Source organism: Actinacidiphila paucisporea, from assembly GCF_900142575.1.
GTDB lineage: Bacteria > Actinomycetota > Actinomycetes > Streptomycetales > Streptomycetaceae > Actinacidiphila > Actinacidiphila paucisporea.
Map to the genome: position 1 here is coordinate 1 of NZ_FRBI01000026.1, position 55,978 is coordinate 55,978.

The 55,978-nt window shown below is 72.3% G+C and carries 50 protein-coding genes and 3 pseudogenes (1 of these 53 cut by a window edge); 17 read left to right on the forward strand and 36 right to left on the reverse strand.

Translation table 11 applies throughout. The features are described from left to right. A pseudogene (locus BUE44_RS28580) lies at window positions 1-640 on the forward strand (2-oxoacid:ferredoxin oxidoreductase subunit beta); the annotation flags it as partial. 71 nt (window positions 641-711) lie between these two features. On the opposite strand, the gene BUE44_RS28585 reads toward BUE44_RS28580, so the two are convergent. Further along, window positions 712-1,077, reverse strand: coding sequence for a winged helix-turn-helix transcriptional regulator (locus BUE44_RS28585; RefSeq protein WP_073501914.1), 366 nt, complete (start codon window positions 1,075-1,077; stop codon window positions 712-714). Between the two features lie 90 nt (window positions 1,078-1,167). On the opposite strand from BUE44_RS28585, the gene BUE44_RS28590 reads away from it, so the two are divergent. The 3 genes from BUE44_RS28590 to BUE44_RS28600 all read left to right on the forward strand — a co-directional run bounded on the left by BUE44_RS28590 (window position 1,168) and on the right by BUE44_RS28600 (window position 3,789). Beyond that, on the forward strand, window positions 1,168-2,037 hold the full coding sequence (locus tag BUE44_RS28590; protein ID WP_073501994.1) for an SDR family oxidoreductase: 870 nt from the start codon (window positions 1,168-1,170) through the stop codon (window positions 2,035-2,037). A 129-nt stretch (window positions 2,038-2,166) separates the two neighbouring features. Further along, entirely contained in the window at window positions 2,167-3,108 is a 942-nt protein-coding gene (gene rarD, locus BUE44_RS28595; protein ID WP_073501915.1) for an EamA family transporter RarD, read from the forward strand. 117 nt (window positions 3,109-3,225) lie between these two features. Continuing rightward, window positions 3,226-3,789 (forward strand): flavodoxin family protein, encoded by a 564-nt coding sequence (locus BUE44_RS28600; protein WP_073501995.1) that lies wholly within the window; start codon window positions 3,226-3,228, stop codon window positions 3,787-3,789. Window positions 3,790-3,871: 82 nt separating this feature from the next. Here BUE44_RS28600 and BUE44_RS28605 read toward each other — a convergent pair whose 3' ends face one another. The 5 genes from BUE44_RS28605 to BUE44_RS28625 form a co-directional block, all read right to left on the reverse strand. Next, on the reverse strand, window positions 3,872-4,966 hold the full coding sequence (locus BUE44_RS28605) for a lytic polysaccharide monooxygenase (protein WP_079190176.1): 1,095 nt from the start codon (window positions 4,964-4,966) through the stop codon (window positions 3,872-3,874). A 302-nt stretch (window positions 4,967-5,268) separates the two neighbouring features. After that, window positions 5,269-6,222 (reverse strand): ABC transporter permease, encoded by a 954-nt coding sequence (locus BUE44_RS28610; RefSeq protein ID WP_079190166.1) that lies wholly within the window; start codon window positions 6,220-6,222, stop codon window positions 5,269-5,271. Next, window positions 6,209-7,171, reverse strand: a complete 963-nt coding sequence (locus tag BUE44_RS28615; protein ID WP_073501917.1) for an ABC transporter ATP-binding protein — start codon at window positions 7,169-7,171, stop codon at window positions 6,209-6,211. The genes BUE44_RS28610 and BUE44_RS28615 overlap by 14 nt, the downstream gene beginning before the upstream one ends. Beyond that, window positions 7,168-8,403 (reverse strand): LolA family protein, encoded by a 1,236-nt coding sequence (locus BUE44_RS28620; protein WP_073501918.1) that lies wholly within the window; start codon window positions 8,401-8,403, stop codon window positions 7,168-7,170. Before BUE44_RS28620 ends, BUE44_RS28615 begins: the two co-directional genes overlap by 4 nt. Before the next feature lie 321 nt (window positions 8,404-8,724). Next, window positions 8,725-9,747, reverse strand: a complete 1,023-nt coding sequence (locus BUE44_RS28625; protein WP_073501919.1) for a polyprenyl synthetase family protein — start codon at window positions 9,745-9,747, stop codon at window positions 8,725-8,727. A gap of 493 nt (window positions 9,748-10,240) precedes the next feature. Between BUE44_RS28625 and egtA the strand changes: the two genes are divergently transcribed. The 4 genes and pseudogenes from egtA to egtD all read left to right on the forward strand — a co-directional run bounded on the left by egtA (window position 10,241) and on the right by egtD (window position 14,802). Beyond that, complete coding sequence (egtA, locus tag BUE44_RS28630) at window positions 10,241-11,509, forward strand: ergothioneine biosynthesis glutamate--cysteine ligase EgtA (protein WP_073501920.1); 1,269 nt, start codon at window positions 10,241-10,243, stop codon at window positions 11,507-11,509. A 150-nt stretch (window positions 11,510-11,659) separates the two neighbouring features. After that, window positions 11,660-12,979, forward strand: coding sequence for an ergothioneine biosynthesis protein EgtB (egtB, locus tag BUE44_RS28635; RefSeq protein ID WP_235002564.1), 1,320 nt, complete (start codon window positions 11,660-11,662; stop codon window positions 12,977-12,979). Further along, window positions 12,979-13,725: pseudogene (gene egtC, locus BUE44_RS38885) on the forward strand (ergothioneine biosynthesis protein EgtC); the annotation flags it as partial. The gene egtB and the pseudogene egtC, both read left to right, overlap by 1 nt. Window positions 13,726-13,824: 99 nt before the next feature. Then, window positions 13,825-14,802 carry an L-histidine N(alpha)-methyltransferase gene (gene egtD / locus BUE44_RS38890; RefSeq protein ID WP_073501997.1) on the forward strand — a complete coding sequence of 326 codons (978 nt, stop codon included), beginning with the start codon at window positions 13,825-13,827 and terminating at the stop codon, window positions 14,800-14,802. A gap of 89 nt (window positions 14,803-14,891) precedes the next feature. Here egtD and nuoN read toward each other — a convergent pair whose 3' ends face one another. From nuoN to BUE44_RS28715, 14 genes are read right to left on the reverse strand one after another with little or no spacing between them, the layout of a single operon-like run. Beyond that, entirely contained in the window at window positions 14,892-16,538 is a 1,647-nt protein-coding gene (gene nuoN, locus BUE44_RS28650; protein WP_073501922.1) for an NADH-quinone oxidoreductase subunit NuoN, read from the reverse strand. Continuing rightward, on the reverse strand, window positions 16,535-18,130 hold the full coding sequence (locus BUE44_RS28655; RefSeq protein WP_073501923.1) for an NADH-quinone oxidoreductase subunit M: 1,596 nt from the start codon (window positions 18,128-18,130) through the stop codon (window positions 16,535-16,537). The genes nuoN and BUE44_RS28655 overlap by 4 nt, the downstream gene beginning before the upstream one ends. Window positions 18,131-18,132: 2 nt before the next feature. Continuing rightward, window positions 18,133-20,037, reverse strand: coding sequence for an NADH-quinone oxidoreductase subunit L (nuoL, locus tag BUE44_RS28660; protein ID WP_073501924.1), 1,905 nt, complete (start codon window positions 20,035-20,037; stop codon window positions 18,133-18,135). Between the two features lie 14 nt (window positions 20,038-20,051). Beyond that, the gene (nuoK, locus tag BUE44_RS28665) at window positions 20,052-20,351 is read right to left on the reverse strand and encodes an NADH-quinone oxidoreductase subunit NuoK (RefSeq protein WP_033177728.1); all 300 of its coding nucleotides are present in this window, start codon (window positions 20,349-20,351) and stop codon (window positions 20,052-20,054) included. Continuing rightward, complete coding sequence (locus BUE44_RS28670; RefSeq protein ID WP_407640069.1) at window positions 20,348-21,238, reverse strand: NADH-quinone oxidoreductase subunit J; 891 nt, start codon at window positions 21,236-21,238, stop codon at window positions 20,348-20,350. Before BUE44_RS28670 ends, nuoK begins: the two co-directional genes overlap by 4 nt. Continuing rightward, a complete protein-coding gene (gene nuoI, locus BUE44_RS28675) occupies window positions 21,235-21,927 on the reverse strand; it encodes an NADH-quinone oxidoreductase subunit NuoI (RefSeq protein WP_073501926.1) in 693 nt (230 codons plus the stop codon). The genes BUE44_RS28670 and nuoI overlap by 4 nt, the downstream gene beginning before the upstream one ends. After that, on the reverse strand, window positions 21,920-23,308 hold the full coding sequence (gene nuoH / locus BUE44_RS28680) for an NADH-quinone oxidoreductase subunit NuoH (protein WP_073501927.1): 1,389 nt from the start codon (window positions 23,306-23,308) through the stop codon (window positions 21,920-21,922). The genes nuoI and nuoH overlap by 8 nt, the downstream gene beginning before the upstream one ends. Then, window positions 23,305-25,797: an NADH-quinone oxidoreductase subunit G gene (locus tag BUE44_RS28685; RefSeq protein WP_073501928.1), complete on the reverse strand. Its 2,493-nt coding sequence runs from the start codon at window positions 25,795-25,797 to the stop codon at window positions 23,305-23,307. Before BUE44_RS28685 ends, nuoH begins: the two co-directional genes overlap by 4 nt. Further along, window positions 25,794-27,128 carry an NADH-quinone oxidoreductase subunit NuoF gene (gene nuoF / locus BUE44_RS28690; RefSeq protein WP_073501929.1) on the reverse strand — a complete coding sequence of 445 codons (1,335 nt, stop codon included), beginning with the start codon at window positions 27,126-27,128 and terminating at the stop codon, window positions 25,794-25,796. The genes BUE44_RS28685 and nuoF overlap by 4 nt, the downstream gene beginning before the upstream one ends. Then, window positions 27,128-27,985 carry an NADH-quinone oxidoreductase subunit NuoE gene (gene nuoE, locus BUE44_RS28695; protein WP_073501930.1) on the reverse strand — a complete coding sequence of 286 codons (858 nt, stop codon included), beginning with the start codon at window positions 27,983-27,985 and terminating at the stop codon, window positions 27,128-27,130. The genes nuoF and nuoE overlap by 1 nt, the downstream gene beginning before the upstream one ends. Continuing rightward, complete coding sequence (locus tag BUE44_RS28700; RefSeq protein WP_073501931.1) at window positions 27,982-29,319, reverse strand: NADH-quinone oxidoreductase subunit D; 1,338 nt, start codon at window positions 29,317-29,319, stop codon at window positions 27,982-27,984. Before BUE44_RS28700 ends, nuoE begins: the two co-directional genes overlap by 4 nt. Then, the gene (locus BUE44_RS28705) at window positions 29,316-30,053 is read right to left on the reverse strand and encodes an NADH-quinone oxidoreductase subunit C (protein WP_073501932.1); all 738 of its coding nucleotides are present in this window, start codon (window positions 30,051-30,053) and stop codon (window positions 29,316-29,318) included. The genes BUE44_RS28700 and BUE44_RS28705 overlap by 4 nt, the downstream gene beginning before the upstream one ends. Further along, window positions 30,050-30,604 (reverse strand): NuoB/complex I 20 kDa subunit family protein, encoded by a 555-nt coding sequence (locus BUE44_RS28710; RefSeq protein WP_033177720.1) that lies wholly within the window; start codon window positions 30,602-30,604, stop codon window positions 30,050-30,052. Before BUE44_RS28710 ends, BUE44_RS28705 begins: the two co-directional genes overlap by 4 nt. A gap of 28 nt (window positions 30,605-30,632) precedes the next feature. Next, window positions 30,633-30,992 carry an NADH-quinone oxidoreductase subunit A gene (locus tag BUE44_RS28715; RefSeq protein WP_073501933.1) on the reverse strand — a complete coding sequence of 120 codons (360 nt, stop codon included), beginning with the start codon at window positions 30,990-30,992 and terminating at the stop codon, window positions 30,633-30,635. Between the two features lie 567 nt (window positions 30,993-31,559). On the opposite strand from BUE44_RS28715, the gene BUE44_RS28720 reads away from it, so the two are divergent. After that, window positions 31,560-32,429 carry a C40 family peptidase gene (locus BUE44_RS28720; RefSeq protein ID WP_079190168.1) on the forward strand — a complete coding sequence of 290 codons (870 nt, stop codon included), beginning with the start codon at window positions 31,560-31,562 and terminating at the stop codon, window positions 32,427-32,429. A 70-nt stretch (window positions 32,430-32,499) separates the two neighbouring features. Here the strand turns inward: BUE44_RS28720 and BUE44_RS28725 are convergent, their stop codons facing one another. Next, on the reverse strand, window positions 32,500-32,967 hold the full coding sequence (locus BUE44_RS28725; RefSeq protein ID WP_073501934.1) for a pyridoxamine 5'-phosphate oxidase family protein: 468 nt from the start codon (window positions 32,965-32,967) through the stop codon (window positions 32,500-32,502). 142 nt (window positions 32,968-33,109) lie between these two features. On the opposite strand from BUE44_RS28725, the gene BUE44_RS28730 reads away from it, so the two are divergent. After that, window positions 33,110-33,547, forward strand: coding sequence for a VOC family protein (locus BUE44_RS28730; protein ID WP_073501935.1), 438 nt, complete (start codon window positions 33,110-33,112; stop codon window positions 33,545-33,547). Between the two features lie 168 nt (window positions 33,548-33,715). Then, entirely contained in the window at window positions 33,716-35,572 is a 1,857-nt protein-coding gene (locus tag BUE44_RS28735) for a serine/threonine-protein kinase (protein WP_073501936.1), read from the forward strand. 54 nt (window positions 35,573-35,626) lie between these two features. Here BUE44_RS28735 and BUE44_RS28740 read toward each other — a convergent pair whose 3' ends face one another. The 5 genes from BUE44_RS28740 to BUE44_RS28760 all read right to left on the reverse strand — a co-directional run bounded on the left by BUE44_RS28740 (window position 35,627) and on the right by BUE44_RS28760 (window position 41,768). Continuing rightward, window positions 35,627-36,913, reverse strand: a complete 1,287-nt coding sequence (locus tag BUE44_RS28740; protein WP_073501937.1) for a geranylgeranyl reductase family protein — start codon at window positions 36,911-36,913, stop codon at window positions 35,627-35,629. 146 nt (window positions 36,914-37,059) lie between these two features. Next, entirely contained in the window at window positions 37,060-38,757 is a 1,698-nt protein-coding gene (locus BUE44_RS28745; RefSeq protein ID WP_073501938.1) for a zinc ribbon domain-containing protein, read from the reverse strand. A gap of 107 nt (window positions 38,758-38,864) precedes the next feature. Then, window positions 38,865-39,572 (reverse strand): demethylmenaquinone methyltransferase, encoded by a 708-nt coding sequence (locus tag BUE44_RS28750; RefSeq protein ID WP_073501939.1) that lies wholly within the window; start codon window positions 39,570-39,572, stop codon window positions 38,865-38,867. Window positions 39,573-39,642: 70 nt separating this feature from the next. Then, window positions 39,643-40,836 carry a cyclic dehypoxanthinyl futalosine synthase gene (mqnC, locus tag BUE44_RS28755; RefSeq protein ID WP_073501999.1) on the reverse strand — a complete coding sequence of 398 codons (1,194 nt, stop codon included), beginning with the start codon at window positions 40,834-40,836 and terminating at the stop codon, window positions 39,643-39,645. A 71-nt stretch (window positions 40,837-40,907) separates the two neighbouring features. Continuing rightward, a complete protein-coding gene (locus tag BUE44_RS28760; RefSeq protein ID WP_073501940.1) occupies window positions 40,908-41,768 on the reverse strand; it encodes a menaquinone biosynthetic enzyme MqnA/MqnD family protein in 861 nt (286 codons plus the stop codon). Between the two features lie 334 nt (window positions 41,769-42,102). Here BUE44_RS28760 and BUE44_RS28765 point away from each other — a divergent pair, with 334 nt between their 5' ends. Next, a complete protein-coding gene (locus BUE44_RS28765) occupies window positions 42,103-42,306 on the forward strand; it encodes a cold-shock protein (RefSeq protein ID WP_033177709.1) in 204 nt (67 codons plus the stop codon). Window positions 42,307-42,395: 89 nt separating this feature from the next. Here the strand turns inward: BUE44_RS28765 and BUE44_RS28770 are convergent, their stop codons facing one another. Together BUE44_RS28770 and BUE44_RS28775 are read right to left on the reverse strand one after the other, a co-directional pair. Further along, window positions 42,396-44,303: an AMP-dependent synthetase/ligase gene (locus tag BUE44_RS28770; RefSeq protein ID WP_073501941.1), complete on the reverse strand. Its 1,908-nt coding sequence runs from the start codon at window positions 44,301-44,303 to the stop codon at window positions 42,396-42,398. A gap of 422 nt (window positions 44,304-44,725) precedes the next feature. After that, window positions 44,726-46,006: an acetyl-CoA C-acetyltransferase gene (locus BUE44_RS28775; protein WP_073501942.1), complete on the reverse strand. Its 1,281-nt coding sequence runs from the start codon at window positions 46,004-46,006 to the stop codon at window positions 44,726-44,728. Between the two features lie 82 nt (window positions 46,007-46,088). Between BUE44_RS28775 and BUE44_RS28780 the strand changes: the two genes are divergently transcribed. After that, window positions 46,089-47,333, forward strand: coding sequence for a 3-oxoacyl-ACP reductase (locus BUE44_RS28780; protein ID WP_073501943.1), 1,245 nt, complete (start codon window positions 46,089-46,091; stop codon window positions 47,331-47,333). Between the two features lies 1 nt (window position 47,334). Continuing rightward, window positions 47,335-48,168, forward strand: a complete 834-nt coding sequence (locus BUE44_RS28785; RefSeq protein ID WP_073501944.1) for a MaoC family dehydratase — start codon at window positions 47,335-47,337, stop codon at window positions 48,166-48,168. On the opposite strand, the gene BUE44_RS28790 is transcribed toward BUE44_RS28785, so the two are convergent. Beyond that, window positions 48,149-48,601: a MarR family winged helix-turn-helix transcriptional regulator gene (locus BUE44_RS28790; protein WP_073501945.1), complete on the reverse strand. Its 453-nt coding sequence runs from the start codon at window positions 48,599-48,601 to the stop codon at window positions 48,149-48,151. The genes BUE44_RS28785 and BUE44_RS28790 overlap by 20 nt on opposite strands. Before the next feature lie 49 nt (window positions 48,602-48,650). Between BUE44_RS28790 and BUE44_RS28795 the strand changes: the two genes are divergently transcribed. After that, window positions 48,651-49,229, forward strand: coding sequence for a TIGR03086 family metal-binding protein (locus BUE44_RS28795; protein ID WP_073501946.1), 579 nt, complete (start codon window positions 48,651-48,653; stop codon window positions 49,227-49,229). Here BUE44_RS28795 and BUE44_RS28800 read toward each other — a convergent pair. The 6 genes and pseudogenes from BUE44_RS28800 to BUE44_RS28825 all read right to left on the reverse strand — a co-directional run bounded on the left by BUE44_RS28800 (window position 49,198) and on the right by BUE44_RS28825 (window position 53,382). Beyond that, entirely contained in the window at window positions 49,198-49,809 is a 612-nt protein-coding gene (locus tag BUE44_RS28800) for a TetR/AcrR family transcriptional regulator (protein WP_073501947.1), read from the reverse strand. The genes BUE44_RS28795 and BUE44_RS28800 overlap by 32 nt on opposite strands. Beyond that, window positions 49,809-50,126 (reverse strand): DUF4229 domain-containing protein, encoded by a 318-nt coding sequence (locus BUE44_RS28805; RefSeq protein WP_073501948.1) that lies wholly within the window; start codon window positions 50,124-50,126, stop codon window positions 49,809-49,811. Before BUE44_RS28805 ends, BUE44_RS28800 begins: the two co-directional genes overlap by 1 nt. A 176-nt stretch (window positions 50,127-50,302) precedes the next feature. Further along, window positions 50,303-50,824, reverse strand: a complete 522-nt coding sequence (locus BUE44_RS28810) for a GNAT family N-acetyltransferase (protein WP_073501949.1) — start codon at window positions 50,822-50,824, stop codon at window positions 50,303-50,305. A 104-nt stretch (window positions 50,825-50,928) separates the two neighbouring features. Then, window positions 50,929-52,092, reverse strand: a complete 1,164-nt coding sequence (gene mqnE / locus BUE44_RS28815; RefSeq protein WP_073501950.1) for an aminofutalosine synthase MqnE — start codon at window positions 52,090-52,092, stop codon at window positions 50,929-50,931. A 65-nt stretch (window positions 52,093-52,157) separates the two neighbouring features. Continuing rightward, a pseudogene (locus BUE44_RS28820) lies at window positions 52,158-52,615 on the reverse strand (Lrp/AsnC family transcriptional regulator). Window positions 52,616-52,665: 50 nt separating this feature from the next. After that, complete coding sequence (locus tag BUE44_RS28825) at window positions 52,666-53,382, reverse strand: UbiX family flavin prenyltransferase (protein WP_235002566.1); 717 nt, start codon at window positions 53,380-53,382, stop codon at window positions 52,666-52,668. A 301-nt stretch (window positions 53,383-53,683) separates the two neighbouring features. On the opposite strand from BUE44_RS28825, the gene BUE44_RS28830 reads away from it, so the two are divergent. Next, the gene (locus BUE44_RS28830; protein ID WP_079190177.1) at window positions 53,684-54,217 is read left to right on the forward strand and encodes a rhomboid family intramembrane serine protease; all 534 of its coding nucleotides are present in this window, start codon (window positions 53,684-53,686) and stop codon (window positions 54,215-54,217) included. A gap of 262 nt (window positions 54,218-54,479) precedes the next feature. After that, entirely contained in the window at window positions 54,480-55,694 is a 1,215-nt protein-coding gene (locus BUE44_RS28835; protein WP_073501952.1) for a hypothetical protein, read from the forward strand. Between the two features lie 42 nt (window positions 55,695-55,736). On the opposite strand, the gene mqnP is transcribed toward BUE44_RS28835, so the two are convergent. Further along, window positions 55,737-55,978, reverse strand: partial view of a menaquinone biosynthesis prenyltransferase MqnP gene (gene mqnP / locus BUE44_RS28840; RefSeq protein WP_073501953.1) — the end only. Its footprint extends 688 nt past the window's final position; only the last 242 of its 930 coding nucleotides appear in the window; the start codon falls outside the window, past its right edge — the gene reads right to left on this strand; the stop codon is at window positions 55,737-55,739.

Sequence of the window (55,978 nt, forward strand, 5' to 3'; positions counted from 1 at the left end):
CCAGTACTCCCCCACCTCGGAGACCGGGAAGATCACCAAGTCCACCCCCATGGGATCCCTGGACGCCCCCTTCAACCCCCTCTCCCTGGCCATCGGCGCCGAAGCAAGCTTCGTGGCCCGCACCATCGACTCCGACCGCAAACACCTCCAGTCCGTCCTGCGCGCCGCCGCCGACCACCCCGGCACCGCACTGGTGGAGATCTACCAGAACTGCAACATCTTCAACGACGGCGCCTTCGACGCCCTCAAAGACTCCGCGACCGCCCACGAGGCCCTCATCCGCCTCGAACACGGCCAACCCATCCGCTTCGGCACCCCCGCACCCGACGGCCTGGGCTCCAAAGGCGTCATCCGCGACCCCGCGACCGGCGACCTGACCGTCGTGGACACCACCACCACCAACCCCGACCAGATCCTCATCCACGACGCCCACGCCACCAGCCCCACCACCGCCTTCGCCCTGACCCGCCTCGCCGACCCCGACACCCTCCACCACACCCCCATCGGCGTCCTGCGCGACACCACCCGCCCCGTCTACGACACCGACATGGCCGACCAGATCGACCACGCCACCACCCAACAAGGCCCAGGCGACCTCACCACCCTCCTCACCGGCACCGACACCTGGACCGTCACCTGACCCCCTGAGCCGAAAGCAGTGGGGTGCCCTCGCGGGGAGGGCACCCCGCTGCGGGTCCGGCGGGAGGGGATTCAGCCGCGCGCGGCGTCGTACGCCGTCTGGGCCGCGGCCACCGCCGCCACGTGCGACTCGGTCCACGCGGCCAGCGCCCGTACCTTGAGGGCAGCCTCGTGCCCGAGGGCCGTCAGGTCGTAGTCGACGTGCGGCGGTATGACGGGGCGGGCGCGGCGGCGTACGAAGCCGTCCCGCTCCAGGGTCCGCAGTGTCTGCGTCAGCATCTTCTCGCTGACGTCCCCGATGCCGTCGCGCAGTTCGCTGAAGCGCAGGGTGCCGGCGTCGAGGAGGGCGGCGAGCACCAGCACGCCCCAGCGGCTGGTGACGTGTTCGAGAATGGCCCGCTCAGGGCAGCTCACCTTCACGTATGTACCGTACTTCAAGGTCGGTACTTTCCTTTAGTTAGCGTGCCGGTTACGGTGATCACGTCCGACCGCGACACCCGCGTCGGCAAGAACCCCGGGAGAACCACCGTGAGCATCGCCGTCACCGGAGCCACCGGCCACCTCGGCCGCCTCGTCATCGCGGACCTGCTGGAGCGCGGGGTCGCGCCCGCCGGGATCGCCGCCGTCGTGCGGGACGCGGACAAGGCCGCCGACCTCGCCGCGAGCGGGGTGGAGGTACGGGTCGCGGACTACGACCGGCCCGCCAGCTTCAAGAACGCCTTCGCGGCCGGCGACCGCGTCCTGCTGATCTCGGGGAACGAGGTCGGCCGCCGCGTCCCGCAGCACACCGCGGTGGTCGACGCGGCCGCCGAGGCCGGCGTGTCGCTACTGGCCTACACCGGCGTGCTGGGCGGCCCGGCCGCCGACTTCGTCCTCGCCGACGAGCACAAGGCCACCGAGGAGGCCGTCCTGGCGTCCGGGCTGCCGTACGTCTTCCTGCGCAACGGCTGGTACACCGAGGTCTACACCGCGAACCTGCCGGCGGTGCTGGAACACGGCGCCGTGATCGGCAACGCGGGCGACGGGCGGGTCGCGTCGGCCGCGCGGGCGGACTACGCGGCGGCGGCAGCGGCCGTGCTGACCGGCGAGGGCCACGAGAACAAGGCGTACGACCTGAGCGGCGACACCGCCTGGAGCTTCCCCGAATACGCGGCCACCGTCGCCGAACTGTCCGGCCGGGAGGTCGCCTACCACGACGTGAGCGCGGCGGAGCGGCAGGAGATCCTGGTCGGCGTCGGGGTGCCGGCCGACTTCGCCGCGGTGCTGGTCGACGTGGACCGGGCGATCGGTGAGGGCCTGCTGGCCGGCACCAGCGGCGAGATGTCCCGGCTGATCGGCCGCCCGACGACGCCGCTGCGCGAGACGGTCGCGGTGGAGCTGCGGGCGCTGGGCGTGTAGGACCGGGGGCCCGGCGGCCGGTGCGTCAGGACCAATCTGCGGTACGGGCCTGGCAGTGCGGTCGCCGTACCGCTACCGTCGGACTGCCGCCCGTACCCGCACCGCGTACGGCGGCGTGGGAGGACGGCGATGGGCGAGAACCGCGCGGGACTGGTGTACGGCTTCGTGGCCTACGGTTTGTGGGGTCTTTTCCCGCTGTACTGGCCGCTGCTCGAACCCGCGGGCGCGGGCGAGATCCTGGCCCACCGGATGGTGTGGTCGCTGGTGGTGGTCGCCGTCATTCTGCTGGCGCTGCGCCGGTGGGCCTGGGTCACCGAGCTGATACGCCGGCCGCGCCGGCTGGCCCTGATCGCGCTCGCCGCGACCGTGGTGTCGGTGAACTGGGGCATGTACATCTGGGCGGTCAACGCCGGCCATGTCGTGGAGACCTCGCTCGGCTACTTCATCAACCCGCTGGTGACCATCGCGCTGGCGGTCCTGGTGCTGCACGAGCGGCTGCGGCCCGTGCAGTGGGCGGCGGTCGGCATCGGCGCCGCCGCCGTCGCGGTGCTCGCGGTCGGCTACGGCCGGCTGCCCTGGATCGCGCTGACGCTGGCCCTGTCCTTCGGCACCTACGGCCTGGTCAAGAAGAAGGTCGCGATGGGCGGCCTGGAGTCGCTGGCCGCGGAGACCTCCGTGCAGTTCCTGCCGGCCCTCGCCTTCCTGCTCGTCCTCGGCGGCCGCGGCGACTCGACCTTCACCCACCACGGCCCCGGCCACGCCGGACTGCTGGCGCTGTCGGGCCTGGTCACCGCCGTGCCGCTGGTCTGCTTCGGGATGTCGGCCAACCGCCTGCCGCTGTCCACGCTCGGCCTGCTCCAGTACCTGGCGCCGGTCTTCCAGTTCCTGATCGGCGTCCTCCACTTCCACGAGACGATGTCCGCCGAGCAGTGGGTCGGCTTCCTGCTGGTCTGGTCGGCGCTGGCCCTGCTGACGGTCGACGCCCTGCGCAACGCCCGCCGTACGCGGACGGCCGCCGCTCCCCCGGCCCAGGCGCCCGACCCGGCGGCCGCCCGGGCCGGCTCCGCCTGAGGGCTGTGACGGACGGTGGGGCGCCCGCCGGGGGAACGTGCGAGCGGCGGGGTGCGAGCGATCCGTGTGAGGGGGATCGCTTTGACAAGTCATTCGATGCGCGCGCAATATATGCACATGCATGACTTCTCGGGGCGACGGTTCCTCTTCCTCCTCGGCAGCACCCGCACCGGGGGCAACACCGAGACGCTGGCACAGCAGGCGGCGGCGCAGCTGCCGTCCGACGTGGAGCAGCACTGGGTGCGGCTCGCGGAGATGCGGCTGCCGGCCTTCGCCGACGTACGCCACGACGGCGACGGCTCGTACCCGCCGCCCACCGGCCACGCCCGGACACTGCTGGACGCCACGCTCGACGCGACCGACCTGGTCATCGCGTCCCCGCTGTACTGGTACGCCGTCTCGACGCCCACCAAGCAGTACCTCGACCACTGGTCGGGGTGGATGCGCGTGCCCGGCCTCGACTTCCGCGCCCGCATGGCCGGCCGCACCCTGTGGGGCGTCACCGCCCTCTCCGGCGCCGACCACTCCGACGCCGACCCGCTGGTGGGCACCCTCACCAAGACCGCCCGCTACATGCACATGGACTTCCGCGGCGTCCTGCTCGCCAGCGCGACCCGCCCGGGCCAGGTCACCACCGACGAGGACGCGGCCCGGCGCGCGAAGACCTTCTTCACTCCGTGAGCCGCCCCGCGGGCGCGCCCGCCCCGTACGGACACGGGGCCGTACGGGGCGGGCGCCTGGCCGTGGCCACACCTCCCGCACGTCAGGAGAACGTGCAGGTGATGGACCCGTTGGGCAGAGTGATGCCGGTCGTGGTGTTGGCGGTGAAGCCGAACGTGGTCGTGCCGTTCGGCGCGATCGTGCCGTTGTAGGCGGCGTTGGCCACGCTGGCGTTACCGCCGCTGGTGGTCAGGACGCCGTTCCACAGACTGGATATCTGCGTGCCGTCGCCCGGTTTCCAGGTCACCTTCCAGTGGCCCGATGGTGTGGTGCCGTGGTTCATGACCTCGACCGAGGCCTGGAAGCCGCCGCTCCAGGAGTTGATCACCGAATACAGCGCCATGCAGGCGCCGTCGACGGGCGGCATGGACGTGGGGGGCGTGGACGTCGGCGGCTGCGACGTCGGGGGCTGGGAGGTGGGGGGCTGCGACGTCGGCGGCTGCGAGGTGGGCGGCTGGGACGTCGGCGGCTGCGAGGTGGGCGGTGTGGTGGAGCCGTTGTGGATGCCGGTGACCTCGCCGTGGCCGCCGTCGAAGGCGACGTCGGAGCAGGAGAAGAAGTTCTCGTTGCTGTCCGAGCGGACCCACTGGATGAAGATCAGGGCATTGCCGGTACGACCCGCGGGCAGCGCCTGGTCCCAGTAGTAGTGGCCGCCGTCGGTGCCGGGCGTCCCCACCGCGGGCGGGTTGGAGCTGGTCCCGATCGCGTCGAGGTCGGCCCAGGCCAGCGGGGTGGTCGGGGACCAGCCCTGCTTGGTGACGTAGATGTGGAAGGTGCCCGGGTGCGCGGCCCAGTTGCTGTACTGCAGCTGGATCGTCGACCCCGACGTCAGGTGCGTGCGGGGCCAGTCGTCGCGGGCCGCGCTGTAGGCCGAGAAGTCGTACGGCGACTTGTTGCCCGCGCTGCACAGCGTCCCGTCGGGCACGTAACCCGTCGTGCGCCCGCCCGCGTTGGAGTCGAGCACCGCGAACCAGTTGTACAGCGGGGTCGTGCCGCTCTGCGCGACCGCCGCGGCACACGCCGGGTTGGTCGGCACGAGGGCGCCCGTGGACGTCTTGGCGTCCTGGTAGCACAGATACGTCCGCGACCCGGGCGACATGGCGACACCGTGCGCCTGCGCGGAGCCCTGGGTCAGCATGACGATGCCGAACGCCGAGAGCAGCGTGGCGAGGACGGCGATTAAGGAGAGCTGTCTGTTCCTCTTCAAGGTGGTGACCTTTCCGGCGACGCCCCCGAGGCCGTGGGTCCACCGCAGCCGGGTCCTCAGGGGCGAGTGGGGGGAGAAATGTCGCGGGTACGCTTCCCCGAATCATGGGAGCGCTCCCATTCGTGAAGCTAACAGCAGATCAGGGGCGTGTAAACAGCCCGGTCGGCTGGACCTGCCATGCCGCTCCCCGCCGCGCGGCGGCGCGGGCCCGCCGCCGGGCGGACCCGGCCTCGCTACGCCGTGACGTCGCGGGTGGTGAAGCGGGCCCAGGCGGCGGAGCCGAAGACGGCGGCGTAGAGGAACTGCAGGGCGAGGTTCTTGAGGATGCCGGTCCATATGACGGGGGCGCGCATCACGTCGGCGAAGCTCAGCCAGTAGTGCGGGAAGAGGTAGGGCTGCAGGGCGTGGAGCTGAGGGATGTTGTTGATGATCTGGACGGTGATCAGCAGGCCGACCGTGGCGGCCATCGCGCCGATGCCGCTGTCGGTGAGGGTCGAGATGAACAGGCCCAGGGCGGCCAGGCCGATGAGCGAGGACGCGACCAGGAGGGCGATCAGCAGGCCGCGGAGGATGCCGTCGGAGAGGGAGACGGTGTTGCCGGAGAGCAGGGTGACGTCGCCGACCGGGAAGAGGCTGAAGCCGACGACGACCGCGGAGAGCACCACGACGAGGGTGGCGGCGACGCAGAAGGTCAGCACCGAGGCGTACTTGGCGAGCAGCAGGCGGGTGCGGCCGGCCGGGGCGACCAGCAGATAGCGCAGGGTCCCGGTGCTGGCCTCCCCCGCGACGGAGTCCCCGGCCACCACGCCGATCGCCATCGGCAGGAAGAAGGGGAGGGTCGCGGCGAGGGAGGCGAAGGCGAGGAACAGGCCGTTGTTGCTGATCTGTTCGAGGAAGGCCGGCCCGCCGCCGCCGTCGCCCCCGACCGAGTGGCCGCCGCGGGTCTCGATCCTGACCGCGATGCCCACCAGCACAGGCACGCCGGCCAGCACGCCGAGCAGGGCGAGGGTGCGGGCGCGGCGGAAGACGATCAGCAGCTCGGAGCCGAACAGCCCGAGCGACCACGCCGCCCGGGGCGTCCGGGACGCCGGCGGGGCGGGAGCGCGCTCCCGGACCGGCTCCCCCGGGCGGTGCCCGGGGTCGCCGTCGTGCAGGCCTGGGCCCGCGGTGGTCTCAGCCCGCGACATCGAAACCCTCCCCTGTCAGCGCCACGAACGCGTCCTCCAGCGACGCGCGCCGCAGCCCGAAGCCGCGCACCCGCACCCCGGCGGCGACCAGGGCGGCGTTCAGCTCCGCCAGGTCGGGCGGCTCGGCGGGCAGCTCGCCGGTGACCTGGGCGGTGTGCGGGTCGGTGACCAGGTCCGTGACGCCGTGGGCCGCCAGCACCCGGACGGTCTCGACCGGGTCGGGGGTGGTGACCTCAAGGCGGCCGCGGGTGCCCGCGGACAGCTCCGCGACCGGCCCCTGGGTGATCAGCCGGCCGCGGGCCATCACCGCGGCGTGCGTGCAGACCTGCTCGATCTCGTCCAGCAGGTGCGAGGACAGGAAAACGGTGGTCCCGTCGTCCGCCAGCTCTCTGACCAGGGCCCGGATCTCCCGCATGCCCTGCGGGTCCAGGCCGTTGGTCGGCTCGTCCAGCACCAGCAGCTCGCGCGGCTGGAGCAGGGCGGAGGCCAGCCCCAGCCGCTGCTTCATGCCGAGCGAATAGGCCTTCGCCTTCTTCCCCGCCGCCGCGGTCAGCCCGACCCGGTCGAGCGCCGAGCCCACCCTGGCCTTCCTGGTCCGCGGGTCGGCCGTCGGGTCGGCGGCGTCGTAGCGGATCAGGTTGTCCTGGCCGGACAGGAAGCCGTAGAGCGCGGGGCCCTCGATGAGGGCCCCGACCTTCGGCAGCACGCTGCGGGAGGAGCGCGGCATGGGGCGGCCGAGGACGCGGGCGCTGCCCGCGGTCGGCTCGATCAGGCCCATCAGCATCCGGATCGTGGTCGTCTTGCCCGAGCCGTTGGGCCCGAGGAAGCCGAACACGCTGCCGCGCGGCACCTGGAGGTCCAGGCCGTCCACGGCCAGCGTGCCCCGATACTGCTTGGCCAGGCCGCTGGTCTCGATCACCACACCGGGCGTCGGGGCCACCGGTGTCATCGCGCGGCGCTGCTCGCGGCCGCGGTCAGCGCGGACTCGTCGACCGCACCGGCGTATATCGTGCCGTCCTGCGTCAGCAGCACATTGACCAGCCGGGTGTGGAAGAGCGTGCCCGAGCCGAAGGAACCGCTGACCTGCTTGCCGAAGCCGCCGAGCATCGCCGCGGCCCCGCCCTTGCCGTTCTTCTCCGCGCCCGACGGCAGGGCGCCCTTGCCGTGGAAGACCGCGACGGTGTCCCAGCCGGACCCGACGGAGCTGTCGGCACCGAGGCCGGACATCGCGTCGGGCGCCGCGCCCTTGCGGGAGGTGTCCTGCTGCTCGGTCACCTTGGCGCCCTTGGGCGGGGTGAAGGTGAAGGTGCTCGCGGCGGGCTTGCCGAAGCTGACCTTGGTGTAGCCGATCTCGACGGCCGCCTTGCCCTTGCCCTTGGGCTGGAGGGTGAACTTCAGCGGCACGCCGGTGGTGGAATCGACCGCGATCCTGATCGAGTCGACCGTCGTGGCCGACGCGTGCTGAGGGCGGATCAGCAGCTCGTACGCACTGCGTCCGGCCACCCTGGCCGTGCCGTCCGCGGTGATCGAGGCGGTGCCGTCGGCCGCCTTGAGGATCTGCCGGGCGGCGGCCTGCGGGGTCGCGGGGAAGGCCTCGGCGCCCGGCTGCCGCCGCGTGTCGGCCTTTCCTGTCACGGCCCCCCGGGCGGGCAGCGTGGCGTGATACGCCTCGTTGGACGAGCTGTCGTACGCCCACAGCTGCGAGCCGTCGTGGATGACGCTGTACTCGGCGGCGGGCTCGATGATCGAGACCTTCTGGCGGTCCTGGCCGTCCGCCGCGACATGCAGGGTGTGGGTGCCGAGGAGCAACTGGGTGAACTGCCGCTGCGGGTCGGCCTGGGAGCCGCCGCGCGAGCCGAACGACGGCGGCGCGACGGCGCCGCCGAACAGGCTGCTCCCGCTGCCGCCCGTCAGGACGGACGGCAGGCCCAGGTCGGTGCTGATCTTGACCGTGCCGTCCACGGTCTGGGTGTCGGATGCGGCGATCTTGGTGATGATCTGCTCGGCGGTGAGCGACGGCAGGGACGGGTCGCCGCTGTCCGCGAGCGCGGGGACCAGTCCGATGGTCGCCGCGGTCACGCCCACGACCGCTGCCGGGACGGCATAGCGCAGCGCCTTGCGCTTCCGCCGCCCTCCCTCGGGCTCACTCGCCTCCGGCTGTGCCGGTTGGATCAGTGCCATTACGTCTTTACCTCCGTCGTCAGCGGCGGTTCGCTGTACTGCACTCGTCCACTCCCCAGGCCATTGTCGCCCGGTCCGCCCCGAAGTGGTGTGTCTCCATCCCACCAAATCGGCCACCGCGCCACATCAGCCCCCGGGGTCAACTCCGTGTACACCTGCGGGATGACGGTCCGGCGTCCCGTACACGATCAGGAGTACCGACCCCTGACGCCGTCTCAGGGTCGGGCGGCAGCCGGGACGGAGCAGGCCGGGCGGCAGGCAGCGCGGGCCGGGAAGGCCGACGGGGGGGCCGAGACGGGCCGGCGGACCACGGCAGGCGGCTCAGCCCGCCCGGTGCACCACGGCGTCGCACAGCCCGGCCAGCGCCTGCTTGGCGGGCCCTTCGGGCAGCGGCGCCAGGGCGGTCCGCGCCTCCTCGGCGTAGCGCAGCGAGTCGCGGCGGGCCTGTTCGAGCGCCGGGTGGGCCCGCAGCAGGCTGAGTGCCTCGGCGTGCAAGCGGTCGTCGGTGAGGTCGCCGTCGAGCAGTTCGATCAGCCGCCGGTCGTCGGCCGAGACGGCGCCGCCGGCCTGTGCGTACTGCTTGCGCACGTGCAGCACCGGCAGCGTCGGGATGCCCTCGCGCAGGTCGGTGCCCGGGGTCTTGCCCGACTCGTGGCTGTCGCTGGCGATGTCCAGGACGTCGTCGGCGAGTTGGAAGGCGATGCCGATGCGTTCGCCGTACTGGGTCAGGGTGTGCACCACCGACTCGTCCGCGCCCGACATCATCGCGCCGAACCGCCCGGAGACCGCCATCAGGGAGCTGGTCTTGCCGGCCAGCACCTCCAGGTAGTGGTCCAGCGGGTCGCGGCCGTCGCGCGGGCCGACCGTCTCCAGGATCTGGCCGGTGACCAGCCGTTCGAAGGACTCGGCCTGGACCCGGACCGCCTCGGGTCCGAGGTCGGCCAGGATGTGCGAGGCGCGGGAGAAGAGGAAGTCGCCGGTCAGCACCGCGACCGAGTTGCCCCAGCGGGTGTTGGCGCTGGGCACGCCGCGGCGGGCGTCGGCCTCGTCCATGACGTCGTCGTGGTAAAGCGTGGCCAGGTGGGTGAGTTCGACGACCACCGCGGCCGGCACCACGCGGGGCGCGAAGGGGTCGCCGAACTGGGCGCCGAGCATCACCAGGAGTGGCCGGAAGCGCTTACCGCCGGCCTGCAGCAGGTGCCTGGCGGCGTCGGTGATGAAGGGGACGTCGCTCTTGGTGGCCTCGATCAGGCCCTCTTCCACCGCCGCGAGTCCGGCGCCGATGTCGGCGTCCAGAGCGGGGTCCCACACGCTCAGCCCGAAGGGTGGCCCGACGACGTTCACGAGGGGTGCTCCTGTCGCTGATCTGGCTTCTGGCGGGGTTCTGGAACGGCGCTTCGCGGGCGGCTCCGCTGGCGCTGACGTGGTGCTCGGCTCTTCTTGCGTACACGGGCAGCGTAGCCGGTCGACTGTGGATCACCGCCGGGGCATCGCCCTATGCGGGGCGGCGGGCGGACCGCGCCCGGCGCGATGGGCGAGGTCGCACCGGACGGCGTATCCGGCGCCGTACGGGAGGCCGTGCACCGTCGGTCCACGTATGATCCATATCGCGGTGTTTCAGGGTGCTATGACCGGCCCGTCAGGTGGACACCGGGTGCCGTTCGTCTGACCGGCGAACGTTCATCGACACGTAAGACCGTCCGATCGCACAGCCGAATAAAATCGCCGCAGCAACATGTGACATGTCCTCGCATCGGGGTAGATCCCCACGGGAAAAAAATCCCAGGGGGAATCAAACGCCGACGAAAATCGATGAGATCGATGAGGAGGTGGATCGATGACAGCCGACCTGCTGGAGGACGAGGCAGAGGCGCATGTGCGCGGTGTCTGCTTCAAGACCGGGCCGCCGGCCCGGACCGGGGTGGAACTGGAGTGGTTGGTGCATGACCGCTCCGATCCCCGCACGCTGATAACCGCCGACCGGCTGGACGCGGCACTCGCGCCGGTCGAAGTGCCCGGGGCGATCCCCCGGGGCAGCAGAATGACCCGCGAACCGGGTGGCCAGGTGGAACTGAGTTCCCCGCCCGCCGGTTCGCTCACCGAATGCGTCGAGGCGATGGCCGCCGATCTCGCGGCCCTGCGCGCGGCCATGGACCGGGCCGACCTGGTCCTGACCGGCTTCGGCCTCGACCCCTACCGCAACCCCCCGAGGCTCCTGGACCATCCCCGCTACGCGGCGATGGAGGGCTTCTTCGACCGCGAAGGCCCCTGGGGCCGCACCATGATGCGCCGCACGGCCTCGCTGCAGATCAACCTGGACAGCGGGGACGACTCCGCGGGGATCACCGGATACCGGCAGCGCTGGGAGCTGGCGCACCGGATCGGCCCGGTCCTGGTGGCGGCGTTCGCGAACTCCCCGCTCAGCGAAGGGCGCCCCACCGGCTGGGTCTCCACCCGGCAGGCGACCTGGGCCGCGATGGACCCCGGCCGTACGCGGCAGCCCGACCACGACCCCGATCCGCGCTCCGCGTGGGCGCGCTACGCCCTGGACGCGCGGGTGCTGTGCATACGCGGCGACGAGGCCGCGACGGCCGGGGGCAAGGAGGCCGACTGGACCGCACCCCCCGGCCTGACGTTCCGCGACTGGCTGCGCGGCGCGGCGCACGGGCTGCGCCGGCCGACGGTCGCCGACCTCGACTACCACCTCAGTACGCTCTTCCCCCCGGTCAGGCCACGCGGCTGGCTGGAACTGCGGATGATCGACGCCCAGGACGGCGACGCCTGGGTGGTACCGACCGCGCTCACGGCGACCCTCCTGGACGATCCGGTCGCCGCCGATGCCGCACTCGCGGCGACGGAAGCGCTCTGCCTGGACGGGCAGCCGCTTCCGCCCGCCGACGTCTGGCGGCGAGCCGCCCGGATCGGCCCGGCCGACCCGGACATCGGCAAGGCCGTGGGTGCCTGCTTCACCGCCGTGGAGAGCGCACTGGCGCGCTCGGACAGTCCCGCGGCACTGCGAGCGGCGGTCGCCGCCTTCGCCGAGCGCTACGCAGAGCGTGGCCGATGTCCCGCACACGACCAGTTGGACGCGCTGTCCCGCGTCTGACCTTCCGGAAGGTATGTCGTGACAAACCCCCGCACCACCAGTACCAGCAGGACGGCCCAGGCCGCGGCCACTTCCGCCGCAGGGGCCACTTCCGCCGCTCCGGCCCCGCAGGGCTCGGCCCAGGCCCCGCCCGTCCGGGCGCTCGCCGCCCTGGAGGCCGCCAGGCGGCGCACCGAACTGCTCACCGACAGCGTCGACGAGCACGACCTGACCGCGCAGCACTCCCCCCTGATGTCCCCGCTGGTGTGGGACCTCGCGCACATCGGCAACCAGGAGGAGCTGTGGCTGGTCCGTGAGGCCGGCGGTCGCCCCGGACTGCGCCCCGACCTCGACCACGTCTACGACGCGTTCAGGACGCCGCGTGCCGACCGCCCCGCCCTGCCGCTGCTCGGCCCGGCCGAGGCCCGTGCGTATCTTGCCGCGGTGCGCGAGCAGACCGCGGAGGTGCTGGAGAGCGTCGACACCGGCCCCGACCAGCCGGAGCGCCTGCTCGCCGACGCCTTCGTCTTCGGCATGCTCGCCCAGCACGAGCAGCAGCACGACGAGACGATGCTCGCCACCCATCAGCTCCGCGTCGGGCCGCCGGTCCTCGACGCGCCCGAGCCGCCGCCCGCGCCCGCCGACGTGGCCCTCCTGCCGCGCGAGGTGCACATACCCGGCGGAGCCTTCACCATGGGCACCAGCACCGAGCCCTGGGCGCTGGACAACGAACTGCCCGCGCACAGCGTCGAGGTGCCCGGCTTCTGGCTGGACACGGTGCCGGTCACCAACGGCGCCTACGCCGAATTCATCGCCGCCGGCGGCTACGACGAGCCGGCCTGGTGGGCGCCGGAGGGCTGGCGGCACGTGCGCGAGGCGGGCCTGGTCGCGCCGCTGTTCTGGGACCGCGACGGCGAGGGCTGGACGCGCCGCCGCTTCGGCCGCACCGAGCCCGTACCGGCGGACGAACCGGTGCTGCACGTGTGCTGGTACGAGGCCGACGCCTACGCCCGCTGGGCGGGCCGCAGGCTGCCCACGGAGGCCGAGTGGGAGAAGGCGGCCAGGCACGACCCGGCCACCGGCCGCTCCCGCCGCTACCCGTGGGGCGACGCGGACCCGGGGCCCGAGCACGCCAACCTCGGCCAGCGCCACCTCCGCCCCGCTCCCGCCGGCAGTTACCCGGCGGGTGCCGCGCCCAGCGGCGCCCGGCAGCTCGTCGGCGACGTGTGGGAATGGACCGCGTCCGACTTCGCCCCCTACCCCGGCTTCGCCGCCTTCCCTTACAAGGAATACTCCGACGTCTTCTTCGGCCCCGACTACAAGGTGCTGCGCGGCGGCGCCTTCGGGGTCGCCCCGGTGGCGGCCCGCAGCACCTTCCGCAACTGGGACTACCCGATCCGCCGGCAGATCTTCGCCGGATTCCGCACCGCGCGCGACGAGGAGACCCCCGGCGGCGGCCCCGGCCCGGCCCGTGGCGGCGGGCGCGGCTGATGTGCCGCCACCTCGCCTACGTGGGGCCGCCGCTGACGCTCGACCGGCTGCTCGTCAGGCCCGCGCACGGCCTGTACGAGCAGTCGTGGCAGCCGCGGCGGCAGCGCCACGGCACGGTGAACGCCGACGGTTTCGGTGTCGGCTGGTATCCGCTCGGCCCAGCACCCGACGGGGCGCCCGGCACGGGCGACGCCGACGACGCCGGCTTCCCGCAGCCGGTGCGCTACCGGCGGGCCGTGCCCGTATGGGCGGACGCCAACTTCGCCGAACTGGCCCCGGCAATACGCAGCGGCGCGGTCCTTGCCGCGGTGCGGTCGGCGACCGCGGGGACCACGCAGGACGAGTCGGCCGCCGCACCCTTCAAGGACGGGCGCTGGCTGTTCAGCCACAACGGCGCCGTCCGGGACTGGACGCGGCTGCCCACCGGCCTGACCGAGGCGGAACTGCTCGGCCTGGAGGCCCACTGCGACTCGGCGGCGCTGTGGGCGATGCTCACCGCGCTGCTGCGGCAGGGCCAGCCGCCCGGCGGCGCGCTGGCGTCGGTCGCACGCCGGGTCGCCGCCGCCCGCCCGGACGCGCGGCTCAACTTCCTGCTCACCGACGGCCGCACGATCGCCGCCACCGCCTGGGGCGACACCCTCTGGTACCGCACCGGCCCGGGTGCGGCCCTGGTCGCCTCCGAGCCGGACGAGGAGCCTCCCGCGCCGCACACGGCCGACCAGGCGCCAGGGCTCGGCGAATGGCGGGAAGTCCCCGACCGTTCGCTGCTGCTGGCCACCACCGCAGGAGTACGGATCATCCCGCTGCGCCCCCCGGGGGCCGCCGACCGCAAGGAGCGACACCGCATGGCCGAGAGCCGCTTCACCCTCGACGACCGGCTGCCCGCCGGCTACTTCACCGACTCGCTGCACGACGACGTCCGCAAGGGCCTGAGCGAACCGCCCCGTACATTGCCGCCGAAATGGTTCTACGACAAGCGCGGCAGCGACCTGTTCGAGGAGATCACGCGGCTGCCCGAGTACTACCCGACCCGCGCCGAGCAGGAGATCCTGACCCGCCGCGCGCCCGAGATCGCCGCGATCACCCGGGCGAGCACCCTGATCGAGCTGGGTTCAGGATCGTCCCGCAAGACCCGGCTGCTGCTCGACGCGCTCACCGCGGGCGGCAGCCTGGTCCGCTACGCGCCCCTGGACGTGAGCGGCGCGGCACTGGCGGAGGCGGGCGAGGCGATCTGCGGCGACTACCCGGGCCTCACCGTCACCGCGACCGTCGCCGACTTCGAGGGCGGGCTGCCGCTCTCGGACGAGCCGGGGCCGCGCCTGCTGGCCTTCCTCGGCAGCACCATCGGCAATTTCGACGCCGACCAGCGCCGCGCCTTCTACCGCACCCTGGCGCTCGCGCTGAGCAGCGACGACGTGCTGCTGCTCGGCGCCGACCTGGTCAAGGACCCGGACGTCCTGGTCCGCGCCTACGACGACGCGCAGGGCGTCACCGCCGAGTTCAACAAGAACGTCCTGTACGTGCTCAACCGCGAGCTGGGCGCCGACTTCGACCCCGAGGCCTTCGACCACGTCGCCGTGTGGAATGCCGAGGAGGAACGCATCGAGATGCGGCTGCGCTCCCGTATCGCGCAGAGCGTCAAGATCCCCGACCTCGACCTGAACCTGGAACTCGCCGAGGGCGAGGACCTGCGCACCGAGCTTTCCTGCAAATTCCGCCGCGAGTCGCTGACGGCGGAGCTGCACGAGGGCGGCTTCACCGTCCGCCAGTGGTGGACCGACCCCGGCGGGCGCTTCGCCCTGCTGCTGGCGGTGCCCAACTAGGAGCCCGACCCAGGTGCAGCCCGGATACGCACCGCGGGGTGCGGGTCGAGGAACGACCCGCACCCCGCGGTGCACCCGGAGCGGTACGGCTAGCGCACGAAGACGCCCGCCTTGTCGGCGAGGTCGAGGAAATACTGCGGGGCCAGGCCGAGGACCAGGGTGACGGCGACGCCCACCGCGATGGCCGTGGAGGTCATCACGGACGGGACCGCGACGGTCGGGCCGTCGGCCTTCGGCTCGCTGAAGAACATCAGCACGATCACCCGGATGTAGAAGAACGCGGCGATCGCCGAGGAGATCACGCCGACGATCACCAGCGGCATCGCGCCGCCGCCGGCCGCGGCCTTGAAGACGGCGAACTTCCCCGCGAAGCCGGAGGTGAGCGGGATGCCCGCGAAGGCCAGCAGGAAGACCGCGAAGACCGCGGCGACCAGCGGGGAGCGGCGGCCGAGTCCGGCCCAGCGGGACAGGTGGGTGGCCTCGCCGCCGGCGTCGCGGACCAGGGTGACGACGGCGAAGGCACCGAGGGTCACGAAGGAGTAGGCCGCCAGGTAGAAGAGCACCGAGGAGATGCCGTCGGGGGTGGTGGCGATGACGCCGGCGAGGATGAAGCCGGCGTGGGCGATGGACGAGTAGGCCAGCAGCCGCTTGACGTCGGTCTGGGTGACCGCGATGACCGCGCCGGCGAGCATCGTGATGATCGCGACGCCCCACATGACGGGGCGCCAGTCCCACCGCATGCCCGGCAGGACGACGTAGAGCAGCCGCAGCAGCGCACCGAAGGCAGCGACCTTGGTGGCGGACGCCATGAAGCCGGTGACCGGTGTGGGGGCGCCCTGGTAGACGTCGGGCGTCCACATGTGGAAGGGCACCGCGCCGACCTTGAAGAGCAGGCCCATCGTGACCATGGCGAGGCCGATGAGCAGCAGCGCGTCGTTGCCGGTGGTCGAGGCCAGGGCCGGGTTCATCGGGGCGGTGCCGTCGATGACCGCGGAGATGCCCGAGTACGAGACGGTGCCCGCGTACCCGTACAGCAGCGCGATGCCGAACAGCAGGAAGGCCGAGGAGAAGGCGCCGAGCAGGAAGTACTTGACGGCGGCTTCCTGGGACATCAGGCGGTTGCGGCGGGCCAGCGCGCACAGGATGTACAGCGGCAGCGAGAAGACCTCAAGGGCCACGAAGAGCGTCAGCAGGTCGTTGGCGGCCGGGAAGACGAGCATGCCGCCGACGGCGAACATCAGCAGCGGGAAGACCTCGGTGCTGGTGAAGCCGGCCCTGACGGCGGCCTTCTCCTGGTCGCTGCCGGGGACGGCGGAGCCCTGCGCGGCGAAGGAGTCGACCCGGTTGCCGTGGGCCCGCTGGTCGAGCCGCCGCTCGGCGAAGGTGAAGATCGCCACGAAGCCGACCAGCAGGATGGTGCCCTGCAGGAAGAGCGCGGGCCCGTCCACGGCGACCGCCCCCATGGCCGCGATGTGCGCCTTGGTGGTGCCGTAGCCCTTGTCGGCGAGCGCGACGATCGCGGCGAAGGCCGCCGCGAGGCCGACCGCGGCCACGCCGACCTGGGCGGTGTAGCGGGACCTGCGCGGCAGGAAGGCCTCGACCAGCACGCCGAGTGCCGCGGCCGCGAAGACGATCAGGACCGGGGACAGCTGGGCGTACTCGATGTGCGGGGTCGGGAACTTGTCGGCGACTGGCGCCGCCGTTGTCCACAGGCTGTGGACGGAGGATGCGCTCACTTCTTCGCCTCCAGCGCGGGCTTGGGGTCGGTCTTGTGCACGTCGGAGAGCGTGTGGTTCACCGACGGGTTGACGATGTCGGTGACCGGCTTGGGGTAGACGCCCAGGAAGAGCAGCAGGGCGATCAGCGGGGTGACCACCAGCAGTTCACGGGCCTTCAGGTCGGACATGCCCTCGATGCCGGCCTTGACCGGGCCGGTCATCGTGCGCTGGTAGAGCACCAGCACGTAGAGCGCGGCCAGCACGATGCCCAGCGTCGCGATGATGCCGAGCACCGGGTAGCGGCTGAAGGTGCCGACCAGGACCAGGAACTCGCTGACGAAGGGCGCGAGCCCCGGGAGCGACAGGGTGGCCAGGCCGCCGATCAGGAAGGTGCCGGCCAGCACCGGGGCGACCTTCTGCACACCGCCGAAGTCGGCGATGAGCCGGGAGCCGCGCCGGGTGATCAGGAAGCCGGCGACCAGCAGCAGCGCCGCGGTCGAGATGCCGTGGTTGACCATGTAGAGCGTGGCGCCGGACTGGCCCTGGCTGGTCATCGCGAAGATGCCCAGGATGATGAAGCCGAAGTGCGACACGGACGCGTACGCGATCAGCCGCTTGATGTCGCGCTGGCCGACCGCGAGCAGGGCGCCGTAGATGATGCTGATCACCGCGAGCACCAGGATCACCGGGGTCGCCCACTTGGACGCCTCGGGGAAGAGCTGGAGGCAGAAGCGCAGCATCGCGAAGGTGCCGACCTTGTCGACCACCGCGGTGATCAGGACGGCGACCGGGGCGGTCGACTCGCCCATCGCGTTGGGCAGCCAGGTGTGCAGCGGCCACAGCGGGGCCTTCACCGCGAAGGCGAAGAAGAAGCCGAGGAAGAGCCAGCGCTCGGTGGAGGTCTCGATGTGCAGCTTGCCGGACGCCCGCGCCGAGAGGATCTCCTGGAGCGAGAAGGTGCCGGTGCCCAGCTGGTGCGCGGTCACGGTGTAGAGGCCGATGACCGCGGCCAGCATGATCAGGCCGCCGGCGAGGTTGTAGAGCAGGAACTTGACGGCCGCGTACGACCGCTGGCGGGCCGCCTCCTCCTCGCCCGCCGCGTGCGCGCGGTCGCCGAAGCCGCCGATGAGGAAGTACACCGGGATGAGCATGGCTTCGAAGAAGATGTAGAAGAGGAAGACGTCGGTGGCCTCGAAGGACAGCACCACCATCGCCTCGACCAGCAGGATCAGCGCGAAGAAGCCCTGCGTCGGCCGCCAGCGCCGGTTGGGGTTGACGTCTTCCAGCGGGTCGGCGTCGTGCCAGCCGGCCAGCATCACGAACGGGATCAGCAGCGCGGTCAGCGCGACCATCACCGCCGCGATGCCGTCCACGCCGAGCTCGTAGCGCAGCCCGAAGTCCTTGATCCAGGCGTGCGACTCGGTCAGCTGGTAGCGGTTGCCGCCCGGGTCGAACCTGACCAGGACGACGGCGGCGAGCACCAGGGTCGCGAGTGAGAAGAGCAGCGCCGTGTACTTGGCGGCGGTTCGCTGCGCCGCCGGGACCGCGGCGGTGACCACCGCGCCCACGGCGGGCACCGCGGCGGTCACGGTGAGCAGGGGAAAGGACATGATCAGACCGCCCTCATGAGAAGAGTCGCGGCGACCAGCACCGCGGTGCCGCCGAGCATCGAGACGGCGTACGAGCGGACGTAGCCGTTCTGCAGCCTGCGGAGCCGGCCGGACAGGCCGCCCACGGAGGCGGCGGTGCCGTTGACGACGCCGTCGACCAGGGAGTGGTCGAGGTAGACGAGCGAGCGGGTGAGGTGTTCACCGCCGCGGACCAGGACGACGTGGTTGAAGTCGTCCTGGAGCAGGTCGCGCCGGGCCGCCCGGGTGAGCAGCGAGCCGCGCGGGGCCAGGCTGGGGACGGGCCTGCGGCCGTACATCAGCCAGGCGATGCCGACGCCGACGACCAGGACCGCCATGGTGGCGGCCGTGACCGTGCCCGCGCTGACCGGCGAGTCGCCCTCGGAGTGCCCGGTGACCGGCTCCAGCCAGTGCACGAAGCGCGAGTTGAGGCTGAAGAAGGCGCCGGCGAACACCGAGCCGAAAGCCAGGATGATCATGGGAATGGTCATCGAGGACGGCGACTCGTGCGGGTGCGGCTCGTGGCCCTCCGCGTCCGGGACCCAGCGCTTCTCGCCGAAGAAGGTCATCAGCATCACGCGGGTCATGTAGAAGGCGGTGATCGCCGCGCCCAGCAGGCCCGCGCCGCCCAGGATCCAGCCCTCGGTGCCGCCCTTGGCGAAGGCGGCCTCGATGATCTTGTCCTTGGAGAAGAAGCCGGACAGGCCGGGGAAGCCGATGATCGCCAGGTAGCCCAGGCCGAAGGTGACGAAGGTGATCGGCATGTACTTGCGCAGGCCGCCGTAGCGGCGCATGTCGACCTCGTCGTTCATGCCGTGCATGACCGAGCCGGCGCCGAGGAAGAGCCCGGCCTTGAAGAAGCCGTGCGTGACCAGGTGCATGATCGCGAAGACGTAGCCGATCGGGCCGAGCCCGGCCGCCATGATCATGTAGCCGATCTGCGACATCGTCGAGCCGGCCAGCGCCTTCTTGATGTCGTCCTTCGCGCAACCGACGATCGCACCGAAGAGCAGCGTGACCGCGCCGACGGTGACCACCGCGGTCTGCGCGTCGGGCGCCGCGTTGAAGATGGCCCCCGAGCGGGTGATCAGGTAGACGCCGGCGGTCACCATGGTCGCCGCGTGGATGAGGGCCGAGACCGGGGTCGGGCCCTCCATCGCGTCGCCGAGCCAGGACTGCAGCGGCACCTGCGCCGACTTGCCGCATGCGGCGAGCAGCAGCATGAAGCCGATGCCGGTGATGGTGGCGTGCTGCGTCGTCGACGCCTGCTGCGCCTGCGGCAGCACCTGGTTGAAGGCGAAGGACCCGAAGGTGGTGAACATCAGCATGATCGCCACCGACAGGCCGATGTCGCCGACCCGGTTGACGATGAAGGCCTTCTTCGCCGCGGTCGCCGCGCTGGGCTTGTGCTGCCAGAAGCCGATCAGCAGGTACGACGCCAGGCCGACCCCCTCCCAGCCGGCGTACAGCAGGAAGTAGTTGTCGGCCACGACCAGCAGCAGCATCGCCGCGAGGAAGAGGTTGAGGTAGCCGAAGAAGCGGCGGCGGCGCTCGTCGTGCGCCATGTAGCCGATCGAGTAGATGTGGATCAGCGTGCCCACACCGGTGATCAGCAGCACGAACGTCATGGACAGCTGGTCCAGCTGGAAGCCGACGTCGGCCTGGAAGCCGCCGACGGGCACCCAGGTGAACAGGTGCGAGGTCAGGGTCCGCGCGTCGGCGTCCTTGCCCAGCATGTCGGCGAAGAGGACCACGCCGAACACGAAGGACAGCAGCGCCAGCAGCGTGCCGATCCAGTGGCCGACGCGGTCGAGCCGCTTGCCGCCGGTCAGCAGGACGCCCGCGCCGAGCAGCGGCGCCGCGACGAGCAGTCCGATCAGGGTTTCCACTTCTCGCAGCCCCTCTACAGCTTCATGAGATTGGCGTCGTCGACCGAGGCCGAGTGGCGGGAACGGAAGATCGACACGATGATCGCGAGCCCGACCACGACCTCGGCGGCGGCCACGACCATCGTGAAGAAGGCGATGACCTGCCCGTCGAGGTTGCCGTGCAGCCGCGAGAAGGTGACGAACGCCAGGTTGCAGGCGTTCAGCATCAGCTCGACGCACATGAAGACGACGATCGCGTTGCGCCGGATCAGCACACCCGCGGCGCCGATGGTGAACAGCAGCGCCGACAGGTACAGGTAGTTGGCCGGATTCACTTGGCACCCTCCTCGGCCCGGTCGTTGTCGCGCCCGGCGAGGCCGGCCCGCTCGGACCGCTCGGCCGCGGGGCGCTCGCCCTCGCGTCCGAGCCAGCGCTCGGAGCTCTGCTCCAGGTCGGCCAGCCGCCGCATGGCGTCGCCCGACACGTCGCGGATCTGGCCGCGGTCGCGCAGCGTGGAGCTGACCGACAGCTCGGAGATCGTGCCGTCGGGCAGCAGCGCCGGGATGTCCACCGCGTTGTGCCGGGCGTAGGTGCCCGGCGCGGGCAGCGGGGTGACCTGGCGGCCCTCGCGCACCCTGGCCTCGGACAGCTCGCGCTGGGTGCGGCGCTCCTCGGTGCGCTCCCGGTGGGTGAGCACCATCGCGCCGACGGCCGCGGTGATCAGCAGGGCGCCGGTGATCTCGAAGGCCCAGACGTATTTGGTGAACAGCAGGTGCGCCAGGCCCTGGACGTTGCCGCCGTCCACGGTGTTGGCCTGGCCGAGACCGGTGAAGGTGTGCAGCGAGGCGTTGGAGATACCGGCGATCAGCAGGATGCCGAAGCCCAGCCCGCACACCGCGGCCATCACCCGCTGGCCCTTGAGCGTCTCCTTCAGGGAGTCCGCCGCGGTGATGCCGACCAGCATGACCACGAAGAGGAACAGCATCATGATCGCGCCGGTGTAGACGACGATCTGGACGACGCCCAGGAAGTACGCGCCCTGCGCCAGGTAGAAGACCGCCAGGACGATCATCGTGCCGGCCAGCGACAGGGCGCTGTGGATGGACTTCTTCATCAGGACCGTGCCCAGGGCGCCGAGCACGGCGACCGTGCCCAGGATCCAGAACTGCACGGCCTCACCGGTGGAGGTCTGCGAGGCGGCGGCGGCCGCGAGCGGCATCATGCCTCCGCCCCCGTTCCCGCCGGAGTCGTACCGCCGGGGGCGGTGACCCCGGCGTCGGCCGTGTTCCCGTCGGCGTTCCCGGCGGCGTCCGGGGAGACCGTCTCGCCCGCCCCGGCCGGAGGCCGTACGGAATCGGACTGTTCGCCCTTGGAGACGGCGACCTGCCGTTCGGTGCCGGGCGCGGCCTCGGTGACCAGGCCGCGGTAGTAGTCGCCCTCGTCCATGCCGGGGAAGATCGAGTGCGGCGACTCGACCATGCCCTCCTCCAGGCCGGCCAGCAGCTGCTCCTTGGTGAAGATCAGCGACTCGCGGGTCCGGTCGGCGAGTTCGTACTCGTTGGTCATGGTCAGCGCGCGGGTCGGGCACGCCTCGATGCACAGCCCGCACAGGATGCAGCGGGCGTAGTTGATCTGGTAGACGCGGCCGTAGCGCTCACCCGGGGAGTAGCGCTCCTCGTCGGTGTTGTCCGCGCCCTCCACGTAGATCGCGTCCGCCGGGCACGCCCAGGCGCACAGCTCGCAGCCGATGCACTTCTCCAGGCCGTCGGGGTGCCGGTTGAGCTGGTGGCGGCCGTGGAAACGCGGGGCTGTGGGCTTCTTGTACTCGGGGTACTGCTCGGTGAGCCGCTTCTTGAACATGGCCTTGAAGGTCACGCCGAAGCCTGCGACCGGGCCGAGGAACTCAGGCATCGCCGTCCTCCTTCTCCTGCTCCGGGGCGTCCTGGCCGGATGCGCCGACGAGTTGGGGCTGCGCCCGGCTGGGGCGGCGCGGCACCCGCTGGACCTGCTGCCCCGGCAGCGGCGGTACGGGGTAGCCGCCGGCCATCGGGTCGAACTGGTCCGGTGGGGTGAGCGGTTCGCCCTCGCCGGGCGTCTTCTTGTCCTCGCGGTCCCTGAAGAGGTCGGCGAGCAGCGAGATCAGCAGCAGCACCAGCACCGCGCCGGCGATGTACAGCACGATCTTGGTGAAGTCGTAGTTCTCGTTGCGCATCGCGCGGACCGCGGCGACCAGCATCAGCCACACCATCGAGATCGGGATGAGCACCTTCCAGCCGAGCTTCATCAGCTGGTCGTAGCGCACCCGGGGCAGGGTGCCGCGCAGCCAGATGAAGAAGAACAGCAGCAGCTGGACCTTGACGATGAACCAGACCATCGGCCACCAGCCGTGGTTCGCGCCCTCCCAGAAGGTGCTGACCGGCCAGGGGGCCCGCCAGCCGCCGAGGAAGAGGGTGGTGGCGACCGCGGAGACCGTCACCATGTTGACGTACTCGGCGAGCATGAACAGCGCGAACTTGATCGAGCTGTACTCGGTGTTGAAGCCGCCGACCAGGTCGCCCTCGGACTCGGGCATGTCGAAGGGGGCGCGGTTGGTCTCGCCGATCATCGTGCAGATGTAGACCAGGAACGACACCGGCAGCAGGATCACGTACCAGCGGTCGTGCTGGGCGCCGACGATGGTCGAGGTCGACATCGACCCGGAGTAGAGGAAGACCGCCGCGAAGGACAGGCCCATCGCGATCTCGTAGGAGATCATCTGGGCCGACGCGCGCAGGCCGCCGAGCAGCGGGTACGTCGAGCCGGACGACCAGCCGGCCAGCACGATGCCGTAGATGCCGACCGAGGCGGTCGCCAGGATGTAGAGGATGCCGATCGGCAGGTCGGTGAGCTGCAGCGCGGTGCGCTGCCCGAAGATGGACACCTCGTTGTCGGCCGGCCCGAAGGGCACCACCGCGAAGGCCATGAAGGCGGGGATCGCCGCCACCACAGGGGCGAGGACGAACACCACCTTGTCGGCCCGCTTGACGGTGATGTCCTCCTTGAGCATCAGCTTCACACCGTCGGCGAGCGACTGGAGCATGCCCCAGGGGCCGTGCCGGTTGGGGCCGATGCGCAGCTGCATCCACGCGACGACCTTGCGCTCCCACACGATGGAGAACAGCACGGTCAGCATCGCGAAGGCGAAGCAGAAGACGGCCTTGAGGAGGATCAGCCACCAGACGTCGCTGCCGAAGAACGACAGGTTCTCGGTGGTGGCGGCCAGCTGGCTCGCTCCGGCGAGCTGTGCGCTCATGAGGACACCTCCGCGGAGATCGCGACGACCTGCCCGGGGCGGGCGCCCACGTCGGAGGCGACGCCGGAACCCGTCGAGTTGAGCGGGAGCCAGACCACGCGGTCGGGCATCGGGGTGACGGCCAGCGGCAGGGTGGTGGTGCCCGCGGGTCCGGTGACGGTCAGCGGGGCGCCGTCCCGCGCGCCCACCTCGGCCGCGGTGGCCGCGGACAGCCGGGCCACCGCCGCGTGGCGGGTGGCGGCCAGCGCGTCGTCGCCGTCCTGCAGCCGGCCCTGGTCCAGCAGCAGCCGGTGCCCGGCGAGCACCGCCTGGCCCGACTCGGGCCTGGGCAGCGGCACGGAGGACTCCAGCGGCGCGGGCGCGTAGGAACCCGACCACCCCGACAGCAGGTCCAGCTCGGCGCGCGCGGACCGTACGTCCGCCAGGCCCAGCTTCACGTCCAGCGCGTCCGCCAGCATGGTCAGCACCCGGGCGTCGGGCAGCTGGTGCCTGCTGGTGGCCTGGTCCGGCTTGATCGCGGCCTCGAACATCCGCACCCTGCCCTCCCAGTTGAGGAAGGTGCCGGCCTTCTCGGCGACCGCGGCGACCGGCAGCACCACGTCGGCGCGGTCGGTGACCTCGCTGGGCCGCTGCTCCAGGCTGACGACGAAGCCGACCGCGTCCAGTGCCGCGCGGGCGGCGGCCGGGTCGGGCAGGTCGGCGATCTCGACGCCGCCGACGAGCAGCGCGCCCAGCTCGCCGGACGCGGCCGCCTCCAGGATCTCGGCGGTGTCCCGCCCGAAGCGGCCGGGCAGTGTGGGAAGTCCCCACACCCGGGACACCTCGTCGCGGGCCCGCGGGTCGGTGACCGGGCGTCCGCCGGGCAGCAGCCCGGGCAGCGCGCCGGCCTCGACCGCGCCCCGCTCGCCCGCCCGGCGCGGGATCCACGCCAGGGCGGCGCCGGTGGCGGCGGCCAGCCGGATCGCCGCGGTGAGCCCGCCGGGGACGGCGGCGAGCCGCTCGCCGACCAGGATGACGGCGCCTTCGGTACGCAGCGCGGCCGCGGCCTGGCGTCCCGCCTCGTCCAGGCCGACGCTCCCGCCGGCCCCGCCGGCGAGCGCGTCCAGCCACCCCGGCTCGGTGCCGGGCGCGGCGGGCAGCAAGATGCCGCCGGCCTTGTCCAGGCCGCGGGTGGCGTGGGTGGCGAGCGCGTACGCCTGCTGGCGGCGCTTGCGGTGCGCCTTGCGGAGCCGCAGGAAGACCCCGGGGGCCTCCTCCTCGGCTTCGAGCCCGGCGAGCAGCACCGCGGGCGCGGCTTCCAGGGTCGCGTTGGTGATCCCGGTGGCGTCCAGGTCCAGTCCGCGCCCGGCGACCGCGGCGGCCAGGAAGTCGGCCTCCTCGGCGGAGTGCGCGCGGGCCCGGAAGTCCACGTCGTTCGTGCCGAGCACGACCCGGGCGAACTTGGCGTAGGCGTAGGCGTCCTCGACGGTGAGCCGCCCGCCGGGCAGCACCGCGGTCCTGCCGTGCGCCGCGGTCAGTCCGGCAGCGGCGGCGGCGAGCGCCTCGGGCCAGGAGGCCGCGGCCAGTTCACCGTCCGCGCCGCGGACCAGCGGGTGGGTCAGCCGCTCGGGCCGCTGGGCGTAGCGGAAGCCGAAGCGGCCCTTGTCGCACAGCCATTCCTCGTTGACCTCGGGGTCGTTCAGGGCGAGCCGCCGCATGACCTTGCCGCGCCGGTGGTCGGTACGGGTGGCGCAGCCGCCCGCGCAGTGCTCGCACACCGACGGCGACGACACCAGGTCGAAGGGCCGGGAGCGGAAGCGGTACGCGGCCGAGGTCAGCGCGCCGACCGGGCAGATCTGGATGGTGTTGCCGGAGAAGTACGACTCGAAGGGGTCGCCCTCGCCGGTGCCGACCTGCTGGAGCGCGCCGCGTTCCAGCAGCTCGATCATCGGGTCGCCGGCCACCTGGTTGCTGAAGCGGGTGCAGCGCGCGCACAGCACGCACCGCTCGCGGTCCAGCAGCACCTGGGCCGAGATCGGCACGGGCTTGGCGAAGGTGCGCTTCTTGCCCTCGAAGCGCGAGTCGGGGTCGCCGACCTGCATCGCCTGGTTCTGCAGCGGGCACTCGCCGCCCTTGTCGCAGACCGGGCAGTCCAGCGGGTGGTTGATGAGCAGCAGCTCCATCACCCCACGCTGCGCCTTCGCGGCGACCGGCGAGGACAGCTGGGTGCTGATGACCATGCCGTCGGTGCAGGTGATGGTGCAGGAGGCGACCGGCTTGCGCTGGCCCTCGATCTCCACGATGCACTGCCGGCAGGCGCCGACCGGGTCGAGCAGCGGGTGGTCGCAGAACCGCGGGATCTCGATGCCGACCATTTCCGCGGCCCTGATCACCAGGGTGCCCTTGGGCACCGAGACGGCGATGCCGTCCACGGTGACGGAGACCAGGTCCTGCGGCGGCACCGCGGGCTGCCCCGCGCCGGAGGACGCACTGCTTGTGGTGACGGTCACGCGTGGGCCTCCGTACGGTACTTGTCGGCCCAGGCGGTGGAGCGGGCCGGGTCGAAGGGGCAGCCCTTGCCCTCGATGTGCTCCTCGTACTCCTCGCGGAAGTACTTGAGCGAGGAGAAGATCGGCGCGGCCGCGCCGTCACCGAGCGCGCAGAAGGACTTGCCGTTGATGTTGTCGGCGATGTCGTTCAGCTTGTCCAGGTCCGAGATGTGCCCGCCGCCCCCTTCGATGTCCCGGAGCAGCTGGACCAGCCAGTAGGTGCCCTCGCGGCACGGCGTGCACTTGCCGCACGACTCGTGGGCGTAGAACTCGGTCCAGCGGGTGACCGCGCGCACCACGCAGGTGGTCTCGTCGAAGCACTGGAGCGCCTTGGTGCCGAGCATGGAGCCCGCGGCGCCGACGCCCTCGTAGTCCAGCGGCACGTCGAGGTGCTCGTCGGTGAACATCGGGGTGGACGAGCCGCCGGGGGTCCAGAACTTCAGCCGGTGGCCGGGGCGCATCCCGCCGCCCATGTCGAGCAGCTGGCGCAGGGTGATGCCGAGCGGGGCCTCGTACTGCCCGGGGCGGGCGACGTGGCCGGACAGCGAGTAGAGCGTGAAGCCCGGGGACTTCTCGCTGCCCATCGACTTGAACCAGTCCTTGCCGCGCTGGATGATCGCGGGAACCGACGCGATGGACTCGACGTTGTTCACCACAGTGGGGCAGGCGTAGAGCCCCTCGACGGCGGGGAAGGGCGGGCGCAGCCGCGGCTGGCCGCGGCGCCCCTCCAGGGAGTCCAGCAGCGCGGTCTCCTCCCCGCAGATGTAGGCACCGGCGCCGGCGTGCACGGTCAGCTCCAGGTCGAAGCCGCTGCCCTGGATGTCGGAGCCGAGGTAGCCGGCCGCGTAGGCCTCGCGGACGGCCTCGTGCAGCCGGCGCAGCACCGGGACGGTCTCACCGCGGAGGTAGATGAAGGCGTGGTGCGAACGGATCGCGTAGCACGCGATGATCATGCCCTCGATGAGGGAGTGCGGGTTGGCGAAGAGCAGCGGGATGTCCTTGCAGGTCCCGGGCTCGGACTCGTCCGCGTTGACCACCAGGTAGTGCGGCTTGCCGTCGCCCTGGGGGATGAACTGCCACTTCATGCCGGTGGGGAAGCCGGCGCCGCCGCGGCCGCGCAGGCCCGAGTCCTTGACGTAGGCGATCACGTCGTCGGGCGCCATCGCGAAGGCCTTGGCCAGCGCCTGGTAGCCGTCGTGCCTGCGGTAGGTCTCCAGCGTCCATGACCGGGGGTCGTCCCAGAAGGCGGACAGTACGGGCGCGAGCAGCTTCTCGGCCGGTTCGACGGTCATCACTCGCCTTCCTCCTCTGCGGCGTTGTCCGCGACCGGGTCCGCCGGGTGGGCCGGGTCGGACTCGGCCGTCTGCCGGGGCGCGTCGTGCGAGCTGGCGTGCTCGGCGGGCGACGGCGTGCCGTACGTGGCACCGTCGCCGGGGGACTCGGCGCGCTGCCCGACCACCCGGCCCTGCGCCTCGCCGCGGTGCAGCCGCAGGCCGGCCAGCGACGCGGGGCCCGCGCCGCCGCTCGCCTCGACCGCGCCCTCGCGGGTGTCGGGGAAGCCGGCCAGGATGCGGGCGGTCTCCTTGTACGTGCACAGCGGGGCACCCCGGGTGGGGCGCACCTCGCGGCCGGCGATCAGGTCGTCGACCAGGGCCTTGGCCGACTCGGGGGTCTGGTTGTCGAAGAACTCCCAGTTGACCATCACCACCGGGGCGAAGTCGCAGGCCGCGTTGCACTCGATGTGTTCGAGGGTGACCTTGCCGTCGCCGGTCGTCTCGTCGTTGCCGACGCCGAGGTGCTGCTTGAGCTCGTCGAAGATGGCGTCGCCGCCCATCACCGCGCACAGCGTGTTGGTGCAGACCCCGACCTGGTAGTCGCCGCTCGGCTTGCGGCGGTACATGGTGTAGAAGGTCGACACCGCGGTGACCTCGGCCGTGGTCAGGTCGAGCATCTCGGCGCAGAAGCGGATGCCGGTGCGGGTGACGTGGCCCTCCTCGGACTGCACCAGGTGCAGCAGCGGCAGCAGGGCGCTGCGCGATCCGGGGTAGCGGGCGATCACCTCCCTGGCGTCGCTCTCCAGCCGGGCGCGCACGTCGGCCGGGTAGTCGGGGGCGGGCATCTGCGGGATGCCCAGTGACACGTCGGTCATCGGTCGACGCCTCCCATCACGGGGTCGATGGACGCCACCGCGACGATGACGTCGGCGACCTGGCCGCCCTCGCACATCGCCGCCATGGACTGCAGATTGGTGAACGACGGGTCGCGGAAGTGCACCCGGTAGGGCCGGGTCCCGCCGTCGCTGACGGCGTGCACGCCCAGTTCGCCCTTCGCGGACTCCACGGCCGAGTAGGCCTGGCCCGGCGGTACCCGGAAGCCCTCGGTGACCAGCTTGAAGTGGTGGATCAGGGCCTCCATCGAGGTGCCCATGATCTTCTTGATGTGGTCCAGGCTGTTGCCCATGCCGTCCGGGCCCAGCGCGAGCTGCGCGGGCCAGGCGATCTTCTTGTCCTCGACCATGACCGCGCCCGGCGCGAGCCGGTCCAGGCACTGCTCGACGATCCGCAGGCTCTCGTGCATCTCGGCGAGCCGGACCAGGAAGCGCCCGTAGGAGTCGCAGGTGTCGGCGGTCGGGACGTCGAAGTCGTAGGTCTCGTAGCCGCAGTAGGGGTCGGACTTGCGCAGGTCGTGCGGCAGGCCGGCGGCCCGCAGGATCGGACCGGTGGCGCCGAGCGCCATGCAGCCGGTCAGGTCCAGGTAGCCGACGTCCTGCATGCGGCCCTTGAAGATGGGGTTGCCGGTGGCGAGCTTGTCGTATTCCGGCAGGTTCTTGCGGAAGGTCTTCACGAACTCCCGCACCTGGTCGATCGCCCCGGGCGGCAGGTCCTGGGCGAGGCCGCCGACGCGGACGTACGCGTGGTTCATCCGCAGGCCGGTGATCAGCTCCAGGATGTCCAGGATCATCTCGCGGTCCCGGAAGCCGTAGATCATGATCGTGGTGGCGCCCAGCTCCATGCCGCCGGTGGCGATGCACACCAGGTGCGAGGAGATCCGGTTGAGCTCCATCAGCAGCACCCGGATGACGGTCGCCCGGTCCGGCACCTGGTCGGTGATGCCGAGCAGCTTCTCGACGGCCATGCAGTACGCGGTCTCGTTGAACAGCGGTGTCAGGTAGTCCATCCGCGTCACGAAGGTGGAGCCCTGCACCCAGGTGCGGTACTCCATGTTCTTCTCGATACCGGTGTGCAGGTAGCCGATACCCGACCGCGCCTCGGTGACCGTCTCGCCGTCGATCTCCAGGATCAGCCGCAGCACCCCGTGGGTGGACGGGTGCTGGGGACCCATGTTGACGATGATCCGCTCGTCGTCGGACTTGCCGACGGTCTCGGCCAGCTCGTCCCAGTCGCCGCCGGTGACGGTGAAGACCCGGCCCTCGGTGGTCTCGCGCTCCTCCGCGGGCTGCGGGGACGCGTATCCGTTCGTCATGAGTACGACCTCCGCTGGTCGGGAGCCGGGATCTGGGCACCCTTGTACTCGACGGGGATGCCGCCGAGCGGGTAGTCCTTGCGCTGCGGGTGGCCGGGCCAGTCGTCCGGCATCATGATCCGGGTGAGCGCCGGGTGGCCGTCGAAGACGATGCCGAAGAAGTCGTACGTCTCGCGCTCGTGCCAGTCGTTGGTGGGATAGACGCTCACCAGCGACGGGAGGTGCGGGTCGGCGTCGGAGACGCCCACTTCGAGGCGGATCAGCCGGCCGTGGGTGAGCGAGCGCAGGTGGTAGACGGCGTGCAGCTCGCGGCCCTGGTCGCCCGGGTAGTGCACACCACTGACGCCGGTGCACAGCTCGAAGCGCAGCGCCGGGTCGTCGCGCAGCGTGCGGGCGACCCGCACCAGGTGCTCGCGGGCGATGTGGAACGTCAGCTCGCCGCGGTCCACGACGGTCTTCTCGATCGCGTCGGCCGGCGGCAGGCCCTGCTCGTCGAGGGCGCCCTCCAGCTCGTCGGCGATCTCGTCGAAGACCCCGTCCTTGCCGCCGTAGGGCCGTGAACTGGCGCCGGGCAGCCGTACGGTGCGCACCAGGCCGCCGTAACCGGAGGTGTCGCCGCCGTTGTTCGCGCCGAACATGCCCTTGCGGACGCCGATGACCTCGCCGGGTGCCTGGTCGCGGGGCGCCGGGACGTTGCCGTTCGCCGGGCCGGCTCCGCTGCTGGACTCGCTCATCGCAGGAGCCCCTTCATCTCGATCGTGGGGAGCGCCTTGCGGGCCGCTTCCTCCGCCTCGCGGGCGGCCTCCTCGCGGTTCACGCCGAGCTTGCCGCCCTGGATCTTCTCGTGCAGCTTGAGGATCGCGTCGAGCAGCATCTCGGGCCGCGGCGGGCAGCCGGGCAGGTAGATGTCGACCGGCACGATGTGGTCGACGCCCTGCACGATGGCGTAGTTGTTGAACATCCCGCCGCTCGATGCGCAGACGCCCATCGAGATGACCCACTTCGGATTCGGCATCTGGTCGTAGACCTGCCGCAGCACCGGCGCCATCTTCTGGCTCACCCGGCCCGCGACGATCATCAGGTCGGCCTGCCGCGGTGAGCCGCGGAAGACCTCCATGCCGAAGCGGGCCATGTCGTAGCGACCGGCGCCGGTGGTCATCATCTCGATGGCGCAGCAGGCGAGGCCGAAGGTGGCCGGGAAGACCGACGCCTTACGTACCCAGCCCGCCGCGGTCTCCACCGTCGTCAGCAGGAATCCGCTCGGCAGTTTCTCTTCGATACCCATGCGTAGGCTCCCTGGTCCCCTCGGTTCCCTAGTCCCATTCCAGGCCGCCGCGCCGCCATACGTACGCGTAGGCGACGAAGACGGTGAGCACGAAGAGGAGCATCTCCACGAGCCCGAACATCCCCAGGCGGTCGAAGGTGACGGCCCAGGGGTAGAGGAAGACGATCTCGATGTCGAAGACGATGAACAGCATCGCCGTCAGGTAGTACTTGATCGGGAAGCGTCCGCCGCCGACCGGCTGCGGTGTCGGCTCGATGCCGCACTCGTACGCTTCCAACTTGGCCCGGTTGTACCGTTTCGGCCCGATGATCGAGGCCATGAAAACGGAGAAGATCGCGAAGCCGGCCGCGATGCCCCCCAGGACGAAAATGGGCGCGTAGGCGTTCACCGTCCCCCGCTCCTTCCAGTCGGCAGTGACTGACATGTACGGACCGTGACTTGCGGTGCGTACGCCTCACCTTCCGCGACCGGATCGCTCCATGTGAGGCAGTTCACAAGCCCAAGTCGCCTGCATCCTATGCCTCCCGGTCTGTGATCTGCGACACGGGGTGCGGGCCGACCTTTGTGATCTCCACCACCTGGCCAATGATCATGAAGTCGGATGAGCGGTGATCATGGGGTAGATCATCCGCAAACAATCACTTCACGTGACATCCATGTTAATTCTCCCTGGTCAGAGACGTGCGCTCATTATCAAGCGGCGGCGGCGACGGGCAAATTGGCGATGGACGCGGCCTCGTGGTAGCGCCCCGCCGGTTCCCCAACGGCCCCTCGGAGTCGAGGAATCACCCGCGTGAATGCGTGCACGAGCACATACGTGACCGCATATGTGAAAACGCATCAAACCGGCCGATCGACAAGATCACGAACCGGGCATTTGAGCCGTGAACACGTCAACTGTGGCGCATCCCACCTTTGTTGAACGGAACCTTTCATTCCTGATAGCCAGAGACGCATGCCTCACAACAGCCCTCGGACCCCCGAGTCCGCCTCGCATACCCATACCGACCGCCGGCGGCATGCCGCACCGTCCCGTCCCAACTGGACGCGCCGGGCCGGAATCGTCGGCGGTGTCGTCAGCGCAGTCGCACTCGGTGGTGCGGCGGCTCCGGCCATAGCCGACAACCACTCCCCCAAGGCGCGGGACGGCGAGCAGGTCTCCGCCCGCACCCTCAGCACCTCGCTGGCGACCCGTGTCACGGGCGAGCAGGCAGCCGACGCGATCGCGCAGGACGCGATCGAGATGTCGCTGGCCGCCGCACGGCAGCAGGCCGCGGACGAGGCGGCCGGGAAGGCCCAGGCGGCGACTGCCGCCGCGGCCAAGCACCGGGCAGCCGTCGCCGCCAAGGCCGCCAAGGCGCGGGCCACCGCGAGCGCGATAGCCGCCTCGCGCTCCGCGAAGCGCACCGCGCTCACGGTGATCCCGGTGTCGGCCTCCACCACGTCCTCGCCGGCCGCCGCGCCCTCGGGCACGAAGGTCGACAGGCTGATCGCCTTCCTCAAGGCGCAGATCGGCAAGCCGTACGTCTACGGCGCCACCGGCCCCGACTCGTATGACTGCTCGGGCCTGACCCAGGTCGCGTACGCCACGGTCGGCGTCGACCTCCCGCGCACCTCGCAGGAGCAGTCGACCGCGGGCACCCCGGTCGGCCTCGGCAGCCTCCAGGCCGGCGACCTGGTCTTCTGGGGCGGCGAGGGCAGCGCCTACCACGTGGGCGTCTACATCGGCGACGGCCAGTACCTCGACGCGGCGAACCCCTCCTCGCCGGTCGGCATCAAGCCGATGAGCTACTCCGAGCCCGACTGGGCGGTCCGGGTCCTCTGACCCGCCGCCCTCCCGCGTCCCCGCGTCCCCGGTCCGGTCCTGCCGGACCGGGGACGCGCGGCGGGCGCGTTCACACCAGCCAGCGGCCGTCCTTCATCAGCAGCCGGCCCTTCAACTCGGGGACGGTGCCCCAGGCGCGCAACTGGTCGAGGGCGACCCGGTAGAAGTCGTACCGGTCCGGGTCCTTGCGCGGATCCCAGCCGCCCTTCGCCGCGAAGGCGTCGCCGACGCCGTCCGGCAGCGCGTCGGCGGTGAAGGCGGTGGCGGTGCCCTCGATGTGCACGACGTCCCGCGTCGTGCCCAGGCACAGCCGCACCGCGCCGGAGGCGGCCAGGTTCGCGCCCGTCGGATTGGTCGGCCGGGTGGACAGCCACACCGCCCCGCCGTCCCACAGATACGTCAGCGGCATCAGCGTCGGCACACCCGCCGCGTCGGCGGTGGCCGCCCACAGGTCCGGTTCGTTCTCCAGCAACCGCAGGGCGTTGCGCTTGCGCTCCACGCGGCTGCGGGGGCCCGCGGGCTGATCGTTGTCCGTCATGCCGGCGCACGCTAGCCGCGCGCGCAGGGCGCCCGCATCGGCCGCGAGTCGTAGGACCCGGGTCGCGGGCTCGGGTCCTACGCCGGCCGGGGGGCCGCGGGCCACTCGTCCGCCCTCGGCAGCGGCGTACTACCGTGCCGGTATGGCTGCCCGGATCGACCTCACTCTCGACGCCGTCCACGCCCCGACGCTCGCCGCCTTCTGGAAGACGGCGCTGGGTTACGTGGACGAGCCGCCGCCCGCGCCCTTCGCGACGCGGGAGGAGTGGCACGCCTCCTTCGACCTCCCCGAGGACGACCGGGTGGAGGACGGGGCCTGGCTGTGCGACCCGGACGGGGCCGGGCCGCGGCTGGGAATCCTGCGGGTCCCCGAGCCCAAGACCGCCAAGAACCGCCTGCACCTGGACATCCGCGTCCCCGGACACGGCACGGCGGCCGAGCGCTGGCAGCGCATCGAGGCGGAGGCGCACCGCCTGGTCCTGGCCGGCGCCCTGGTCCTCGCACGCTTCGAAGGCCACCACGTGGTGATGGCCGACCCCGAGGGCAACGAATTCTGCGTGGCCGCGGCCCCGGCGGCCTGAGACGGCCCCGGTGCGGAACCGGCCGCCCGCAGGGGTGCGCCGCGCCGGCGCCCGGCATCACCGCCGCATGCCCGTTGAGGCACAACTGGGCTACAGGGCACGGGAATCCCCGGTGGCCGGTAGTCTCCATGCCGCCACAGGGGAACGACGGGGACGAGGCGGTCAGTGATGAGCGGGGCGGAGTCGGGCGAGGTCTTCTCGCCACTCGGGGCGGACGATCCGGCGTCGGTGGGTACGTACCGCCTGGCCGCGAAGCTCGGGGCCGGCGGGATGGGCAAGGTCTACCTCTCCCACACCCCGGCCGGGCGGCCGGTCGCCATCAAGGTGATCCGGCCGGAATTCGCCGAGGACCCGGAATTCCGGCGGCGCTTCAAGCAGGAGGTGCAGGCCGCGCAGCGCGTGCAGGGCCTCTACACCGCGCCGGTCATCGACAGCGACGCGGACGGCGCGCGGCCCTGGCTGGCCACCGCCTTCGTGCCGGGCCCGACGCTGTCCTCGGCCGTCGGCGCCCACGGGCCGCTGCCCGTGCCCACCGTGCTGCTGCTGGTCGCCGGGATCGCCGAGGCCCTGGAGGCCGTGCACGGTGCGGCGCTCGTGCACCGCGACCTCAAGCCGTCGAACGTGCTGCTGGCCTCCGACGGCCCCCGCGTCATCGACTTCGGCATCGCGCGCGCCGCCGACGCCACCGCGCTGACCGGCAGCGGCGTCACCATCGGGACGCCCGCCTTCATGTCGCCCGAGCAGGCCGCGGGCCGGGAGATCACCCCGGCCACCGACGTCTTCGCCCTCGGCCAGGTCGCCGCCTACGCGGCGCTCGGCTCGCCCGCGTACGGCGACGGCCCCTCGCACGCGGTGCTCTACCGCATCGTGCACGAGGAGCCCGATCTCGCCACGCTCCCGGCCGAGTTGCGGCCGCTGGTGAGCCGGTGCCTGGCCAAGGAGCCCGCCGAGCGGCCCACGTTGGCCGAGGTCGTACGGATGTGCCAGGCGGCCTCGCAGCAGACCGAGCTGCGCAGGCCCGAGCAGTGGCTGCCCGGTGCGCTGGCAGCCGAGATCCCGGCCAGGCACGTGGCGCCGGGCTCGCCGCCCGCGACCGCACCCGCCGGCGCCGCCCCGCGGACCCCGCCGCCGCCGGTGACCCGGCCGGACGTCGCGCCGCCGCCCGCCCAGCCGCCGACGCGTCCCGCGCCCCAGGCCCCGGCCCGGCCCCCCGCCGCGGCCGCGCAGCCCGACGCGCCGGCGCACCCGCCGACGCAGCCCGCGGCGCACCCGCAGGTCCAGCCCGTACAGCCGCCGTACCTCCAGCAGCCGCAGGTCCCGCACCCGGCGTACGGATACCCGCAGCAGACGGCCTACCCCGCCGCGCACCCCGCGCCGCAGCCTCCGCCCGGGCCGCAGCCGCGCGCCAGGACCAGGCGCAAGGTCGTGCTGGCCACCGCCGCGGCCCTGATCGTGATCGCCGGCGCGGTCGGCGGCACGCTCGCGCTGACCGGCAAGGACAAGAAGGACGCCAAGGACCAGGCCGGCCCGACGGTCACCACGACGACCACGGCGGCCCCGGTCGACGACCCGTCGCAAGCGCCCTCCGCGACGACGACCGGTGCCCCGGCCTCCTCGGCGCCGCCGCCGTCGCCCGAGTCGCACCCGGGCATCCAACTGGCCGCCGGCTTCCACCTGGTGCTCGCCGATCCGGAACTCAAGCCGACCCAGGGCCTCGACGAGGACATGCACTACTACTGCGAGTCGCAGTACACCGACTGCCACTTCTCCACCGACGCCAACGAGTTCGTGCTGCTGGACCCGGGCGAGGAGGGCTCCCTCGACACCTGCCTGAAGGACACCCGCTACACCCGGCAGATCGAGGTGGCCCGCCTGTCGACCGGTTCGCAGTTCTGCGCCACCACCGACAGCACGGTCGCCCTGATCACCTTCCAGCACGCCTCGAAGAGCACCGAGGCCAGCACGTACGCCGTCATCGACGTCACCGTCTGGCGCAACGCGATCCCGCCGTCGGACGGCGAGTGACCCCCGGGACGGCCGCGCGCGGCGCGCGGCCGTCCGGAAGGCCCACGGCGCGGGTCAGGCACGGGGGGTGATCTTCGTCAGGCCGTTGATGACGCGGTCCATCGCGTCGCCGCCGGTCGGGTCGGTGAGGTTGGCGAGGAGCTTGAGAGCGAAGCGCATCAGCATCGGGTGGGTCAGGCCGCGTTCCGTGCAGAGCTGGAGGACCTTGGGGTTGCCGATCAGCTTCACGAAGGCGCGGCCGAGGGTGTAGTAGCCGCCGTAGGTGTCCTTGAGGACCTTCGGGTAGCGCTGCAGGGCCAGTTCGCGCTGCGCGGGGGTGGCGCGGGCGTGGGCCTGGGTGATGACGTCGGCGGCGAGCTGGCCGGATTCCATCGCATAGGCGATGCCCTCACCGTTGAAGGGGTTGACCAGGCCGCCCGCGTCGCCGACCAGCAACAGGCCGCGGGTGTAGTGCGGCTGGCGGTTGAAGGCCATCGGCAGGGCGGCGCCGCGGATCGGCTGCGTCATGTTCTCCGGGGTGTAGCCCCAGTCCTCGGGCATGCCGGCGACCCACGCCTTGAGCACCTCGCGCCAGTCCAGCTCGCGGAAGGCGGCGGAGGAGTTCAGGATGCCGAGGCCCACGTTGGAGGTGCCGTCGCCGAGGCCGAAGATCCATCCGTAGCCGGGCAGTTGGCGCGGCTGGTCGCCACGCCGGTCCCACAGCTCCAGCCAGGACTCCAGGTAGTCGTCCTCGTGCCGCGGCGAGGTGAAGTACGTCCGCACCGCGACACCCATCGGCCGGTCCTCGCGCCGGTGCAGGCCCATCGCCAGTGACAGCCGGGTGGAGTTGCCGTCGGCGGCGACGACCAGCGGGGCGCTGAAGACCACCGGGGTCTTCTCCTCGCCGAGCTTGGCGTGCACACCGGTGATACGGCCGGTGCGCTCGTCGGTGATCGGGGCGCCGACATTGCACCGCTCGTACAGCCGCGCGCCCGCCTTGACCGCCTGCTGGGCGAGCAGGTCGTCGAAGTCCTCGCGCTTGCGCACCAGTCCGTAGTCCGGGAAGGAGGCCAGTTCCGGCCAGTCCATCTCCAGCCGCAGGCCGCCGCTGATGATGCGCAGCCCCTTGTTGCGGAGCCAGCCCGCCTCCTCGGAGACGTCGATGCCCATCGACACCAGCTGCTTGGTCGCCCGGGGCGTGAGGCCGTCCCCGCACACCTTCTCGCGCGGGAAGGCGGTCTTCTCCAGCAGCAGGACGTCGAGGCCCGCCTTCGCCAGGTAGTACGCGGTGGTCGAACCGGCGGGGCCGGCGCCGACGACGATCACGTCGGCGGTGCGCTCGGACAGGGCGGTGTCGGGCACGGTGGCACTCCCGTTCGGGGCGAGGACGACTTGATGTTCTGCGGCTCTGCGGCACCGGGCCGCGACCCGGGCTGCCCCGAGTCTATGAGCAGCCCCGACCCCGCCGCTCCGGTGGGGCGGCCCGCGCGTCCCTCCCTGACGGGTCGCTACCGGTGGCGGCCGCCCCCTTCGTCGCGACGGGTGCTGTCGTCGCCGCTCAGCCGGGGCGGCTGGACGATGCCGAGGTCGTGGACCTCGGAGGGCTGCGGCGCCTGCTGAGTGTGCGGCGGCTGCGGCGTCGGCGGGGCCTGCGGCTGCGGCTGCGGCTGCGGCTGCGGCGGGGCGTAGGGGAAGGGGGGCGGGGCGTACGGGGAGGAGCCCGCCTGACCGGCCGGAGGCGGGGCCATGCCGAGGGCGCGGCGGACGTACGGCGCGGCCAGGACGCCGCCGAGCGACCACAGCAGGGCGAAGAAGAGTGTCTCCGGCACCACGGAGCCCAGCGAGGTCTGCGCCGAGACGAGGCCGTCCCCTGCGCCGGTCAGCGTGTTGGAGCCGCCGCTCTTGGCGCCGCCGATCACCACCAGCGCGGCGAGCATCGCGGTGAGGACGCCGGCGACCGCGAACTGCTCGCCCCGCCCGCGCGTGCGCCCGGTCGCCAGCAGGCCGACGACCAGCGCGCACAGCGCACCGCCGAGGAGGGCGAGCACGGTCGCCCAGCCGTTCCAGAAGTGGCTGAGCTGGGACAGGCCGAAGTGCCGGTCGAAGTGGTCGCTGCCGCCCGCACCGGTGCGGATCCTGAAGGGTGCGCCCCAGCCGAGCGCGAGCGCCGACAGGCCGAGGTTGGGCAGCACGGCGCCCAGGATGACCAGGTCGTCGCCGGTGACGCCGTTGTCCACGTTCCCCAGCGCGACGACGAGGACGACGGCGCTCGCGAACAGCACGGTGGCCAGCAGCGCGATCCCCGCGGTCCCGACCACCCGCCAGGCGGCGCCGGACCGCCTGCGCAGCGCCGGTCCGTCGAGGACGACCAGCGCGGTCACCAGGCTGAGCAGGAAGGACCACAGCATCACCCGGAAGGGGCCGGTGTGGATCGCCACGCCCTCCAGGCTGCCCTGGGCGACGAAGCTGAGCACGGTCGCCGCCGCCGAGCTGAGCAGCGCGACCCTGACCGCCGCCTCGGGACCCGCGTACCGCCCGCGCATCGACCGCAGCACCAGGACCAGGGTGAGCAGCCACAGCACGGTGAAGGTCAGCGGGACGATCGCCGCCGAGCCCGACATCGAAGCGGAGTCGCACATCGGGCCGAAGTCGCTGGAGCCGTCCGAGCCGGCGAAGTCACCCGAGTCGCCGCTGCCGTAGTCGCCGGAGGAGTCCTCCGAGGAGCCCGCGCAGAGGGAGTCGCTGCCGCCGAGGTCCAGGCCTTTCTGGTGCGTGCTCAGGTGGCCGCCGAGGCCCTGGACGATCAGCGCGAGCGCGATCCGGCTGCGCTTGAACCAGCCGACCGCCGAGCCCCGCAGGGCGTGCTGCGACCAGGCGCCCAGACCGCCGGCCACCACCAGCAGCACGAGCGCGGGCACGACCGCGGCCAGCACCGCGCCGTCCCAGCGGCCCGTGAAAACCCGGTGGGCGAACTGCGCGGCCGGCGACGGCGTCCCGGGAGCCGGCGGAGGCGGAGGCGGAGGATAGGCCGGTCCCGCACCGGGATACGTCGCCGTGGGCATGTACGCCGGCGGCGCGGGCGGCGCGGCATGTACCGGGGCGGGCGGCGCGGACGGGGGCGGACCCGGCAGCTCGCGGCCGCACTTCGGGCAGAAGCGCGCGGAGGTGTCGGAGACCGGGTTCCCGCACGCGGGGCAGAACGACATGGGCCACTCCGGGAGTCGCGGGGATCGGGCCTCCCCGGCACAGACACCGCAGACTAAGGGGCCGTCCCCGCCCGCCGCACCGGAATGCCGCACTCCTCAAGAACGGTTCAACCGCCCGCGGGAGCGGCCTTCTTCGCCCGGTGCAGCGCCACGATGCCGCCGGTCAGGTTCCGCCAGGCCACCGCTGACCAGCCCGCGTACTGCATCCGGCCGGCCAGCTCCTTCTGGTCGGGCCAGGCGCGGATGGACTCGGCGAGATAGACGTACGCGTCCGGGTTGCTGCTCACCGACTTGGCCACCGGAGGCAGGGCCCGCATCAGGTACTCGGTGTAGACGGTGCGGAAGGGCCCGAAGGTGGGGTGGCTGAACTCGCAGATCACCAGCCGCCCGCCGGGCCTGACGACCCGCAGCATCTCTCGCAGCGCCGCGTCGGTGTCGTGCACATTGCGCAGCGCGAAGGAGATGGTCGCGGCGTCGAAGACGCCGTCGGCGAACGGCAGCCGGGTCGCGTCCCCCGCGGTCAGCGGCAGTTCGGGGTGCCGCTTCTTGCCCTCGCGGAGCATGCCCAGGGAGAAGTCGCACGGCACCACGGTGGCGCCCGCCGCTGCCAGCGGCAGCGAGGACGTGGCGGTCCCCGCGCCCAGGTCGAGCACCCGCTCCCCCGGCGCCACGTCCAGCGCCTGGGCGACGGCCCGCCGCCACAACCGGGTCTGCCCGAGCGACATCAGGTCGTTGGTCAGGTCGTACTTGGCGGCGACGTCGTCGAACATCGCGGCCACTGCCTGCGGCTGCTTCTCCAGGGATGCACGGGTCACCCTCCCACCTTATGCGCCCCCGCCGGCGCCCCCTCCTCGGGGGACGCGCACGGGGGCCGCCGGCGTACGGCTAACGCTCAGCCAGGAGCCGGAGTTCGGGGTGGGCGGTGCCGCCCGGGATGGCGGTGGAGGAGAGGTGGGAGACCACGTGGTCGTCCACCGGGTCGTTCGCCGGGTCGTCGTGGACGACGAGGTGCTCGTAGGTCGTCGCGCGCTGCGCGGGCACGCGCCCGGCCGCCCGGATGAGGTGGATGAGCTCCATCCGGTTGGAGCGGTGCTTCGCCCCGGCCGAGGAGACGACGTTCTCCTCCAGCATGACCGACCCGAGGTCGTCCGCCCCGTAGTGCAGCGACAGCTGCCCCACCTCCTTGCCGGTGGTGAGCCAGGAGCCCTGGATGTGGGCGACGTTGTCGAGGAAGAGACGGGCGATGGCGATCATCCGCAGGTACTCGAAGAGGGTGGCCTGCGTCTGGCCCTTGAGGTGGTTGTTCTCCGGCTGGTAGGTGTACGGGATGAACGCGCGGAAGCCGCCCGTGCGGTCCTGGACGTCGCGGATCATCCGCAGGTGCTCGATGCGCTCCGCGTTCGTCTCGCCGGTGCCCATCAGCATCGTGGAGGTGGACTCCACGCCGAGGCCGTGCGCGGTCTCCATGATCTCCAGCCACCGCTCGCCGGACTCCTTGAGCGGGGCGATGGCCTTGCGGGGCCGCGCGGGGAGCAGTTCGGCGCCGGCGCCGGCGAAGGAGTCCAGGCCCGCGGCGTGGATACGGCGGATGGCCTCCTCCGCGCTGACCCCGGAGATCCGCGACATGTGCTCGATCTCGGACGCGCCGAGCGAGTGGATCACCAGCTGCGGGAATTCCCGCTTGATCGCGGCGAAGTGCTCCTCGTAGTACTCGACGCCGTAGTCGGGGTGGTGGCCGCCCTGGAACATGATCTGGGTGCCGCCCAGTTCGACGGTCTCCGCGCACCGGCGCAGGATGTCGTCCAGGCCGCGGCTCCAGCCCTTCTCCGTGTCCTTGGGCGCGGCGTAGAAGGCGCAGAACTTGCACGCCGTGACGCACACGTTCGTGTAGTTGATGTTCCGCTCGATGATGTACGTCGCGATGTGCTCGGTCCCGGCGTACCGGCGGCGGCGCACGGCGTCGGCCGCGGCCCCCAGCGCGTGCAGGGGGGCGTCGCGGTAGAGGACGAGGGCCTCTTCCGGGGTGATACGGCCGCCGTCGGCGGCGCGTTCGAGGACGGCTGCGATGTCGCTCACCAGGGAGGTCCCTTCCGGAAGGAGCAAGACGAGGGGCGTACGGCTGACCCGGTCAGCCTACGCCGACCGGCGGATCAGGCCGGGGGCAGCAGGCTCACCCGGGTCTCGCGCGGGAAGCCGACCCGGCGGGCGAACTCGCCGATGCCGGCCAGCTGCTCGGCGCCCAGGGAGAAGTCGAGGGTGGTGAAGTAGCGGCGCAGCAGGTCGGCGTCGAAGGCCTCCCAGTGCGCGGCCTGCTCGGCGATCTTCTCGACCTCGTCGAGCGACAGGTCGCGGGAGGCCAGGAAGGCGCGGTGCACGTCGTGGACCGCCTCGGGGCGCGCGGCCAGGTAGTCGCGGCGGACCGCCCAGATCGCGAAGACGAAGGGCAGCCCGGTCCAGTCCTTCCACATCTGCCCGAGGTCGTGGACCTCCAGACCGAGCCGGGGCGCGTCGTGCAGCGAGGCGCGCAGGGCGGCGTCGCCGATGAGGACGGCGGCCTGCGCCTCCTGCATCATCAGCGCGAGGTCGGGCGGGCAGCGGTAGTAGTCGGGGGCCACACCGTAACGCTCCGTGAGCAGCAGCTCGGCGAGCCGCACCGACGTGCGGCTGGTGGAGCCCAGGGCGACCCGCTCGCCGTCGAGCCGGTCCAGCGGCAGCTGGCTGACGATGACACAGGACATGACCGGGCCGTCGCAGCCCACCGCGATGTCGGGCAGCGCGACCAGCTCGTCGGCGTGCCGCAGGTACTCCATGAGGGTGACGGGGCCGATGTCCAGGTCACCGTCTATGAGCTGCTTGCTCAGCTTCTCCGGGGTGTCCTTGGTGAGCTGCATGTCGAGCAGCGTGCCGGTCCTGGCCAGGCCCCAGTAGAGCGGGACGCAGTTGAGGAACTGGATGTGGCCGACCCGGGGCCGGGTCGGACCGCTGCCGTCGGTACGCGCTGAAGTGTCCACCTGCTGGACGCTACTCCTGGTGCCCGCCGGACCCGCGCACGGCCCCCCGTGCGGCTCGCGCGCCGCCCTCGCGCGGTCCGCCGGGCGGTCCTCACGCGGTCTGCCGGACGGCCCTCGGGCGGTCCTGGCACGGTCCTGGCGTGGTCCGTAAAAACGGATCTTGAGACCCTTCCCCGGCCCAGACCCACCGTGCTACTCTCCTCGCAAGTTGCAGTTTGGTTTCCCTTGCAGTACAGAGCCTGCGGAGCATGTAACCCGCAGGCTTTTGTAGTTTTCAGACTTCGCAGTTGCAGGTTCTGGAGCAGGGCAACCCTTTGGGCCCAAGGAGGGCTTTATGGCTACCGGAACCGTGAAGTGGTTCAACGCTGAAAAGGGCTTCGGCTTCATCGCCCAGGACGGCGGCGGCCCGGATGTCTTCGTCCACTACTCCGCGATCAACGCCTCCGGCTTCCGCTCCCTCGAGGAGAACCAGCCGGTGACCTTCGACGTCACGCAGGGCCCGAAGGGTCCGCAGGCGGAGAACGTCACCCCGAACTAGTCCTTCACTAGTCCGGCCAGACGGCGCATCGCGCCCAGAACCTGCAGTACCAAGGGGCCGCCTCACTTCGGTGAAGCGGCCCCTGCCTCTTACCCCCGGCGGCCCTCGCGGCGGTAGAGCTCCTCGATGTCGGCCGCGAAGTCCGCGGCCACCGCGGCCCGCCTGATCTTCATCGACGGGGTCAGATGCCCGCCGTCCTCGGTGAAGTCCGCGGCCAGGACGCGGAAGCGGCGTATCGACTCGGCCTGCGACACCGTGCTGTTGGCGTCGTCCACTGCCTTCTGCAGCTCCGCGAGGAGCTCCGCGTCCTCGACCAGCTCCCCGAGCGGCACCGCCTCCTTGTGGCGCATCCGGCGCCAGTGCGCGAGGCCGTCCGGCTCCAGGGTGAGCAGCGCCGTCACATACGGGCGGTTGTCGCCGACGACCATGCACTGGCCGACCAGCGGGTGGGCCCGCAGCCGGTCCTCCAGCGGGGCCGGGGCGACGTTCTTGCCGCCCGCGGTGATGATGATCTCCTTCTTGCGGCCGGTGATCGTCAGATAGCCGTCCGCGTCCAGCTCGCCGACGTCCCCGGTCGGGAACCAGCCCTCCACGGCCGGGAAGGGCCCCTCGTCGTTCCAGTACCCGGCGAAGACCTGCCCGCCGCGCAGCAGCACCTCGCCGTCCGGCGCGATACGCACCGCCGTGCCGGGCAGCGGCCAGCCGACCGTGCCGAGCCGCGGGCTCAGCGGCGGCGTCACCGTGGCGGCGGCGGTCGTCTCCGTCAGGCCGTAGCCCTCGAAGACCAGCACCCCGGCCCCGGCGTAGAAGGCCGCGAGCCGCGAGCCCAGCGGCGAGCCGCCGCAGATCGCGTACCGCACCCTGCCGCCCAGCGCGGCCCTGATCCTGCGGTAGACCAGCGGGTCGTACAGCGCCCGCGCCAGCCGCAGCCCGAGCCCCGGCCCCGGTCCGGTGCCGGTCTGCCGGGCGACCGCCGCGGTGCCGTACGCCTGCGCGATACGGGCCGCCCGGTCGAAGGACGAGGCCCGGCCGATCCTCTCGGCGGTGGCCCGGCCGGTGTTGTAGACCTTCTCCAGGACGTACGGGATCGCCAGCAGGAAGGTCGGCCGGAAGCCGGCGAGGTCGGCCAGCAGGTCGTCGGTGGCGATGCTGGGCGCGTGCCCGAGCCGTACGCGGGCCCGCAGGCAACCGACCGCGACCATCCGCCCGAAGACGTGCGACAGCGGCAGGAAGAGCAGCGTCGAGGCGGGTTCGGTGCTCACCGACCTGAAGACCGGGTGCAGCAGCTCGGTGGCGTTGTCGACCTCGGCGAAGAAGTTGCCGTGCGTGAGGATGCAGCCCTTCGGGCGGCCCGTGGTGCCCGAGGTGTAGATCAGCGTCGCCACGGTGTCCGGGCCCATCGCCTGCCGGCGGGAGGTGACCAGCGCGCCGGGCAGCGTACGGCCGTCCGCGGCCAGCTGGCCGACGGCGCCGGTGTCGATCTGCCACAGCTCCTTGAGCGCGGGCAGGTCCGCGCGGGCCGCGCTGATCATCCTGGCCTGGCCGACGTTCTCCACGACGCAGGCGGCGGCGCCGGAGTCCCGCAGGATCCACTCCGCCTGCGAGGCGGACGACGTCGGGTAGATCGGCACGGTGACCAGGCCCGCGGCCCAGCCGGCGAAGTCCAGCAGCGTCCATTCGTACGACGTCCGCGCCATCACCGCGAGCCGGTCGCCCTGGCGCAGCCCGGCCGCGATCAGCCCCTTGGCGGTCCTGACGACCTCCTCGCGGAAGGCGGCCGCGGTGACGTCCCGCCAGACGCCGTCCGGCCCCTTGCGGCTCATCACCACGTCGTCCGGCGCGTCGTCCGCGTTCGCGAACGGTATGTCCCCCAGGCTCCCCCGCCGCGGCGGCTCGACCAACGGCGGCACAGCCGCCTGCACCACCCGCCCGCCCTCAGCGGTGACCTGCGGCTTCCCCACGGCGCCCGCGACGGGCGGCGGCTGGCGTCTTGCCATACGGCGGCTCCAACGATCTCTCGACAGTACGTACGTCCTGCGGCCGGGCTTCACTGAGGGCGCCTCTCCCCGGGGGCGCGGGGCTGCACGACCGGCCCACCACCGGCCGGTGGTCCGGCATGAACCGAACAGCCCCCTTCGGCCGGTGGCGACCCGCGCGCGGGCGACGGCTGGTCGCGCAGTTCCCCGCGCCCCTTCGGGGCCACCCTCCGCGGCAGGCGGCAACAGCCCCCTCCGGCCGGTGGCCGACCACGCGCACGGCGGTGCGCCCCGGGGGCGCGGGGAACTGCGCGCGCAACCCACCACCGGCCGGCGGTCCGGACACGACAACAACAGCCCCTCTCGGCCGGTGACGACCCGCGCGCGGGCGACGGCTGGCCGCGCAGTTCCCCGCGCCCCTGGCGGGTGCGGCATCGTGGGGATCAGGGGTGGGTGAGGATGGCGGTGACGCCCTGGCCGCCGGCCGCGCAGACGGAGATGAGGCCGCGCCCGGGGCGCCCCCGGGAAGCCAGGAGTTGGGCCAGGGTGGCCACGATCCTCGCTCCGGTGGCCGCGAAGGGATGCCCCGTGGCGAGCGAGGAGCCGGCCACGTTGAGCCGACCGCGGTCGATCGTGCCGAGGGGCGCGTCGAGCCCCAGGCGGTCCGCGCAGTAGGCCTTGTCCTCCCACGCGGCCAGCGTGGCGAGCACCTGCGAGGCGAAGGCCTCGTGGATCTCGTAGAAGTCGAAGTCGCCGAGCCCGAGCCCGGCCCGGGCGAGCATGCGGGGCACCGCGTAGGCGGGCGCCATGAGCAGCCCCTCCTCGCCGGACACGTAGTCCACCGCCGCGGTCTCGTACGCGGTGAGGTAGGCGAGCGGTTCGAGGCCGCGCGCGGCGGCCCACTCCTCGGACCCGAGCAGGACGACGGCGGCGCCGTCCGAGAGCGGCGTGGAATTGCCCGCCGTCATCGTGCCGTCGGGGCCGCCGTAGACGGGGCGGAGCCGGGCGAGTGCGTCGGCGGTCGAGTCGGGCCGCAGGTTCTGGTCGCGGGTGAGCCCGCGGTAGGGCGTGACGAGCGGGTCGAAGAAGCCCTCCTCGTAGGCGGCGGCGAGCCGCTGGTGGCTGGCGGCGGCCAGTTCGTCCTGCTCGCGCCGGCCGATCCGCCAGCGCTCGGCGGTGAGCGCCGCGTGCTCGCCCATCGAGAGCCCGGTGCGCGGCTCGGCATTGCGCGGGATCTCGGGAACGAGGTGCCGCGGCCTTACCGCGGCCAGCGCCTTGGCGCGGCCGCCCGGCGTGCGGGCCCGCCGGGCGGCGAGCAGCGTCCGGCGCAGCTCGTCGTTGACGCCGAGCGGCACGTCGCTGGTGGTGTCGGCGCCGCCCGCGATGCCGGAGTCGATGACGCCGAGCGCGATCTTCGCGGCGACCGCGAAGACGGCCTGCAGCCCGGTGCCGCACGCCTGCTGGAGGTCGTACGCGGGCGTGGCCGGGTCGAGGACGGAACCGAGCACGCTCTCGCGGGCGAGGTTGAAGTCCCGGCTGTGCTTGAGCACCGCGCCGGCGGCGACTTCGCCGACGCGCTCACCGGCGAGCCCGGTGCGCGCGGCCAGGCCGTCGAGCGCGGCGGTGAGCATGTCCTGGTTGGACGCGGTGGCGTAGGGGCCGTCGGCGCGCGCGAAGGGGATGCGGTTGCCGGCGATGACGGCGACCCGGCGGACGGTCTGCATGCGGTCTCCCGAACTTCCGATCTGCGTGACTCACCAGTAGCCTTACCGCCGGTAAACTTACTCCAGAGTAAGGAGAAGGCCAATGGCCGACCGCTATCTCCGCCTGACCGGCACGGCCCCCGGCCGTTTCGTCACCCGCCGCCTCGGCCTTCCGCAGCCCGCCGCCCTGCGCCGCTGGTCGCGGCAGACTCCCGACCTGCCGGGACCGGTCCTGCGGCTGGCCGCGGGCGAGAAGCCGGCCCAGGGGACCTACGGAGCCGTCGTCCTGGACGCCACCGCCGTCGCGGACCCGGCCGACCTGCGGGACGTGCACGCGACCCTGCACCCCCTGGTCCGCTCCCTCACCCCGTGCGGCCGGATCGTGGTGCTCGGCACCCCGCCGCGGGACGGCGACCTCGCGCGTTCCGCCGCCCAGCAGGCACTTGAGGGCTTCGTACGCTCACTGGGCAAGGAGATCGGCCGCGGCTGCACGGCCCAGCTGGTGCGGCTCGCCCCGGGCGCGGACGCCGGCTCCACCCTGGACTTCCTGCTCTCGCCGAAGTCCGCCTACGTCAGCGGCCAGGTCATCGAGGTCGGCCCGGCTCCCGAGGTGCCCGCGGGCGGCACCAGGACCGCGCTGGTCACCGGCGCCGCCCGCGGCATCGGCGCGGCGGTCGCCGAGACGCTGGTGAGGGACGGCGCCCGTGTCGTCCTGCTCGACGTGCCGCAGGCAGCCGACGCGCTCGCCGAGGTCGCCGCCCGGCTCGGGGGCAGCGCGCTGCCGCTGGACATCACCGCGTCCGACGCGGGCGAACGCATGGCCGCGGCGCTGCCCGACGGCCTGGACGTCCTCGTCCACAACGCGGGCATCACCCGCGACCGCAGGCTCGCGAACATGCCGGCCGACCGCTGGGACACCGTCCTCGACGTCAACCTCGGCAGCGTGCTCCGCACGACCGGCCACCTGCTCAGGACCGGCACGCTCAACGAGCACGCCAGGATCGTCGGCACCGCCTCCATCGCCGGCATCGCGGGCAACACCGGGCAGACCAACTACGCCGCCTCCAAGGCCGGCGTCATCGGCTACGTCCGCGCGCTCGCCGCCGACACGGAGGTCCGCGGGCGCGGCATCACCGCCAACGCGGTCGCGCCCGGCTTCATCGAGACGCGGATGACCGCGGCCGTGCCGCTGGTCATCCGCGAGGCGGGCCGCCGGATGAACTCGCTGGGCCAGGGCGGGCAGCCGGTCGACGTGGCCGAGACCGTCGCCTGGCTCGGCTCTCCCGCCTCCGGCGGGGTCAACGGCCAGGTCGTCAGGGTCTGCGGCCAGTCCCTGCTGGGCGCCTGACGTGGCGCCGCTCCTGCTGACCCTGGCTCGCGGCGCCGTCACCGGCCTCGCCAAGCACCCCTCGCCCGCCGCCCCGCTGCCCCCCACCCGGCTGACCGGCACCGCCGTCCGCGTCGACCCGGCGCGCGTCGCCGCCTACGCCCGCGTGTGCGGCTTCCCGCCGGACGGCCCCGATGTCCCGCTGACCTATCCGCACATCCTCGGCTTCCCCCTCGCCGCCCGCCTGATGACCGACCGGGCCTTCCCGCTGCCCCTCCTCGGCCTGGTCCACACCTCGATCACCATCCGCACCCACGGGCCGCTCTCCCTCGCCGACCGGCCCGACCTGACCGTGCACGCGGACGGACTGCGCCCGCACCGGCGCGGCACGGAGGTCACGATGGTGACCGAGGCACGGGTGGACGGCGCCCTGGTGTGGGAGGACCGCAGCACCTACCTGGCCAGGCACCGCGTCCCCGACCAGGGGCCGGCGGGCGCGGCCACCGAAGCGGAGCCCACGGCGCAACTGCCCGTCGTGGACCGGTGGAAGCTGGACGGCGGGCTCGGGCGGCGGCACGCGCGGGTCAGCGGGGACTACAACCCGATCCACCTCTGGGCCCTGACCGCCCGCCCGTTCGGCTTCCCGCGGGCCATCGTCCACGGCATGTGGACGGTCGCCCGGTGCGCCGCCCGGCACCCGGACGCGACCGGCGTCACCGCGGACTTCCGGCGGCCCGTCCTGCTGCCGTCGACCGTCGAATACGCCGCCGAGGGCGACCGCTTCGAGGTCCGCTCGGGCGCCGGCCCGCACGTGAGCGGCAGCGTCACCCGTACGGTCACGGCTCCGGGTCGCTGACCGCCTCCGCGGGGAGCGCGTCGAGCACCTGGAGGGCGTCGAGCAGGGCCGTGCGCTGAGCCGGGGTCAGGTGGCGGGCCAGCAGCCGCTCCTCGCGGAGCTGGATCGCGGCCTGGGCGGCGTCACGGACCCGGCGGCCCTGCGGGGTCAGGGCCAGCAGGCGGACCCGGCGGTCGGCCGGGTCGGGGGTGCGGCTGATCAGCCCCCGGTCGCCGAGGTCGGACAGGACGTCGATGATCCGGGTCTTGTCCGCGCCGATCGCGTCGGCCAGCGCCGCCTGGCTGCGCAGCGGCCGTTCGTCGAGCCGCAGCAGGACGGAGTAGGCCCACATGGTCAGTCCGTGCTCGCGCAGCACGGGCAGCTCGGCCGCGGTCAGCGCGCGGCCGAGCGGGACGATCATCGCCGCGAGGTCCCTGCGGGGCGGGGCGGACATGCGTAGGTGCTCCCTTGACAGATGATGTGCACAAGCAGACGATAAGCACATGCGTACAAATCTGGAACGGATACGCGCGCTGGACGCCGAAGCGGTCCGGCTCAGCGCCGGGCTCGTCCGGCAGACGACCGTAGCGGATCTGGCACGGGACACGCCGTGCGCCGGGTGGGACCTGGCGGACCTGCTCGCCCACATGACCGCGCAGCACCACGGCTTCGCCGCCGCCGCACGGGGCAGCGGCGGCGACCTCGCGGCCTGGGCGCCCGCCCCGGCCGCCGACCCGATCGCCGCCTACGCGGCCGCCGCCGACGACGTCATCGCCGCCTTCGCGGATGTCACGGACGGCGGCCGGCCCTTCGCGCTGCCGGAATTCGCCACGGACCGGGGCTTCCCCGCCGCCCAGGCCATCGGCTTCCACTTCCTGGACTACGTCGTCCACGCCTGGGACGTCGCGACCGCGCTGGGCGTCCCCTTCACCCCGGACGCCGACCTCCTGGACGCCGCCCTGCCCCTGGCCCTGGCGGTCCCGCCCACGACCACGGCCTTCGCCCCGCCGCTGCCCACTCCCCCGGCGGCCGACCCGCTGGCCCGCATCCTCACGAAGCTGGGGCGGGCGGTACGGCCGTAGCCAGGCCCGACCAGGCGAGCGTCATCAAGGTGGCCGCCAGGTCCTTCGGCGACCGGTCGGCGGAAGGGGACGACGCCGCCCACCCCGCCAGCGATTCGGCGGCGCCGACCAGCGCGTGGGCGTACCCGGCGACCTCCTGCGACCCGCAGGCCGCCGCGATCAGGGCGGCGACGAAGTCCACGATCTCCGCCCGCAGCGCGGCGACCTCCGCCGCGAACGGCTCGCCGACCGTACGGGCCTGGCTGTAGAGGATCGTCCACCCGTCGGGGTGGGCCGCGGTGTGCTCGAAGAAGCCGAGCAGGCCGCTGCGCAACTGGACCTCCGGCGTGGCACCGTCCTGGACGGCGTCCCGTACGGCGGCGGTCAGGGCGGCGGCCTCCCGCCGGATGCACGCGGAGAACAGCTCGTCCTTGGAGTTGAGGTAGAGGTACACCAGGGGCTTGCTTACCCCGGCCGCCTCGGCGATCCCGTCCATGGACGCGGCCCGGTAGCCGCGGCGGGCGAACGTCGCGACCGCCGCGTCGAGCATCTGCCGCTCGCGCTCGGCCCGGGGCACCCGCCGGCTGCCGGCGGCCGCCATCACGCGGTACGCGGAGCGCTGTCCCTTGCGGCCTCGCCGCGCGCGGCGTCGTCGGCCGCGTCTTCCTGCTCGGCATTGGCGGCCAGGTTGAGCCGGGTGCGCTCGACCTTCTGCGACACGGTCAGCGCGGCCTGCTCGCGCACCCCGCGCAGCAGGACCCAGCTCAGCGGGGCGGACACGATCAGGGCCAGGAGTGCGACCCACAGGTAGTTCGAGTCACCGAGCCCGGCCGGCAGGATGTGCAGCCGGACCAGGCCCCAGATGACACCGAAGCTGGCGACGATGAGGCCGAAGCGCAGGGCGGTGTATCGGAGCATGCTCCCAGTGAAGCACGGCACCCCTGTGAGCCCACCCCCACCCCCTCGCGCGGTGCCCCTTCCGCAAGGGGATGCCCACCAGGGGCGCGGGGAACGGCGCGCGCAACCGGCCACCGGCCGCGGTGTGGGGACGAACCGCCACCACCCCGGGGGCGCCCCCTCGCGGACCGGCGGAGTCACAGCGTGCGGAGCATGATGACGTCGTCGCGGTCGTCGCCCGGGGCGACGCGGATGGCGGCGGGGACGCGGCCGACCTCCTTGTAGCCGCAGGAGGAGTAGAAGGCGTCGGCGCCCGTGCCGCCGCGGCAGGTGAGGCGGATCGCCTCGATGCCGGGGAAGCCGCGGGCGGCCCGCTCGACCGCCGCCATCAAAGTGCGGCCGTAGCCGCGCCGCTGGTAACGGGGGTGGACCATCACCGTGTAGATCCACAGCCAGTGCGTCATGAGCCGGTGCTCGTTGTACGCGAGGAAGGCGGTGGCCGCGACGCGGCCCTCCTCGTCGCGGCCGACGATCAGCCGCCGCGACCCGTCCGCCACCGCGGCGAGCGAGCGGTCCAGGTCGGGACGGATGTCCTCGGGCACGACGGGCGGCACGAAGCCGACCGCGCCGCCGGCGTTGGACACGTCGGCCCACAGCGCGAGGATCCCCTCGCGCAGTTCCTCGTCGATCACCGGATCCTGCTCGCACGTAAGGGTCATAGGCCAAGCGTAGCCATTACGCGAAGAGGGCCGCCATGAGACCTGGGTCACACTCCGGGCCGACCGGCGGCGCCGGGGGCGCACCCCCCGGGCCGCACATGCCGTCACACCCGCATCGGCTGCGGCGACTCCCGCCGCGACCCGTCGGGCCCGGGGTATTCGCGGATGATCTCGTAGCGCGTGTTGCGCTCGACCGGGCGGAATCCGGCGTCGCGGATGAGGTCGAGGATGTCGTCGCGGGTCAGCTTGTTCGGCGTGCCGTAGTCGTCCGCGTCGTGGGTGATCTTGTACTCGACGACCGAGCCGTCCATGTCGTCGGCGCCGTGGTTGAGGGCGAGCTGGGCCGTGGACAGGCCGTGCATGACCCAGAACACCTTCACGTGCGGCACGTTGTCGAAGAGCAGCCGGGAGACCGCGAAGGTCTTCAGCGCCTCGGCACCGGTGGCCATGGTGGTGCGGGCCTGGAGGGTGTTGCGGACCTTGCCGTCCTTCATGTCCACGAAGTCGTGCTGGTAGCGCAGCGGGATGAAGACCTGGAAGCCGCCGGTCTCGTCCTGGAGTTCGCGCAGCCGCAGGACGTGGTCGACGCGGTGCCTGGGCTCCTCGATGTGGCCGTAGAGCATGGTGCAGGGCGTCTTGAGGCCCTTGGAGTGCGCCAGGCGGTGGATGCGGGACCAGTCCTCCCAGTGGGTGCGGTGGTCCACGATGTGCTGGCGTACTTCCCAGTCGAAGATCTCCGCGCCGCCGCCGGTGAGCGATTCGAGGCCGGCCTCGATCAGCTCGTCGAGGATGTCGGAGGCGGACAGCCCCGAGATGGTCTCGAAGTGGTGGATCTCGGTGGCGGTGAAGGCCTTGAGCGAGACGTCGGGCAGCGCTTCCTTGAGCGCCTTGAGCGAGCGCGGGTAGTAGCGCCAGGGCAGCGTGGGGTGCAGGCCGTTGACGATGTGCAGCTCGGTGAGGCTGTCGGCCTCCATCGCCTTGGCCAGCCGCACGGCCTCCTCGATGCGCATCGTGTACGCGTCCTTCTCGCCGGGCTTGCGCTGGAAGGAGCAGTAGGCGCACGACGCGGTGCACACGTTCGTCATGTTCAGGTGGCGGTTGACGTTGAAGTGGACCACGTCACCGTTCTTCTGCGTGCGCACGTGGTGCGCGAGCCCGCCCAGCCAGGCCAGGTCGTCGGACTCGTAGAGGGCGATGCCGTCCTCCCGGGTCAGCCGCTCGCCGGCGTAGACCTTCTCCTCCAGCTCCCGCTTGAGCCCCGCGTCCATGCGCTCCTCCTCCTGCCGGCTGCTGCCGGTTCCGACCGGTTCACGACCGGTTCACGACACTACGCTCAGGACTCCTCGGGCAGCGCGCCGACCCGGTTCTCCCACTTGGTGGACAGCACGATCGTGGTCCGGGTGCGCGCCACGCCCTTGTGGTGCCGGACAGCCGGCGGATGGTGTGCTCCAGCCCGTCGACGTCGCCGACCCTGACCTTGAGCATGTACGAGTCGTCGCCGGCGATGAACCAGCAGTCCTCGATCTCGTCCAGGTCGCGCAGCCGGCCCGCCACGTCCTCGTGGTCGGCGGCGTCGCTGAGCTGGAGGCCGACCAGGGCGGTCACGCCGAGGCCCAGGGCGGCGGGCGCGACGGTGGCGCGGTAGCCGGTGATCACCCCGGCCTGTTCGAGGCGGTTGATGCGGTCGGTGACGCTGGGGCCCGACAGGCCCACCAGCCGGCCCAGCTCCGCGTAGGACGCCCGGCCGTTCTCGCGCAACGCCTGGATGAGCTGCCTGTCCACCGCGTCCATCAGTAGGGACCCTCCCGTTCGTGCCACGACTGCGCTGTCTGGACACGAATCTAAGGCATGAACGGGTCAGTGCCCTGCGCATGTGGTCGTCCCGGCTCGGCCGCACCCGTCCCAGCAGCCGCACCGGCCTCATGCGCAGCACCACCCAGCTCGCCCCGCCAGCGGCGGTACAGCGTGTGCGGTACGCCCGCCGCGTCGAGCACCCGGCCCGCGACGAAGTCCACCAGGTCCTGGATGTGGACCGCGCCCGTGTAGAAGGCCGGCGAGGCGGGCAGCACGATCGCGCCCGCGTCGTCGATTGCCACCAGGTGGCGCAGCGTCTGGCCGCCGAGCGGGGTCTCGCGGACCGCGACCACCAGCGGCCGCCGCTCCTTGAGCGTGACGCTCGCGGCCCGCTGGAGCAGGTCCTTGGACAGCCCGAGCGCCACCCCCGCCACGCACGCGGTGCTGGCCGGCACGATCAGCATGCCCTTGGCCGGGTACGACCCGGAGGACGGTCCGGCGGCCAGGTCGCCGGCCGGCCAGTGGCGTACGCGCGACAGGTCGGCGGGCGGGTAGCGGTCCGGGGTGCCGTCGGCGCCGCGGGCCAGCAGCGCGGCCAGGTCCTCGCGCCAGTGCGCGTCACGGAAGCCGGCGCCGGTCTCGTCCAGCAGGGTCAGCCTGGCCGCCCGGCTGACGACCAGGTCGACGTCCTCGCCGGCGTGCAGCAGGGCGCGCAGCACGGCGGCGGCATAGGGCGTGCCCGAGGCCCCGGAGACGCCGACCACCCACGGGGCGCGCGTGCGGTCCCGCGGGGCGCGGCCCGCGAGGCCGTCCGGGGTGCCGTCATCCGGGAAGTCGGGGAAGTCGTCCACGCCGACGAGCGTAACCGGACGGCGGTGGCGCCGCCGAAGCGGGAACCGGGTGCGGGCGGCCGGCGTTCTCATGGAGAAGGGCGCGGGACTCAGGGGGGTTTTCGTGGCATATGGACAGACCGCGGCTCGGGCCGCGCGGCCGCGGGCCGGTGTGGTCGACACGCTGCTCGCGCCGCTGCGCGCCGGCAGCCGGGTGGCCGGCGCGGCGGCGCTGATGGTGGGCTGGCTCGCGCTGTTGTGGATCATCGAGGGTGTCAACGCGGTGAGCGGCCAGCGGCTCGACACCTTCGGCATCACCCCGCGCAAGGGCAGCGAGCTGCTGGACATCGTGCCCGCCGCCTTCATGCACGTCGGCTTCGCCCATCTCATGTCGAACAGCCTGCCGTTGCTCGTGCTGGGCTTCATCGCCGCGCTGCGCGGCATAGGCCGCTATCTCGCGGTGGCGTTCACCATCATGGTGATCAGCGGCCTCGGGGTGTGGCTGGTCGCCCCCGCGCACACCACCACGCTGGGCGCGTCCGGGCTGATATTCGGTCTGTTCGGCTATCTGCTGAGCCGCGGCTTCGCGGACCGGCGACCGCTGGACGTCGTCGTCGGCCTGGTCGTCGGCGTGCTCTACGGCTCCATCCTGTGGGGCGTGCTGCCGACGGCCGACGGGGTGTCCTGGCAGGCGCATCTGTTCGGGCTGGTCGGCGGGGTGGTCGCGGCGTTCCTCTTCCGCGAGCGCACGGTCGCCGTGTCCGCCTGACCGTCCTCCCCAGGACTCCACCGGCCTCCCCGGGACTCCGGCCGGCCGCCGCCGGACGCACCGCCGCCGAACGTGTCGCCGCCCGCCCGCCTGTTGCCGGATTCCGGCAGCGCGGGTCACCGCAAGTCGGCCGGGAAACCCCGCGAGATCACAGCGTCCGCACAGCTACTCTTCAGTCACCCCCACACCGACAGCCCGTACCCACCGTTCACACCGTTTCCGCGATCTGCTCGCGACGTCCTAGGAGTTCGTCATCAACACCATGCGCAAGGGTCTCGCCGCAGCCGGAGTGGTCGCGCTGATAACCGCCGGGGCGGCCGCCTGCGGCACCGGGGAGCCCAGCACCCCGCAGGGCAAGGTCAACAACGCCTTCACCAAGCTCGGCGAGCAGAAGTCGGTGACGATCGGGCTGTCCTTCGACGGCACCCCGGACCAGATATTCGCGGCGCTCAAGGACCAGGACGACTTCAAGCGCGCCGACGCCGACATGCTCGCCGGCCTGCGCGTCAGGACGTCGTTCAGCTCCGGCAAGCCGCTCGCCGAGCTCACGGGCAACGACAAGACCACCTCCTTCGGCCTCGAAGTAGCCGGTGGCGCCTCGGCCAAGTCCGACGGCAAGACGCTGGTCGGGCTGCGCTCGGTGGACCAGAAGGCGTACGTCCGGGTGGACATCAAGGGCCTCGCCGCGCTGGACACCACCGGTGACGCGGGCCTGTCCGACCTCAACGGCATGCTGGGCTCGGTCGACAACCTGCCGTCCTCGTTCGGCTCGCTCAAGACGCTCGTGAAGGGCGGCTGGGTCTCGATCGACCCCACGGCCTTCGCGGACTTCGCCAAGACCCTGGGCAGCGACTCGGGCAGCGACTCCGGCGACTCGGGCAGCGCCGGCTCCGGCGACTCCCCGCTGAGCGGTTTCGGCCTGCCCTCCGGCCTGCCGACCGGGCTGCCGACCGACCTCGGGAAGAAGACCTTCGCCCAACTGCTCGCCCCGCTCCAGCAGTCGCTCGCCAAGGACGCGACGATCACCGACCTCGGGACGAAGGACGGCGCCGACCACCTCAAGGTCAGCGTCCCGGCCCGGGCGCTCGCCAAGGACTTGGAGAGCAGCCTCGGTTCGCTGACCAAGGAGCTGCCCGGCGACCTGAAGAAGAGCCTGGCCGACGTGCCGAACAAGACGGTGGCGCTGGACGTCGCCGTCAAGGGCGGCGAGCTGGAGCATGTCAGCGTCGACCTTGCGCAGTTCGACGACACCATCCACGGCACGCTGCCGCTGGGCCTGTCCGTCGAGGGCGGCGCCGACCCGGTCAAGGCGCCGTCCGGCGCTCAGCAGCTCAACCCGCAGGACCTGATGGGCGCGCTGATGTCGCAGATAGGCGACCTCAAGGTGACGGCCGACAAGTTCGGCTCCGGCACGGCTGACGGGTCCGACGCCTTCCCCGGCCTGAACATGGACCTCAGCGGGCTCGACGGCAGCTGATCCGCACCAGCACGGCGGGACCCGCCCGCGCGGCCCGGCGCCTCAGGTGCCGAGGCCGCGCGCGAGCAGGTCGAGGAGCGCGAAGACGAAGAGCGTGATGCCGATCACGCCGTTGACGGTGAAGAAGGCCCGGTTGAGCCGGCTCAGGTCGTGCGGCCGGACGATGGAGTGCTCGTAGAGGAAGGCCCCGGCGACCACCGCCAGGCCCGCCCACCAGAAGCCGCCCGCGTGGGTGGCCGCTCCGTACCAGACGAGCAGGGCCGTGGTGACGGCGTGGCAGAACC

What these genes read in the sequence shown, in the direction of transcription:
- BUE44_RS28620 (WP_073501918.1), bottom strand. Translation starts at nt 8,403, where the DNA reads ATGGCACTGATCCAACCGGCACAGCCGGAGGCGAGTGAGCCCGAGGGA.
- rarD (WP_073501915.1), top strand. Translation starts at nt 2,167, where the DNA reads ATGGGCGAGAACCGCGCGGGACTGGTGTACGGCTTCGTGGCCTACGGT.
- BUE44_RS28670 (WP_407640069.1), bottom strand. Translation starts at nt 21,238, where the DNA reads ATGATGCCGCTCGCGGCCGCCGCCGCCTCGCAGACCTCCACCGGTGAG.
- BUE44_RS28720 (WP_079190168.1), top strand. Translation starts at nt 31,560, where the DNA reads ATGCCTCACAACAGCCCTCGGACCCCCGAGTCCGCCTCGCATACCCAT.
- nuoE (WP_073501930.1), bottom strand. Translation starts at nt 27,985, where the DNA reads ATGACCGACGTGTCACTGGGCATCCCGCAGATGCCCGCCCCCGACTAC.
- egtA (WP_073501920.1), top strand. Translation starts at nt 10,241, where the DNA reads ATGACAGCCGACCTGCTGGAGGACGAGGCAGAGGCGCATGTGCGCGGT.
- nuoI (WP_073501926.1), bottom strand. Translation starts at nt 21,927, where the DNA reads ATGCCTGAGTTCCTCGGCCCGGTCGCAGGCTTCGGCGTGACCTTCAAG.
- BUE44_RS28655 (WP_073501923.1), bottom strand. Translation starts at nt 18,130, where the DNA reads ATGTCCTTTCCCCTGCTCACCGTGACCGCCGCGGTGCCCGCCGTGGGC.
- BUE44_RS28805 (WP_073501948.1), bottom strand. Translation starts at nt 50,126, where the DNA reads ATGCTCCGATACACCGCCCTGCGCTTCGGCCTCATCGTCGCCAGCTTC.
- BUE44_RS28615 (WP_073501917.1), bottom strand. Translation starts at nt 7,171, where the DNA reads ATGACACCGGTGGCCCCGACGCCCGGTGTGGTGATCGAGACCAGCGGC.
- BUE44_RS28610 (WP_079190166.1), bottom strand. Translation starts at nt 6,222, where the DNA reads ATGTCGCGGGCTGAGACCACCGCGGGCCCAGGCCTGCACGACGGCGAC.
- BUE44_RS28725 (WP_073501934.1), bottom strand. Translation starts at nt 32,967, where the DNA reads ATGACGGACAACGATCAGCCCGCGGGCCCCCGCAGCCGCGTGGAGCGC.
- BUE44_RS28770 (WP_073501941.1), bottom strand. Translation starts at nt 44,303, where the DNA reads ATGGCAAGACGCCAGCCGCCGCCCGTCGCGGGCGCCGTGGGGAAGCCG.
- mqnE (WP_073501950.1), bottom strand. Translation starts at nt 52,092, where the DNA reads ATGGACGCGGGGCTCAAGCGGGAGCTGGAGGAGAAGGTCTACGCCGGC.
- nuoH (WP_073501927.1), bottom strand. Translation starts at nt 23,308, where the DNA reads ATGAGCGCACAGCTCGCCGGAGCGAGCCAGCTGGCCGCCACCACCGAG.
- BUE44_RS28830 (WP_079190177.1), top strand. Translation starts at nt 53,684, where the DNA reads ATGGTGGGCTGGCTCGCGCTGTTGTGGATCATCGAGGGTGTCAACGCG.
- BUE44_RS28605 (WP_079190176.1), bottom strand. Translation starts at nt 4,966, where the DNA reads ATGCTGACCCAGGGCTCCGCGCAGGCGCACGGTGTCGCCATGTCGCCC.
- BUE44_RS28735 (WP_073501936.1), top strand. Translation starts at nt 33,716, where the DNA reads ATGAGCGGGGCGGAGTCGGGCGAGGTCTTCTCGCCACTCGGGGCGGAC.
- BUE44_RS28795 (WP_073501946.1), top strand. Translation starts at nt 48,651, where the DNA reads ATGCGTACAAATCTGGAACGGATACGCGCGCTGGACGCCGAAGCGGTC.
- BUE44_RS28790 (WP_073501945.1), bottom strand. Translation starts at nt 48,601, where the DNA reads ATGTCCGCCCCGCCCCGCAGGGACCTCGCGGCGATGATCGTCCCGCTC.
- BUE44_RS28810 (WP_073501949.1), bottom strand. Translation starts at nt 50,824, where the DNA reads ATGACCCTTACGTGCGAGCAGGATCCGGTGATCGACGAGGAACTGCGC.
- BUE44_RS28775 (WP_073501942.1), bottom strand. Translation starts at nt 46,006, where the DNA reads ATGCAGACCGTCCGCCGGGTCGCCGTCATCGCCGGCAACCGCATCCCC.
- BUE44_RS28780 (WP_073501943.1), top strand. Translation starts at nt 46,089, where the DNA reads ATGGCCGACCGCTATCTCCGCCTGACCGGCACGGCCCCCGGCCGTTTC.
- BUE44_RS28745 (WP_073501938.1), bottom strand. Translation starts at nt 38,757, where the DNA reads ATGTCGTTCTGCCCCGCGTGCGGGAACCCGGTCTCCGACACCTCCGCG.
- BUE44_RS28765 (WP_033177709.1), top strand. Translation starts at nt 42,103, where the DNA reads ATGGCTACCGGAACCGTGAAGTGGTTCAACGCTGAAAAGGGCTTCGGC.
- nuoF (WP_073501929.1), bottom strand. Translation starts at nt 27,128, where the DNA reads ATGACCGTCGAACCGGCCGAGAAGCTGCTCGCGCCCGTACTGTCCGCC.
- BUE44_RS28730 (WP_073501935.1), top strand. Translation starts at nt 33,110, where the DNA reads ATGGCTGCCCGGATCGACCTCACTCTCGACGCCGTCCACGCCCCGACG.
- BUE44_RS28705 (WP_073501932.1), bottom strand. Translation starts at nt 30,053, where the DNA reads ATGAGCGAGTCCAGCAGCGGAGCCGGCCCGGCGAACGGCAACGTCCCG.
- BUE44_RS28835 (WP_073501952.1), top strand. Translation starts at nt 54,480, where the DNA reads ATGCGCAAGGGTCTCGCCGCAGCCGGAGTGGTCGCGCTGATAACCGCC.
- egtD (WP_073501997.1), top strand. Translation starts at nt 13,825, where the DNA reads ATGGCCGAGAGCCGCTTCACCCTCGACGACCGGCTGCCCGCCGGCTAC.
- BUE44_RS28710 (WP_033177720.1), bottom strand. Translation starts at nt 30,604, where the DNA reads ATGGGTATCGAAGAGAAACTGCCGAGCGGATTCCTGCTGACGACGGTG.
- BUE44_RS28600 (WP_073501995.1), top strand. Translation starts at nt 3,226, where the DNA reads ATGCATGACTTCTCGGGGCGACGGTTCCTCTTCCTCCTCGGCAGCACC.
- BUE44_RS28800 (WP_073501947.1), bottom strand. Translation starts at nt 49,809, where the DNA reads ATGGCGGCCGCCGGCAGCCGGCGGGTGCCCCGGGCCGAGCGCGAGCGG.
- BUE44_RS28700 (WP_073501931.1), bottom strand. Translation starts at nt 29,319, where the DNA reads ATGACGAACGGATACGCGTCCCCGCAGCCCGCGGAGGAGCGCGAGACC.